Raw genomic sequence first — 57671 nt, forward strand, 5'->3', positions numbered from 1 at the left:
ATGGAGAATCGCTCCGGGCCCGCCCGTCCGTGCCGCCGCGGGTGTCAGGCGGGGCGGCGCACCCCCGGGGACACCGTGAGCCGGGCGATCGCCCAGAACACCGCGAGCGTCGCCAGCGCCATCACGGCCACCAGCGTGGCGCCGCCCACGACCTTCTCGTAGTTGCGCTGGTAGAGGCCGTCGATGATGTACCGGCCGAGCCCGCCGAGGCCCACGTACGCGGCGATGGTGGCCGTGGAGACGATCTGGATGGCGGCCGAGCGCAGTCCGCTCAGGATCAGCGGCAGCGCGGCCGGGAGCTCCACATGGAAGAGGATCCGCGACTCCTCCATGCCCGTGCCCCGCGCCGCGTCGACCGACGAGGGATCGACGGAGCGGACCGCCTCGTAGGTGGTGACCAGGATCGGCGGGACGGCGAGCACGACCAGCGGGATCATCACGGGCCCCAGGCCGAAGCCCAGCCAGGTGACCACCAGCACCAGCAGGCCGAAGGTGGGCAGTGCCCGGGCGGCCGTGGCGGTCATCGCCAGGGTGTTGCCACCGCGTCCGTAGTGTCCGGTGACCAGCCCGATCGGCAGTCCGATGACGGCGGCGAGGGCGAGCGCCTCCAGGGAGTACTGGATGTGCTCCACGACGCGGGTGGGGATGCCGTCGTAGCCGTGCCAGTGGGCGCTGTCGCTGAAGAAGACGTGGATGAAGTGCAGTACGTTCACCGGGCCGCGCTCTCCTTCGGCATCCAGGGGGTGAGCAGCAGGCGCAGGGCGACGAGGACCGCGTCGACCACGACCGCCAGCACGGCCGTCGTCACCACGGAGTTCACCGCGAGCTCGGGCCGGTGGTAGATCTGCGCGTCGTTGAGCAGATTGCCCAGCGCGCCCTGGTTGCCGATCAGCATGCCGACGCTGACGAGGCTGATGCTGGAGACGGCCGCCACCCGGAGCCCCGCGATGATCGCCGGCACCGCGATGGGCAACTGCACCTGGACGTAACGGCGTACGGGTCCGAAGCCCATGGCCGTGGCCGCGGCCAAGGTCTCCTGCGGCACCGAGCGGACGCCGTCGACGATGGCCGGCACCAGCACGACCAGGCTGTAGACGGCGAGCGGGATCATCACGGTGAGTTCGGTCTGGCCGGTGTAGTCGATGAGGACGACGAAGAAGGCCAGCGACGGGATGGCGTACAGCACGGTCGTCACACCCAGCGTGGGGGCGTAGACCCAGCGGTACCGGACGCAGAGCTGCGCGATGGGCAGGCTGATCACCAGCGCCGCCAGCACCGGCAGCAGGGCCTCGCGCAGATGCAGTCCGATCAGGCCGAACCAGCTGTGCTGGAGGTCGCTCGGGATGTCGAAGAAGCCGCTCATCCGGCGGCCTCGGCCTCGGCGCGGACCTGACCGGCCGTACGGCCCTCGCCGTCCTCCTGGACCTCGGCGTGGGCGCTGCGGATGGCCACGCCGATGGCCTGCTGCGAGACGACGCCGACGACCCGGCCGGTGCTGTCCACGCCGACGGCCCAGCCGGTCGGCGACAGCACCGCGCCGTCGAGCGCGGCCCGCAGCGACTCCTTGCCGTGCTCGAACGGCCGCCCGTAGGACAGGAGGCGGCCGGGATCGACCGCGCCCGCGGTCAGTCGCCCGGGCTCGCTCCAGCCCAGCGGCCGGCCGTCCAGATCGGTGACGAGGAGGTAGGGCACGTCCGCGGTGGCGCGGGCGGCGATCTGCTCGGCGCCGGAGTCCACGGCGACGACGGGCTCGGTCCTCAGCTCCAGCCTCGAGGAGGAGAAGAAGGACAGCCGCCGGATGCCGCGGTCGGTGCCGAGGAAGTCCTCGACGAATTCGTCAGCGGGGGCGGACAGCAGTTCCGCGGGCGGCGCGAACTGGGCGAGCTTGCCGCCGGTGCGCAGTACCGCGACCGTCGTGCCCAGCTTGATGGCCTCGTCGATGTCGTGGGTGACGAAGACGATGGTCTTGCCCAGTTCGTCCTGGATCCGCAGCAGTTCGTCCTGAAGGCCCTTGCGGACCACGGGGTCGACGGCGGAGAAGGGCTCGTCCATCAGCAGCACCGGCGGGTCCGCGGCGAGCGCGCGCGCCACGCCGACGCGCTGCTGCTGACCGCCCGACAGCTGGTACGGGTACCGCTTGGCGAGCGCGGCGTCGAGCCCGACCCGTTCCATGAGTTCCGCCGCCCGTGCCCGCGCGCGCTTCTTGTCCCAGCCGAGCAGCCGGGGCACGGTGGCGATGTTGTCCAGGATGGTGCGGTGCTGGAAGAGCCCGGCGTTCTGGATGACGTAACCCATCGACCGGCGAAGGGTGTTGACGGGTTGCTTCTGGATGTCGACGCCGTCGAGGAGAATCGTTCCGTCGCTGGGTTCGACCATCCGGTTGATCATGCGGAGCGTGGTGGTCTTGCCACAGCCCGACGGTCCCACGAGAACCGTGATCGAGCGGTCCGGTATCTCGAGTGAGAGCCGGTCGACCGCCACCGTGCCGTCCGGGTACCGCTTGGTAACTGAGTCTATCCGTATCAAAACGCCGAATACCCTTCGGGTCTGGCAGAAGCTGCCCGCTCTCGGTCACGGTCGCGCCGGCCGTTGCGGGGAGAGTGTAGACGCCCTTTGTTGCGGGACTTTGGCGCGGATACCCTTGCGGGCCGTCCTCACACCTGGGACCGGGAAACGCGGTGCTTCCGGCGATGCGTTCCGGCTGCGCGACGGACACGACGGGAGACTGCCGACCGCTCGCGCCGAGTTCGAGGGAAACCTTGTCACGACCTCGTGAACAGCGGCTCTCAGCATGTGGAATCCCCTCCGGGCGTTCTTGACCGGCCGGACTCCGCGCTGGTTGTATCGATGGCATGAAGCGACAGGAGCTCACGCGGCGACGCCACGTAGATCTCGGGCGTGTCTCCAGCGCCTGCTGTCGCCGTCCGGCCTGAGCGCACCCGGGGCAAACCCTCGCACGCGCGCCGACTTCTCCTGATGAGGTCCTGCCCGGACTTGCCGCTTGGGTGTGCCTGAACTCCGGTCACCCGATGGTTCGCCTTCGCCGTTTCGCCGGCCTGACGCCCGACGTGAGCGGCGGCGCGCCGAGCCGGCCGGGGCCGCGGGCCCGTCCTCACCAGCAGCGCCACTCGCCGACCCACCCGACATCCGTGAGAGGTCCGTATGGCCGCCGTCCTGTCCGTCTCCGGAAGCCCCTCCGCCACCTCGCGCACCGCGCGTCTGCTGCGCCACCTGGACGACCGGCTCACGGCCCAGGGCCATGAGGTGATCCCGCTCGACGTCCGCACGCTCCCGCCCGCGGCACTGTTGCACGCCGACATCGGTCATCCCGCGATAGTCGAGGCCGCCGGCTTGTTCCGGCGCGCGGACGGGGTCGTGATCGGTACCCCCGTCTACAAGGCGGCCTACTCCGGGCTGCTGAAGGCGCTGCTCGACCTGCTCCCGCAGTACGCGCTCGCGGGCAAGACCGTCCTCCCGCTGGCCACCGGCGGCACCACCGCCCATGTGCTGGCCATCGACTACGCGCTCCGCCCGGTGCTGAGTTCCATGGGCGCCGCGCACATCACGCAGGGCTGGTTCACCCTCGACAAGGACATCACGGTGGCCGACGACGGCACGCTGACCGTCGCACCGGCCACGGCCGAGGCGCTGGCCCAGGTCACGGACCAGTTCTCGGTCGCGCTCGGCGGGCGCCCCACCCTGCTGGCGGCCACCGCATGAGCGCCGCGACCGTGATCACCGATGACGCCGAAGCGCTCGCCGTCGCGGCCGCGCTGGCCGCGGACTTCCGCAAGGGTGCCGCCGAACGGGACGCGCTGCGCCGGCTTCCGCACGCGGAATTGGAGCGGCTGTCCGCCTCCGGCCTGCTCGCGGTGACGGTGCCCGCCGAGTTCGGGGGCGCGGACGTCCGGGCGGAGACGCTGGCCCGGGTCTTCCGGTTGCTCGCCGCCGCCGACGCCAGCCTCGCCCAGATCCCGCAGAGCCACTTCGCGTACGTCAACGTGCTGCGCCGGCAGGGGACGCCCGAGCAGAAGGAGTTCTTCTTCGGCGAGGTACTGCGGGGGAAGCGGTTCGGCAACGCGCAGTCCGAGGCGGGCACCAAGCATGTGCAGGACATCCGTACGCGGCTCGTGCGCCTCCCGGACGGTGCGTACGTCCTCGACGGGGTCAAGCACTACTCCACCGGCGCCCTGTTCGCCGACTGGATTCCGGTCCTCGCCCGCGGCGACGACGAGAACCTGCACGTGGCGTACGTGCCGCGGGACGCGCCCGGTGTGACGGTCGTGGACGACTGGAACGGCATGGGGCAGCGCACGACCGCCAGTGGCACCGTCCGGCTGGAGTCGGTGCCCGTCCCCGCGGACCGGGTCGTGCCGCACCACCTCACCTTCCAGGGCCCGCAACTACACGGTGCCGTGGCCCAGTTGCTGCACGCCGCCATCGACGCCGGCATCGCCTTCGGCGCGCTGGGGGAGGCGGTGGAGTTCGTCCGCACCAAGAGCCGCCCGTGGTTCGAGAGCGTCGACGAGGGTCACGAGACCGCTGCCCAGGACCCGCTGCTGATCCAGCGGTTCGGCGAACTCGCGATCCGGGTCCGCGCCTCCGACGCGCTGCTCGACGCCGCGGCCAGGGCCGTGGACGCCGCCTTCGCCGACCTGACCGACGACTCGGCCGCCGAGGCGTCGATCGCGGTGGCCGCGGCCAAGGTGACGGCGGGCGAGGCCGCCGTGGAGGTCGCGAGCGCCCTCTTCGAGGTCTCCGGCACCCGGTCGGCACTCGACTCCTTGGGTCTGCACCGCCTTTGGCGGGACGCCCGCACACACACCCTGCACGACCCGGCCCGTTGGAAGGTCCAGCACATCGGCCGCTACGTGCTGAACGGCACCAGGCCGCCCCGGCACGGCCTGCTGTGACGGACGACCCCGATCGGAGACCCCACGTGTCCCTCACCTTCCACTGGTTCCTGCCCACCAACGGCGACAGCCGCCACGTCGTCGGCGGCGGCCACGGCACCCCTGCCACGCGGTCCGGCCGCGACCGGCCGCCGACGGTCGCCTACCTGAGCCAGATCGCCCGGGCCGCCGAAGACCTCGGATTCGTCGGCGCGCTCACGCCCACCGGTGCATGGTGCGAGGACGCGTGGCTGACCACGGCCATGGTCAGCCAGAACACCGAACGGCTGAAGTTCCTGGTCGCCTTCCGGCCCGGTTTCGTCTCGCCGACGCTGGCCGCGCAGATGGCGTCCACCTTCCAGCGCCAGACCGGCGGACGGCTGCTGCTCAACGTCGTCACGGGAGGCGAGAGCCACGAGCAGCGGGCGTACGGCGACTTCCTCGACAAGGACGCCCGCTACCGCCGGACCGGTGAGTTCCTCGACATCGTGCGGAGACTGTGGGAGGGCAAGTCCGTCGACCTGCGCGGTGAGCACCTCCAGGTCGAGAACGCGAAGCTCGCCCAGGTGCCCGATCCGGTTCCCGAGGTGTACTTCGGCGGCTCGTCGCCGGTGGCCGGCGAGATCGCCGCCCGGTACACCGATGTCTACCTCACCTGGGGCGAGCCGCCCGCGCAGGTCGCCGAGAAGATCGCGTGGATCCGGGGGCTGGCGGCGGAACAGGGCCGCACCCCGCGTTTCGGCATCCGGCTGCACGTCATCACCCGCGACACCGCGGAACAGGCCTGGGCGGAGGCCGGCCGCCTGCTGGACGGCTTCGACCCGGAGAGCGTCGCCGCCATCCAGGCGGGGCTGGCCCGCAGCGAGTCCGAGGGGCAGCGGCGCATGCTCGCCCTGCACCACGGCGGGAGCCGCGAACGCCTGGAGATCCACCCCAACCTGTGGGCGGGGATCGGCCTGGTGCGCGGCGGCGCGGGCACCGCGCTGGTCGGCAGCCACGACGAGGTCGCCGACCGCATCAAGGAGTACCAGGCCCTCGGCATCGAGGAGTTCATCCTCTCCGGCTACCCGCACCTGGAGGAGGCGTACTGGTTCGGTGAGGGGGTCCTGCCCAAGCTCCAGGCCCAGGGCCTGTGGCGACACCCCGCAGGCGAGCAGGCGTCCCACCCGGCGTACGTTCCCTTCGCGGGGGGCGGCAGCCCCCGCTGACCCCGTGTGATCGCTGACGACGCCGGGCGCTCACGACGTGGGCGCCGGCCCGTCGTCGTCCTGTGCCTTGGTGAGGGCGTCCAGGAGTTGCTGCAGGGTGCGGCAGGCCGCCGTGAAGTCCCCCGGTCCCACGGCGTCGGACCAGCGCCGCTCGATCTCGGCGACCCGGCCGCCGGCGTCGTGGAGGGCCTGGCGGCCGCGCCTCGTCGGGAAGATCAGTTTCGCCCGCCGGTCGCCGGGGTCGGGCCGGCGTTCCAGGTAGCCGAGATCCTGCAGCTCGTTGACCAGTTCCGAGGTCGCCGCCAGGCTCAACTGCGCCCGTGCCGCGAGGTCGGTGAGGCGGATCCCGTCGACACCGACGTTGCCGAAGATCTGCAGATGCGGTTCACGCAGATCGGCATAGCCCCGCTCGGCGGCCGGGGCGAACATCTCGGTCCGGAACTCACGGAGCAGGCGGACCAGGAGCTGGCCGATGGCGAGACGGTCCACTGGCAGATCGCTTGACGAAGGCATAGCGCCCAAGGATACTTCGGTTACCGAAACTTCGGCTACCGAAACGTTTTTGGAGGGCACCATGGACCGGCCTTCGCCTGGGGCAGTCGCGTCCGTCCCCACCCGGCTCGGGCCCCTGCGCGTCGAGACGATCGGCTCCGGCGCGCCGGCGCTGCTGTGGCACAGCCTCTTCGTCGACTCGACCACCTGGGTGCGGGTCCGGCAGTCGCTGGCCGCCACGCGCCGGCTGGTGATCGTCGACGGCCCGGCCCACGGCCACAGTGCCGCTCCGCAGGGCCCGTTCACGCTCGACGACTGCGCCGGCGCCGCGCTCGACGTGCTCGGACACCTCGGCATCGACGAGCCCGTGGACTGGGTCGGCAACGCATGGGGCGGACACGTCGGCATCACCTTCGCCGCCGCGAACCCCGGCCACTGCCGCAGCCTCGCCACCATCGGGACGCCCGTCCATGCGCTGACCGCCCCGGAGCGACGCCAGATCTCGATGCTGGTCCCGCTCTACCGTGCCGTCGGCCCGGTGCGCCCCGTGCTGGGTGCCCTCACCACGGCGCTGCTGGGCGAGGGTGCCGATCCGGAGGCGATCGCCCTTGTCGCCGAGGCGTTCACCCGGCCCGAGCGGCGGGGGATGGCCCGTGCCATCCGGTCGGCGAGCCTCGACCGGCCGGACCTCACCCCGGCCCTGGCCTCCGTCCTCGCCCCCACGCTCTTCGCCGCGGGCGCCGACGACGCGACCTGGACACCGGACAACGCGGCCGCCGCCGCAGCCCGGTTGCCCCGCGGCGGCTGGGCGGTACTGCCCGGCGCCGGGCACGTCGCTCCACTGCTCGAAGCCGCGCCGGCCGTCGTCGACCTGCTCACGGCCTTCTGGCGCGACCCGGACGCGGTGAACACCCTCAGCCAGGAGACCGCCGCCCGGCCCGGCCCCCACCAGCCCACGGCCTGAGCCGGCTGCGGTTCGCGTCCGGGTCCGGGCCCGGGTCCGGCCCTACCGTTTGACGCGACTGCGAACGGCCAGCGCGGCAAAAGCGAGGAGGATCGGTTCCGTCACCCGGGACGTCATCTCGATGTAGGTGCCGGCGGTCGTCAGGCCCTGCTCGGACGACCGGAACACCACCGAGTTGACGACAACCCGCAGCGACCTCTCGAACCGGTCCCCGGACACCCGCCGCGAGTACGGCCCGCTGGGATTGACCGGGGCGGGAGTCCTCGTCGTCAGCTCGACCCGCCGGCCGTCGACAGTGCCACGGCTCACCGGGTCCACGTCCTGTGCGGCCAGTCCCCACAGCATCATCGCCAGGACCGTGGTCGCCATCGCCCCCAACAGCCACCCGACGGCTCTGGAGGCGCGCAGCCCATACCCGGAAAGGGCCCAGTAGACGGCCAGGAGACAGCGTTCACTGCGGGGCCGGCCCGGGTCGTTGCGGCGCATTTCCATCTCGCCGTAGTAGAAGTCCGCTGCATCCGGTTCGTTCTTGCCGTCTTCCAGGGACTTTCGCAATTGGCGATACAGCGGGGCGACCGTCGCCGGTCCCGGCACGTCACCACCGCCGGGCGCCGTTTTCCAGCCGCTTCTGCCCTGAGCCGTACGCCAGTAGTGTTCCTCCGCCAGGCTGCGGCGCGACGTCCATCGCCCGAATCCCCTTCCGCGCCGGCGGATGCCGGAGGGCGGGGTCGCAAAGACGCATCGCCCTTCGAGGCGCAGCTGGTCGAGGTGGACGGCGCCTGCGAACTGACAGTCGGACAGGTCGAGATCCGTGAGGACGAGATGTGCCGCGTCGACGCTGCGGATCGACACGACCCGAACGCTCGCGTCCCCTGCCGGCGCGTGTGCGTTCTCCAGGGGCGTGAAGGGCGCCGGGCCGGCGGCCACCGTCATCGGTAGCTCCGCGGCGGCGTCACCCAGGTCGACGGTCGCGTACCGCAGGCGGAGAGTCGCTGTCGACGACCAGTGCGTACGATGCGCCCTGACCTCGGAGGCCGCCGCCGTGACCAGCGCGGGCCCCTGGAATCGCGCTCCGGACAGATCAAAGGTCCTGGGGCACACGACGGGGCCGAGGTGGCTGGTCACCTCGAACGTCGCCGACTCGAATCTGGCGCCGTCGGCGAAGACGACGTTGCTGAAAACGGCATCGCCGCGGAACCGTGCCCAGCTGAACTCCGGTACGTGCAGGAAGGTGCAGTAACTGAATCGCGTGGTCGAGTTGAAGACCGCTTCCGTGAACTGGGCTTCCCGGCGGAACTCGACCTGGGAAAAGACGACCGCACCAGGGAAGTTGACTTTCGCGAAGAAGGCACCCTTGTGGAACTTGACCGACCGGAAGTAGACGAAGTCGTTCAGCTGCAGACCGGTGAAGGCCGCGTTGTCGGCGAACGTCATCTTCTCGAAGTAGGCTTCAGAACCGAGGCTCGCACGAGCGAAGGTGACCGCTCCTGAGAACGTCACGTCGTGCCAGCGCACGGACGTGAGGAACCGCGTCTCGGCGAACGTGACGGCCCCCTCGAACGTCATCTCCTCGAACTCCGCGGGAGCGCCGCACTCCATTCCCGTCCAGCTGGTGAAGCTGGACACCCGCACGCCGTTGAAGCTCACGGCTCCTCGGAACGCGGTCCCGTCGAAGGACGTATGACCGCCGAAATCGACGCGGTTGAAGGAGGCCTGTGCGGCGAAATCCGCTCCGTCGAACCGCGCATCGCCGTCGAACGTCACACGCTCAAGGACGACGTCGTCGACGAATCCGGCGTCTCTGAAGTCGGCTCGCCCGAACCGTGGCCGACCGGTCACGGCGTCGCCGACGGCAGCCAGGAGTTCGCCGAACAACTCCCGCGTGAATGTGGTGCCCTCGTGACTCACACTGCTGCCGGGTGCCAGCGTGCCCATGTACGCGGCACGGTCGGTGTCGGTCAGGTGCTCCAGACAGCGTTCGTAAGGCTCGACCACGCGGCCCCGGCAGCCCACAGGCTCCTCCCATGGCACAGCACCGTGACGGCAGTTCGGGTACCGAGGAGGCGGTCGAGTCGCTGTGGGCGCATGAGTCACACCGTTCTGGACGGCGGGAAACCGCGATCGGTTGCGGGGGCTCGGGCCCCCGAGGCGCCAACCGCCGGAAGCGACGGGACCGTAGCCGGAGAGCGCTGTGTCAGCCGCGCGCTCTGACGCCGGTGTGGGCGGTCCCGGTCCCGGTCATCGCATCCAGTGGTCGGTGACGGTCCAGCCGAGGAAGCGGCGTCCGGTGCCGCTGCCCGCGGTGCCGCCCGCCGCGGCTTGGCGCAGGCCGGTCAGGGCGGGGGCGAGGCGGGCGGCGACGTGGGCGGGGTGGCGGCCGGCCTCTTCGTCCAGCCCGGCGATGACGCGGGCCTGCGGAGCGGGGTCGCACAGCGACAGGTGGAACAGCATCTGACGCCAGGCGTAGGCGGCGTCCTTGATCGCGGGCAGCGGCCGCGGGTTGTTGTGAATCCGGGCCGTGACGCGGCACACGGTGGTGAAGCAGCGGCGGGCCAGGTCTTCCCAGCTCCCTTCGGGTGTGATGCCGACCCGGCCGACCAGGGTGGCCAGATTGTGCGTGGTGAGTATCTGGGCCTGTTCGATGATCGTGCCGTTGGCCGCCACCGACCAGCCCTCCGTGCGGGCCCGGCCGGCCCGCTGGGCGCACAGCTCGGCGAATGCGGTCGAGCCGGCGGCCCGCTGGGCACCGGCACCGGCACCGGCACCGGCACGGGTGAGGGCCTTGCCCGTCTCCGTGATCGCGAGGTTGCGGACGGCCGGGTAGTCGATGTCGTAGTACCGCTCGTACAGGGTGCCGCCGAGGAGTTCCGCGGCGACCCGCGCCGCCGCGAGGAACTTCGGGGTGAAGGTGCCCTCGAAGATGTCCGCGGCCAGCTCCTCGACGAACGGCGCACCGGACTCGGCCTGCCGGGCCAGCACGCTCAGCTCGCGGACCAGCGGGTTCGGCAGAAGGGTGCCGGGGAACGCCTGCACGGCCAGTTCGCCCAGCTCCCGCAGGACGATGTGCGCCGGTTCCCGGCCCTCCGCCGCGACGCGATGACCCGCCACCGCCCGGACCCAGGGCAGTTCCTCGACCCGCACCTGATGGGCGAGGTCGAGCAGGAGCAGCGAGCGGCGGTTCCGGAACGCCCGGTAGTTCGCTGCGGTCAGGGTGCGCAGCACCGGGTCGGGGTAGGCCTGCGCGCTTGCCGCGGCGACCAGTTGCGGCACCAGTTCGGCCAGGACCTCGGCCGAGGGGATCGCGCCGCGTTCGACGAGCGTGCCGATCGGCGCGCTCAACGCGGCCTCCACGACGCGCCGGAGCGCCGGCGGAATCGCCGTTCCCGCGGGCAGGCCGCATTCGTCCGCTTCGCGCGCTGTGACACCCGCGATCAACGGTGCGGTGTCGGCCGTGCCGATGTCCTGGGGGAGTGTCGACAGCCTGCGCAGGACGAGCCGGGCCAGGGCATGGTGCGACGGGAGGGACGCCTGGACGGCTTGCCGGGCGCGCAGTTGCGTGTGCCGGCCGGAGCCGGGACGACCGCGCCGGCGCACCATGGACTCCACCGCGTGCCGCAGCAGACCGAGGCGACGCGAATCCAGGGGCCGGCCGGCGACGGTCTCCTCCAGAGCGCCGCGCAGGATGCCCAGGTTCTCCCTCGGGTCGCGGTGCTTGGTGCAGCGGGTGTGGGTCGCGGCCAGGTCCTGGTAGCGGCTCAGGAGCACCGCGCCTCGTTCCCGCCAGGCGTCGTCGGGGACCTGCTCCAGCGCGCGGCCGTCGCCGGCGGTCTCCAGCCAGTGCGCGAGGAGTTCGTCGGCGAAGGGCTGCCAGACGGCCAGCGCCTCGCGCTGGGTCTCGACGGCGGCGTTGGGCCGCCGACGGGCCAGCGACGCACCCGCATCGCCGACGGTGCGCCGGTGCACCGAGCGGGGGTCCGGTGCGGGCAGGGCGGTCGGCCGCGGTGTGAAGCGCAGCCGTCCGGCGAATGGTTCCAGGACGCGCACGAGGGCGACGGCAGCGGTCGTCTCTCCGGCCCGCACCAGCCACGCCACCGTGAGCAGCGCGGCCTCCTCGGGCACCGCGAGCTCGTAGCGGCCGCTGTAGAGCAGCCCGTACAGCCGGTCCAGTCCCTGCTCGGTGAGGCAGTAGGCGAACAGTGCCGAGCGGTCGGCGGGCACCCCGGCCGAGCGCGCGGCCTCACGCTCGTACGGAAGCAGTGGGCCCCCGGCGCTCGCGTCGGGCGTGGCGAACCCACCCCGCAGGACCTGCGGGGTCACCCAGGCGGGCAGCCCGGCCACGGGGGTGCGCGAGCCGATGGTCAGGCGCCCGTCGGCCATCCCGTCGAGCACTGCCCGCCAGCGCTCGATGCGGCTCCCGGCACGGCGCCGGGTCTCGGGATCATGGTGGGTCAGCGCGGTCAGGAAGGCCTGTGTCAGCCTGCCCTGCGCGTAGTTCGCGGATCCGCCCGACCCGGCGGAAAGCTGCTGGTCAGCGTCATCGTTCATACGCCGGCGAGGCAGGTTCCGCCCCTGCGCCCTCCGGGTCCCGAGCCCGGTGCTCTGCTGCTGAGCTACACGCCGATGCACGCGAGACTAGGGCCCTCCCGGGGCCGGCACCAAGCGATTTCCGTCCGGGGCCGGGAGGCCCGCGGGTACGGCAAATCCCCGCTCCACAATTGCGGAGCGGGGATTTCGTCACGTATATTGAGTGGTTCTGTGCGCCAACAGAAAAGGCCCCTCACTGGGGGCCACTTGGAACACCATATCGGGCAGGGAGCCGTTTTGTCAACTCGCGGGGACGCTGAATTGCAGAGGGAACAGGAATTCATCGACCGGGTCTACGACCGCGTCGACACGCTGCGCGGGGTCGCGTCGCAGGGTGTCGAGGACGCGCTGACCCCGGTGGGGAACGGTCTGCAGGCCCGTCTCGAACGTGATGTGCTGGTCGCCGAGCGCTCGGGTCTGCTGGCGGCCCTGAACGCGGTGGACGGCTCACTGTGTTTCGGCCGCATTGATCTGCGCGACGGTGCCGTGCACCATATCGGCCGTATCGGAATTCGCGAGGACGACGCCGAGCACACGCCCTTGCTGATCGACTGGCGGGCGCCGGTCGCCCGGCCTTTCTATCTGGCCACCGGGCACACACCGATGGATCTGCGCCGGCGCCGGCACATCTCCACCGAGGGCCGCACGGTGACCGAGTTGCACGACGAGATCCTGGATCTGGGCGACGCCGAACGCAGCGGTTTCGAGGACCCCAGTGGTGACGCCGTGCTGCTGGCCGCGCTGGGGGCCGCCCGCACCGGCCGCATGGGCGACATCGTGCGGACCATCCAGGCGGAACAGGACCGCATCATCCGTGCTCCGCACCGCGGTGTCCTCGTGGTGGAAGGCGGCCCCGGCACGGGCAAGACGGCGGTCGCTCTGCACCGCGCGGCCTACCTGCTGTACGAGCACCGTGAGCTGCTGGCCAAGCGCGCGGTGCTGGTCGTGGGTCCCAACGCGGCCTTCCTCGGCTACATCGGCGAAGTGCTGCCGGCCCTGGGCGAGACCGGCGTCATGCTGGCCACGCAGGCCGAGCTCTTCCCCGGCGTCCACGCCCGCGGCACCGACTCCCCTCGTGCGGCCGCCGTCAAGGGCGGGGCGGGGATGGCCGAGGTCCTCGCCATGGCCGTACGCGACCGGCAGCGGCTGCCCGAGCCCGGCGCGCCGGTGATCATCGCGCACGACGACGGGGAGCTCGTCCTGGACTGGGAGATCGCCTACCAGGCCCGGGAAGCGGCCCGCGAGACCCGGCTGCCGCACAACCTCGAGCGTCCGTACTTCGCGTTCCACGTGATCGACGCCCTGACCGCGCAGCTCGCCGAACGTATCGGTGCGGACCCGTACGGCGGCCCGAACTTCCTCGGCGCCGACGACATCGCGCTGCTCGGCAAGGGCGTCGCCGCGAGCGGGAAGGTGCGCGCGGCCATCGCGGAGCTGTGGCCGGTGCTCACCGCCGAGGAGTTCCTGGCCGGCTATCTGGCAGAGCCGGTGTACCTGTCGCAGGAGGACGCCGAGGCCATCCGGCGCGGTCCCGGGGAGGGGGAGTGGACCCCGGCCGATGTGCCGCTCCTGGACGAGGCGGCCGAGCTTCTCGGGGCCGACGACAGCGCGGCCCGCGCCGCGGCCGAGGCCGAGCGGCAGGAGCGGGTCGCGTATGCGCAGGGCGTCCTGGAGCTGTCGCGGGGTTCGGAGACGTACGAGTTCGAGGACGAGGAGTCCGAGCGTCTGGCCGCCCACGACATCATCGACGCCGAGCGCATGGCCGAGCGGCACGAGGAGGCCGATCACCGCAGCGCGGCCGAGCGGGCCGCCGCCGACCGGACCTGGGCGTTCGGGCACATCATCGTCGACGAGGCGCAGGAACTCTCGCCGATGGCCTGGCGGTTGCTGATGCGACGGTCACCGACCCGCTCGCTGACCCTGGTCGGTGACCCGGCGCAGACCTCGGAGGAGGCGGGCGTCGGCTCCTGGGAGAAGATCCTGGAGCCGTACGTCGGCGACCGCTTCGAGCACGTCAGGCTGGGGGTCAACTACCGTACGCCCGCGGAGATCATGGAGCTCGCCGCCAGGGTGGTGCGGGCGAAGGACCCCTCGTTCGAGCCGCCCGGGTCGGTGCGCTCCACCGGGGAGAAGCCGTGGACCCGGGATGCCGGCGCGGATCTGGCGGGCACGGTGGCCCGGGCCGTCACGGAACTGACGCCCGAGCAGGGGCGCCTGGCGGTGATCGCACCGCGTGAGCTGCACGAGGAGATCGCCGCGCGGCTCGACGGGGTCACGGCCGGCGCCGAGCCCGATCTGACCCTGCCGGTGGTGCTGCTGGGCCCGCGTGAGGCCAAGGGCCTGGAGTTCGACCACGTCCTGGTCGTGGAGCCGGGGCGGTTCGGGACCAGCGACCTGTACGTGGCACTGACCCGGGCCACGCAACGCCTGGGCATCGTCCACCGGGAGGAACTGCCCGAGTCGCTGCGCTGAGTGCCGCGGTCCGTCAGGAGGGCGGGACGGACGGTCCGGGTGCCTGCGGGCCGTGACCGGGCAGGAAGAGCCGCAGGGCGCAGTGGTCCTCGGCCTCGACCCGGACCTCGCAACCCCAATGGGCGCTCAGACGCTGGGCGACGGCGACCAGCCGTCGCCGCTCCTCCCGCGAATAGGCGGGGAAGCGCACCCAGCCGCGGTCGCCGATCACGCGCCCCAGGTCGTGGAAGAGCGTGGTCCGCGCACGCTGTTCCTCCTCGTCCGTCAACGGTGTGGGGGCGTCCTCCGCGGGCACCAGCCGGACGTTGTACAGCTCTCGGGTCACGGATGCCTCGCCGTTCCGCTCGATCGGGCGCCGCCCGCTGTTCACGGAGCCCGTTGACGTCGTCAACGTCGACGGCCCCCTCCGACGTGATGTCGGAGGGGGCCGAACGTTCGTAGCGGGGGCGGGATTTGAACCACGCGACCTCTGGGTTATGAGCCCAGCGAGCTACCGAGCTGCTCCACCCCGCGTCGGTGAACCCAGCTTACGTGATGGCGGAGGGGACCGCAGGGATTTACCGTTCGGACTCGTCTCCGTGTCCGCCTCCGCCTGGTCGGCAGGCTCGTTCGTACTCCACCTGGTCGATGGGATCGCCGTCGCCGTAGTCGTACGCGCGTGTGCTGCCCGACTCGGTGAAGCCGCACTTGACGTAGAAGCGGCGGGACTGCGGGGTGTCCCGCAGCGTCCACAGATGCACCCGGGGGAAGCCGTCGTCGCCCAGCCGGCGCAGCGCCTCGGTCATCAGGGCGCCCGCGACGCCGCTGCCCCATCCGTCGGGGTGGCAGTAGAAGCTGAAGATCTCTCCCAGACCCGGCCGCGTCGCGGAGGGCCGGAGCCAGCACAGCGCCAGGGGGTGACCGTCCCGTTCCGCGAGCAGGATCGTCCCGGCTCCTTCGGCGATCCGCTCATGCCACCGTGTACGCCTGCTCCGAACGGCGTCCGCGGCGAACTCGGCCTCGAAGAAGGGGGCATGGGACGCCTCCCATGCCGTGGCGTGGATCTCGCCGAGCGTGTCACCGTCGTCCGGACGGGCATGGCGAACCTCGATCACCCGGTCAGCCTACCCACGTCGTCCACGGCTGCGCCGTTCGCCGGCAGCGTTCCGGCACCGGACCGGGGCGTGGGCCCCGTTCCGGTGCCGGGTGGCTGTCTCAGGCCAGGCGTTCGTGGACCAGGGGTCCGGGGCGGGGGGTCAGGAGCCGGTTCAGGAGGGGCAACGCCGCCGCGGCGTCGGGGGCTTGTGCGACGGGCAGGTGGGCGACGGCGGCCGGGAGCGATGTGCCGCCGCGTGGGATCGCGAGGACGGGCATACCGGCGGCGGTCGCCGAACGGATGCCGTTGGGGGAGTCCTCGACGGCCAGGCAGTCGGACGGCGGGACGCCGATCCCGGCGGCGGCGAGCACGTAGGCGTCGGGTGCGGGCTTGCCCCGGGCCGTGTCCTCGCCGCACACGACCGCACGCAACCGTCCCGCCAGGCCGAGCTTGTCGAGGAAGGCCAGGACGTAGCGGCGCGGGCTGGCCGTGGCCAGTCCGACGGGCCCGTGACGTCCGGCCTCCAGTACCAGGTCGACCGCCCCGGGCAGTGCCTGGACACGGCCCGCGGCGACTTCTCCGGTCATCGCGGTGGTGCAGGTCTCGACGACCTCCGCGGGGCTGGCCGCTCCGCCGCACAGGCCGGCGACGAACGTCGCCCAGTCACCGTTGCCGTGCAGGGCCGTGTCGTCCTCCGGCCCCCAGTGGTGGCCGTGACGGGCGGCGAACGCGGCACAGACACGTGCCCATGCGTCGCCGCTGTCGACCAGCGTGTCGTCGAGGTCGAAGATCGTTGCGCGGTGCACCGGTCACGCCGTCGCGGCGCCGGCGAGCCGCAGCCGGGTCGACAACTGCTCGATCGAGACGAGCGTCAGGCCGTGCTCGCCGGCGAAGGCGCGCAGCCGGTCGGGCCCGGCGACCGAGCCGTCGTCCGTGCACACCTCACTGATCATTCCGACCGGTGACAGCCCGGCCAGACGCAGCAGGTCGACGGTGGCTTCGGTGTGGCCGCGCCGTTCGGCGATGCCCCGGGGCCGGGCGCGCAGCGGGAACACGTGCCCGGGCCGGATCAGCATGTCGGGGCGGGTCGCCGGGGCGGCCAGCGTCCGCGCGGTCAGGGCGCGGTCCGCGGCGGAGATCCCTGACCCGACACCGGCCGCGTCCACGGACACGGTGAAGGCCGGCGTGCCGAAGCCCGGTCCGGCCGGGACCATCAGCGGCAATTCCAGGGCATCGGCGATCTCCGGCGCCATGGGCGCGCAGATCAGGCCGCCGGTGAACCGGACGAAGAACCCCATGGCCTCCGCGGTCGCGAACTGGGCCGCCATGACCAGATCGCCCTCGTTCTCGCGGTCCGCGTCATCCACCACGATGACGGGCCGGCCGGCACGCAGGTCTTCGACGGCGGCCGCCACCGTGTCCAGGCCCGCAGATGACTGCGGCGTCGGTGCTGACGTCACAGGAACCAACCTTCCTTGAAGCCCCCCTTCCTGCGGGGTGTATCGGCAACCGAAAAGGAAAGCTTGAGAAATCTGTACGCCGAACGAGTTTTCCCATGCCCCGTTTGACCCGGATGGTCCAGGCCGGCATCGTCCCCGGGGACCTGGAATGGCGCGTCGCGCACCGTTGATGAACGCCGCCGGCGTCCATCAACGGTGCGTGCGCGGTGGGGGGCCGGGTTTACAGCTCCTTGATGCGGATGTCGCGGTAGGAGATCACGTCCGTCGTGCTGTGGACCTGGAGGCCGATGTAGCCGGTGGCGTACCGCCGGCCGTCGGTGCCCGGGTCGCCGGCGCGCGGCGGAGTGAAGACCTGTCCGCCCACGTTGTCGAACTCGTTGATCACGACACCGTTGCGCAGGACGGTGAAGTGCTGGCCCTCCGCGCGGATCTCGTAGTCGTTCCAGGTGCCCTTCGGGGTCACGCCGGCGCCGCCGAGGCCCACGCGGTCGAAGCCGTAGACCGAGCCGGTCTTGTACATGTCGCCGTCCGGGCGGTCGAGGATCTGGATCTCGTGCCCGTAGTTGATGGCGACCCACTCGGGGCGGGACTCCTCGGGGTGGTCGTGGACGTTCGGGAAGCGCACGAAGACACCGCCGTTGGCGTTGCCCGTGCCCGGGGCGTCGTCGCGGAAGCGGAGCTTCAGCGAGAAGTCGCCGTACTTGCGCTCCGGGAACCACAGCATGCCCATGCCCGGCACCGTCGTGCTGCTGGTGATGGCGCCGTCGCCGGAGAGCGTGAAGCGTCCGCCGCCGACCTGCTCCCACTTCACCAGGGAGGCCTCCGTGCCGTCGAACAGATCGCGGTAGCCCTCGGTCTGGCCGGGCTTGCCGATCTTCGACTGCTTGGCGGCCTTGGTGATCTTGTTGAACTCGCGCTGGTCGATGACGTTGTCGGCGAGCAGCTTGTCCAGCACACCGTCGACGTGCTTGAGGAACAGCGCCTGTGAGGACCAGTCCTTCTCGTCCTCGATCAGCTCGTTGATCGTGCAGCGGCCGCGGGTGAGCCGGTTCGGCACTCCCGAGTCCACCGTGCCCACGATCACGGTCAGCCGCTCGTCGTACTCGGGGCAGTTGGGCGCCGGAACGCCACCCCCCTGCGCGATGGTGAAGGTCACCTCCCGTGCCGCGGAGGTGTTGCCCGCCTTGTCCGTCGCCCGGTACGCGAGCGTGTGGTAGCCGAGGCGGTCGACGATGACAGGAGCGGTGTACGCGAGATACGGGCCGCCGTCGAGGGAGTACTCGGTGCGGTCAACACCGGAGCCCGGGTCGGTCGCGGTGACGGTGACCTTGGCGCTCGTGACGTACGCGCCGTTGGAGTTCTTGGTGCCGGCCACCGCCGCCGAGGTCTCCGGCGCGGTCGTGTCCTGCGTGGGCGGGGCCACGACGGTGAAGGAGACGGACTTCTCGGCCGCCGCGTTCCCCGCCTTGTCGGTCGCGCGGTAGCGGACCGTCTGGGCGCCGAGCTGATGCACCATCACCGGACCGGTGTACGCCTGCCAGGCGCCGCCCGTCCCGACGGCGTACTCGATGGTGTTGACGCCCGACCCGGTGTCCGAGGCGGTGACGGTGACCGTGGCCATCGTGAGGTAGTCGCCCGCCGCGTCCTTCTCGCCGCTCACCGTCGCCGAGGTCTCCGGGGCGGTCGTGTCATCGGTCGGCGGCGCGACCACATCGAAGGCGACGGACTTCTCGGCCGCTACATTGCCCGCCTGGTCGGTGGCGCGGTAGCGGAGGGTGTGGGAGCCGACCTGGTCGACGACCACCGGAGCGGTGTACGGCTGCCACGGGCCGTCCGCGCCGACCGCGTACTCCGTGGTCTTCACCCCGGAGCCCTCGTCGGTCGCGGTCACGGTGACCGTGGCCGAGCCGACGTACGCGCCGTCGGCGTTCTTCTGGCCCGTGACCTCGGCCGCCGTGGTGGGCGCGGTGGTGTCCTCGCCGCCCGGCTCGGTCACGGTGAGGATGCCCTGCATCTGCCCGTGGCCGGGGATGCTGCAGAAGAAGCGGTAGCGGCCGGGAGTGAGGGTCACGTCGACGGTGTGCCGGCCGTCGCTGTCGTCATTGGGGTTGGCCAGGATGTTGACCGGCACGTCGTGGTTGTACTCGGGGTCCGACACGTCGAAGGTCAGCGTGTGCGGCATGCCGATGTCGTTGCCGGTGGCGGCGCTGTTCTCGAAGACGAGCGTCGTCGGTCCGGCCACCGCCGTGGTCGGGAAGCTCGCGTACTGGTCGGTGCGCGAACTCGCCGTCCAGGTGAGCACCTGGGCCGCGGCCGCGGCGCCGTCGGTCGCCGCGCGGCCGGTACGCCCGTACGCGGCCGTCGAGGACAGGCCCACGATCATCAGCAGTGTGCCGAGCAGGGCCGTCCACAGCCGTAGAGGTCGCCGTCTCACTGTGCCGCCTTCCTGGCCAGATCCGTGGCGGCGGGAGTGGCCTCGCCGCCCTTGTACGTCACGCGCCACAGCGCGGACTGGGAGTCGGAGGTGAAGAAGCCGCGCCCGTAGTCGAGGACGTACAGCGAGCCGTCCGGCGCGAACTTCCAGTCCATGAGGTTGCGGATGCCGCCCTGGCCGACCGGGACGATCTTCTTCAACGACTCGGCCGTGACCGGCAGTCCGCCCTTGCCGACGGTCTTGGGGTCGGTCAGCACCGCGTGGCGCGGGTTGTCCGCGTCGTAGAAGTCGCCGACGAACCACTTGCCGTCCCAGTACTCCGGCCACGCGTCGGCACCGGCGGTCTTCGCGTCGTAGCGGTAGACCGGGCCGTCCATGGTCGCCTGGCCGCCGCCCTTGAGCCACGGCAGGAGGTAGGTGGCCTCCTCGTTCTTGTAGCTGGGAACCCCGTTGGCGTCCCGCGGGAAGTCGGGCGCGCCGCCCTGCGGGGAGTACCAGATGGTGTTGCCCGTGATCGGCGGGAGGTTCACCAGGCCGTCGTTGTTCGGCGACTCGTTCTTCGGGGCGTCGCAGTCGTACCAGCCCAGCGGCTTGCTCGGGTCGGGCAGATTGCGGTCACGGTAGGGCTGCTTGTTGCCCATGCAGAACGGCCAGCCGTGGTTGCCCGCCTTGGTGATCGCGGCGAACGTGTCGTACTTCGCCGGTCCCCAGGTGGTGCTGGGAGCGCCCGCGTCGGGGCCGACCCAGCCCGCGTAGAGGATGTCGGTCTTCTTGTCGACCGAGATACGGGCCGGATTGCGCACCCCCATCACGTAGATCTCACCGCGCGTCTTGCCGCCGCCCTCGTCCTGCTCCCTGCCGGTGAAGAGGTTGCCCTCGGGCAGGGTGTAGGTGCCGTCCGGCTCCGGGTGGATGCGCAGGATCTTGCCATTGAGGTTGTTGGTGTTGCCGGCGGTGCGGCGGGCGTCGGAGAAGGACAGGCCCTTGAAGTTGGGCTGCGGGTTGTTGCCCGAGTAACCGTCGCTGAATCCCGACGAGTTGTTGTCGCCGGTCGCGATGTAGAGGTTGCCCTTGGAGTCCCAGGCCATCCCGCCGCCGGCATGGCAGCAGCTGTGGACCTGGACGGGCCACGTGAGCAGGACCTTCTCGGAGGCGAGATCCAGCGTGTTGGTCGCGAGGTCCAACGTGAAGCGGGACACCCGCCGCTGCGCGACGTGCTTGTCGCGGTCGAGGCCGGAGTGCGGGGTGTAGTGCAGGTACACCCACCCGTTGCTCTCGAAGGAGGGGTCCAGCTCGATGCCGAGCAGGCCCTCCTCGACCTTGGTCAGTTCGTCGCCGCCGCCCTTGTTGCCGAAGACGGTCAGCGCGCCGGCGAGCGTGACCTTCTTGGTCGCCGGGTCGTAGACGTGGATCTGGCCGAGACCCTTCCCCATGTCGGGGCTGTTCCAGTCGGTCACGACCGGCGCGCCGTTCACACCGCCGCCCCGGCCGATGTACAGCACCCGTCCGTCGGGTGCCACGACCAGGCCGTGGGGTTCGCCGATCTGGTCCTGTTGCCCCGCCTGGTTGGGCTGGGTGACCCGCACCGCGCTGTAGTTGGCGTCGATGGTGGCCTTGCAGTCGGCGCGCGACAGCCGGGTCGTCCACTGGAGGGCGCCGCGCAGGTGATCGCGGAAGTCGGTCTCGGCGAACGACTCCGCCGTACCGCCCATCCCCGTGTAGAAGGAACGGCCGCCGTCGTAGTCACGGCACCAGGAGATGGGATGGTCGGCGCCGTTGGCGCCGGTCCCCGGCCGGTAGCTGCTCTCCCTGACCTTGGCGACGGTGTGCACCTTGCCGGTCGGGTTGCCCGCCCAGTTGATCCACTTGTCGGGCCGCTTCCACTCCACCGGCAGGTTCCTGGTGGCCGGATTGACCCGGTCGGGCACCTCGACCGTGGCGCGCTGGACGCCGGCCGGGCTGGTGGCCGCGGGCCGTGCGCCGATCAGTCCGGTGAACCAGTCGGAGTACGGCTCGGTCCTGGCCGCGTCGTAGATGCCGAGGAAGCCGCCGCCGGCTTCCATGTAGGACTCCAGGCCGGCCTCCTGCTCGGGATCGAGCACGTCGCCGCCCCCGGTCAGGAAGACGACCGCGTTGAAGGTGCCCAGCCGTTTCGCGCTGGTGAAGACCGAGGCGTCGTCGGTCGCGACGGTCTTGAACCGCTGCGCGGCAGGACCCGACAGGCCGATCGCCTCGATCGCCTCGATGCCCGCGTCGACGGTCGGCGACTCCTCGGTGGCCGACGCGTGGAACACCAGGACTTTGACGTTCTTGCCGCCCGGTGGGGACGGCAGGGATAACGATGTCGGTGCGGGCTCCGGATACGGCCTGGCCGTGGCGGCGGTGCCGCCGCCCAGCAAGGACGCCGCCATGGTCCCGACCACCAGGACGGCGGCCGCGGCGCGCCGCGTTCTCGTCCGGTGATGTGGTGCGCTCTGCATTGTTCCCACCTCTCTGTGGTCACAGCAACAGCGCTTGAAGCTAGACGGCTTTCGATGGTTCGCCAACAGGTATGGACGGGATCCCACCATCTTTGTCCCGAGTGTGGATAAACGAAGATCACTGCTCTACCGTGTGGCCGTCCCCGGGGATCCTCGCGCCCCATCCGTCTCCTCACGGCACTGGAGTGTCCGGAATGGTCATGGACAGAAGGAGCTTCAACCGGCGGCTGCTGGCCGGTGGCGTGGTCGCCGCCACCGGGACGGCCTCGTTATCGGTGGCGTCCGCGCCCTCGGCCTCCTCGGCGGAGTCGCCACCGCCCACCGCGCCGGCCGGCGGTGCCGTCCGGCATCTCAAGCTCTACGCCGAGACCCTGCCGAACGGTCAGATGGGATACGGCCTGGAGAAGGGCAAGGCCACCGTGCCGGGCCCGCTGATCGAACTGACCGAGGGCGACACGCTGCACATCGAGTTCGAGAACACGACGGACGTGGACGCCAGCCTCCACGTCCACGGTGTGGACTACGACGTCGCCAGCGACGGCACCCGGATGAACCACGGCCACGTGGAGCCCGGCGGTACGCGGACGTACACCTGGCGCACACACGCACCGGGCCGGCGCAAGGACGGCACGTGGCAGGCGGGCAGCGCGGGTTACTGGCACTACCACGACCACGTCGTGGGCACCGACCACGGAACGGGCGGGATCCGCAAGGGTCTCTACGGCCCGGTCGTGGTGCGCAGGAAGGGCGACATCCTGCCGGACAAGCAGTTCACGATCGTCTTCAACGACATGACGATCAACAACAGGGCCGCGCACGAGACCCCGGACTTCGAGGCGACGGTGGGCGACCGTGTCGAGATCATCATGATCACGCACGGCGAGTACTACCACACGTTCCACATGCACGGTCATCGCTGGGCCGACAACAGAACGGGCCTTCTGACCGGTCCGGACGACCCCAGCCGCGTCGTCGACAACAAGATCACCGGGCCCGCGGACTCATTCGGCTTCCAGATCATCGCGGGCGAACACGTGGGCGCCGGTGCCTGGATGTACCACTGCCACGTCCAGAGCCACTCGGACATGGGAATGGCCGGCCTGTTCCTGGTCGCGAAGCCGGACGGCACGATCCCGGGCTACGAGCCGCACCACCCGGACCACGCCGCGGGGGCCGCGAAGAGCGCGGGCGCGGACGCGTCCGCTGGGCAGCACGCGCACCACCACTGAGCCGGGGCCCGAGGCGCGGTGACTACAGGGTGATCCAGTAACGGCGCTTCGGGCCCGTACTGGTGGTGCGAACGTCTTCCAGGACGCCACCGTTGTGCTCGATGCTGCGTGCCGACCCGATGTTGTCGTCGTCGCACGTGACGAGGACTCGATCCAGGCCGAGCGCACGGGCCTCGGGGAGAACGGCCCCGAGAGCCCACGTGGCCAGGCCGCGCTTCCGCGCGGAGGGCCGGATGCTGTAGCCGATGTGCCCGCCGACGTCGAGCAGAAAGGCGTTCAGGTAGTGCCGTAGGTCGATGGCCCCCAGATAGTTCTCGCCCTCGGTGATCCACCAGTGGGTGGCATGGACGCGCTCTTCGCCCACGGCTACCGAGCTGTCCGACTGCTGCCGCAGCCGTTCGACCCACTCCGAGAAGGCCTCGGGGTCGCGCAGGTCGGCGTCAGGCGCGAGCCGCAGGCCTGACCCGTCCTGGTGGGCACCGGGGGACCACTCGTCCCGCGCTGCGAGCCAGGAGGATTGCAACCGGCCTGTGGGTGCTGTCAGTTCGGGCATGCGGGCGACGCTAGCAGTTGTCCGCCCGTCGTGATCACGTATTTGCCGCGCCGATTCTTCGTCGGTGGGAGCCGGGTGCCGAGCCGGCTGCGGGCCACCCCGGCCGCCGCATTGACCGTCCGAGTGGGCGCTGGGACCATCCAATTGACTGGAATGCGCCGGGGGTGGGGCATGGCCGGGAAAGTCGTCGAGGACGTCGAACGGTACTGCCGCAACTGCGAACAGCGGGTCCCGCCGGTGGTGCGCAAGGGTGCCGGCCGGTCCTTGGGCATACTGGCGGGGACGCAGGCGGGAGCAACGGTCGTCGGGTTCGTGACCCTCTTCCACCGGATTCCCTATGTCCTGCTCACTCACCTGCCGGCGCGTTATGTACTTTTCGTGGGTTGGCCGGTATTCGTCAAGCCCGCGTGGCTCGGCCTGCCGATCGCTGTTGTCGCCACGGTGCTCCTCACGATCGTGTCGGTCGACGCGGGGGAGCGTGCGAAGCGGGCGGCCGCATGTCCCACGTGCCTGCTCAGGTTCGACCCGATGTAGCCTCGTCCGCCGCTCCTTTCCGCGGGCGTCGAGGCTGTCGCCCCGGAGGGTGAGCGACAGGCCACCGACGGTGGCGTACCGGGGCGGTGTTCGTGCTGGTGAGAGCGCCGGGAATAAATGTCATCGTGCGATGACTCCAGTTGATGACATCGGCTGATGACATCGAGGAGCGTCGTGGAAAGTCCCGCAACCGGGGAGTCGCGGACCGGACGGCAGCGAGCGCTGGTTCCGGTACTGGTCTCGCTCGGCATGCTGGTCGCCGTGGTCAGCAGCCTCGGCGCCCCGCTGGTGCCGACGATCGCCGCCGAGGAGCACGTCTCCCTGAACGACGCGCAGTGGTCGCTGACCGTCACGCTGCTCGTGGGCGCGGTGGTCACACCGGTGATGGGCCGGCTGGGGGACGGTCCGCGCCGCCGCCCGGTGATCCTCGGGGCCTTGGTCGCGGTGCTGGCCGGCTGCGTCCTGGCGGCGCTGCCGCTGGGCTTCGGCTGCCTGGTGACCGGGCGGGCGCTGCAGGGCCTCGGACTCGGCCTCACCCCGCTGGCGATCGCCACCGCCCGGGACGCCCTGCCGCCGGAGCGGTCGCGCCCCGCGGTGGCACTGCTGTCGATCACCACCGTCGCCGGAGTCGGTCTGGGCTACCCGGTCACCGGGCTGATCGCGCAGTCCTTCGGGCTGTACGCCGGCTTCTGGTTCGGGGCGGCGGTGAGCGTCCTCGCGCTGGTGGCGGCCGTCGTGGTCCTGCCGCCGTCCCCGCGCCGCGCCGCGCCGCGACTGGACGTCCCCGGTGCGGTGCTGCTTGGCGCCGCACTCGCCGGGCTGCTGCTCGCCCTGAGCGAAGCCGAGCTCTGGGGCTGGCACTCGGTGCGGCTGCTCGTCCTGGCCGGGATCTGCCTGCTGCTGCTCGGCGTATGGGTCGTGCACGAGCTGCGGACCGCGCAGCCGCTGGTCGACCTGCGGCTGACCAGGAACCGGACCGTGCTGACCGCCAATGTCACCGCCCTGGTCGCCGGACTCGGGATGTACCTGCTGCTGTCGCTGGTCACCCGGTTCGCGCAGACGCCGCACGAGGCCGGTTACGGGTTCGGGGCCTCCGTCGCCGTCACCGGTCTGGTGCTGCTTCCGTTCTCCCTCGCCAGCCTGGCCGCCGGCCGGGTGGTGCCCCTGTTGGCCCGGCGGGCGACCATCGCCGTGGTGCTGCCGCTCGGGTGCGCGGTGTCCCTCGCCGCTGTGCTGGCGTTCGCCCTCGTTCGGGGACAGCTGTGGGAGCTGTTCGCCATCATGGCGGTGGCCGGCTTCGGGATCGGCTGGATGTTCGCCGTGATGCCCGGGATGATCGTGGGCTCCGTGCCCGCGCACGAGACGGGCAGCGCGATGAGCTTCAACCAGGTGCTGCGCTACGTCGGATACTCCACCGGAAGCGTACTGAGCGCCGCCGTCCTGCAGGCCCACACCACCGCGGGCAGCGCGCTGCCCACGGGTGACGGTTACCGTACGGCCGCGCTCCTGGCCTGCGGGGTGTGGGCGGCCATGATCCTGGCGACCGCGGTCCTGCCGCCGCGGCGCCGGCGTACGGCCGTCGCGGCCTCCGTACCGGGGCAGACCGCCGTCTCCGGGACGCAGGGCAAGGACGCGGACCGGCAGGAGGCGGCACGGTGAGCGGCGGCACGCCGTCGCGCAGGCGGGACTCCGCGCGCAGCCGCGAACTGCTGCTCCAGGCGGCGAGCGAGCTCTTCAGCGAGCGGGGCTTCGACCGGACCACCATCCGTGACATCGGGGAGCGCGCGGGCGTCGACCCGGCGCTGATCGCCCGGTACTTCAACAACAAGAGCGGCCTGTACACCGCGGTGCTGCGCGCGGAGCTGGGCGACACGAGCCCGCCTGACCTGCTCGCACCCGAACGGATCCGCGCTCTCCTCGACCGCGCGGACCAGCGCGGCGTGGGCCCCGTCTTCCGGTCGGCCGTCCAGACCCAGAGCGACCCCGTGGTGCAGGACGCGGCCCGCGCCCAGCTGTACCTGCGTCTGGTGGACCCACTGCGCGAGCGCTTCGCCGGCGAAGGACTGGACCGGCCGCGACTGCGGGCCGAGGTGGCGGTCGCCGCCTTCATGGGGGTACTGCTGGCCCGTGACGCGGGGACGCTCGACGAGCTGGCGAGCGTGGACCCGGAGGAACTGGCGTCACTGGTCCGCGCGTCGCTGGAAGGCCTGGACACCTGATGCCGTCGGCCGGAGTCGGTGTGGGCCGCGTGCTCACCGCTGTTCCAGCGGGCGGCCCCCCGGAGCGCTCGTCGCGACGGCGCGCAGGGGAATGCCGCGGAAGGTCTGGATGAGGACGATCGCCGCGCCGGCGGTCACGCACTGGTCGGCGAGGTTGAAGATCCCCGAGTCGCCGACCTGGATGAAGTCCAGCACGGCGCCACGTCCGAATCCGGGGGTGCGGAACAGGCGGTCGGCGAGATTGCCGCCGGCGCCCGCGAAGATCAGTCCGAGACCGGCCGCCCAGCCGACGGACCGGACGGACGGGGCGACCCGGGCGATGAGTACGAGCACGACGATCGCCAGGAGCGTGAACACCAAGGTCGCACGGGGTGCGAAGGAGCCGGCCGCGCCAGGGTTCCGGAAGGCCGTGAAGGTGACCGCGCCGCCCAGGGCGTGCCTGGCCTCATGGCCCTCGACGACAACCGCGGCGATCGCCTTCGTGATCTGGTCCACGGCGAGTCCGGCCGCCGCAATCGTCCACAGCAGATACATCCGCCGCACCGCCCACCTCCTGATCGCCGACCGCCGTCCACCGAGCGTACGCGCAGCGTCCGGCGGGAGGGGAGGCCGCCTGGAGGAAGTCGTCGGGCGGGCCTCACCACGTCAGGGTGAGCGAACCCCCGACCGGCAGCGCATGCCAGCGGTCGGCGTATGCGTCGAACCGGGACACGATCCGTTCGAGCTCCGCGGGCATCTCGCCTGCCGGCACATACGCGGGCAGCGCCTGCGCATGACCGTGCCGGACTTCCCACACGGGCAGCGCGATGGCCGCCAGCTCCTCGGACCGAGCCATGTCCGCCTGCGCCTGGGGGGACGGTTTCACCGGCCTCGACTTGCGGCGCCGGGCCGCCTTCGCGCGTTCCGTGGGGTCGGCGGGCCAGAACAGTCCGTTGTCACCGGCGGCCAGCCGCCCGTAGACGCCGAGCTTGATGCCCGCCTCGGCCTCGACCAGGAAGTGCACCAGGTCGTGCGGCAGATACCGGTGCCCGCCGGGCCCATTGCGCGGGGCGAGCCCGGCCCCGGTCTCGCGGTGCACCGCGATGTCGTAGCTCGTCCCGGGGCCCTTGGTGAATACGACACGCATGCCCTGAACGCTAGGACGCGACCGCTGCCGGCCGCACCCGGTTTTCCACGAGCGCGACGCCGCCGATCCGGCGGGCCACGTCCTGCCAGGCGTACCGGCCTCACCAGACCCGCGACCCACTCTGTCCGCCGGCTGCCGCTGTCAACTCCTGGGCACCTCGCCCAGGTTGCGGTCTGTTCCGTACGCGTGTCGATCAGCCGCAAGGTCCACGAAGCGATCCTGACAGCACGGGATCAGCCCGGTGAATCCCCCCGATCACTGCGCCGGCCCCCGCGCCGCCGAGAGGCCCGCAGACGGGGGTAAGGAATCTGGGCCTACGCCTACGCCTACGCCTACGCCTGCGACAAGGCAGGGCGCTCCGCGCCCTCCAGCATGGTGCTGAGTCGCCAGACGACGGCGATCGACAGCGCCGCGGCGATGACGAAGAAGCCGTCGCTCTGCACCACTTGCCACAGCCGGTCACGTACCTCGGCCACGTGGGCGGTTCCTCGTGCCCGGTCCAGCGTCGCGCCCGATGTCCCGAAGGCCACGAGGACCGCGATCCACCACAGAGTCAGCAAGGGATGACCACGCTTACGACTCCGCGCCTGCAGGCCGCCGGCCCAGAGGTCGTTGACGAACATCTTGGGCACGAACAGGTTCACCACCGGAATCAGCCATCCGAGGATCAGCCACGCCGGGTTCCGCCGCTGGCCTTCGGGCCACACCTCGTCCGCGATCCGCCGCATGCTCATCAGCCACGCGATGAACAGCACCACCGAAACCACGACCGCCGCGTTCCGCCAGCCGGTGAGGTTGCCGAACCACATCTCCGCCCTCAGCAGTGCCTCACCGCCATCGGGCGCCTGCCCGCCCGGCAAGGCACCCAACAGCTGATACCTGTGCCACGCCGCGACCCCCGCCGCGGCGTTCGCCAGTGCGCAGGCCCCCAGCACGGCACACAACACGCGCGCCAACAACCCCGGCGACCTCACGGACCTTGCCACCGCACCCCTCCGAAACCCCCACCCGGCCGACCCTCCGCAGGTCGGCAGCGGATCATAACCGCAGGGTGGTCATCGGACTGCGGCGGCCTCGTAGTGGTCGACCTGCTGACGGAGCAGGAGCGCGGCCGTGTGCGCGTCGAGGTGTGCCGTGCCACCGATGCCCGCGCTGATGAGGGCGGGGCCGTCGAGGGTGAACTGCTGGAGGAGGGTGTAGCCGTCGCTCTCGACGCGTACACCGAGGGAACGGTCGCCCAGCTTGGCGACGTTCATGGCCGCGTACGTGCGGACCGAGCCCTTGTAGGTCTCCTTGTGGCAGGTGCGCAGGGCCTGCTCCATCGCGTCGAACACCTCGGCGGCGTCGCTGGGGGTGGCGTACTGCCGCAGGCCGAAGGCCGCGACGGATGCGGTGGTTCCGGCGCCCTTCCGGAAGTTGCCGGTTGCCTGGACCTCGGCGTCGTGGGGCTGCTGGTAGTCGCAGAAGGCCCTGTTCGCGCCGGCGCCGTCGCTCTTGCCGGCGGACCAGCCGGCAGGCATCTCCGACAGCGGCAGCAGGGCCGCGGTCAGGTTGTTCTTCGTGAGAAAGCGCGGGCCGGGGCCGGGGGTGGGGGAGCCGGCGGCGGGGGACGCCCCGGTCGCGGCGGGACGGGAAGGGCTCTGCTCGGCCGGCGGCGCGCCCGCGGCGGTCGGGGACGTGGAGCTGCTGCAGGCGGCCAGAGCGGCGGCGAACAGGAGCGTTCCGAGGGCGTGGACGTGCTTGCGGTGGGACACCGGACCGGGTTCCTAGCGTGTGGCGACTGAGCTGTCGTACTGAATGGGCTGGCCGGCGCAGCTTATGCACCTGTGGCTGGATTCCAGGCATCGGGTCCGTTATGGGAAGCGGGCTTTTCCGCCGCCGTGAGATGAACCCGGCCTCCACGGGGACTGCGTGGGCGGGCAAGGGACCGTGCGCAACGGGGCAAGGAGCCCGGCCCGGCCCGGACCTACGGTCGAGGTGTCCCACCACGAATGGGACCCCGAGGCGCAAGGCCGGGACCGGCCGTGGATCCGTCCGGCTCCCGGCCGGCGCGACAACTGTGAGGGAGTGAGGCCGATGACGGATATCGAACAGTTCGAGGAGGCGCGTGAGGACGGGCAGCCGGTTCACCGCTTGGCCGTCGCGGGTCTTCTGGCGTCGGTCCTCGCGCTCTGTGCGCTGTGCGCGGTCCTGCCGCTGGAGCATCCGAGCCTCGCGTGCGGCATCCTGCCCCTGATCACCGCAGCGGCGGTGGCCGTGGTGCTCGGGCGCCTCCAGGACCGCCACCGCCACAGGGCGGCGCGGGCGTGTGCGGTCTCCGACACCGTGCAGAGGGTTCTGCTGCGGCCGCTTCCCCGGCGCATCGGCGCTCTGGGACTCGCGTCCGTCTACCGTGCCTGCGGCGGTCGTGGGCAGGTCGGTGGTGACCTGTACGCGGTCGCGCGCACGGGCGGGGCGACCCGCCTGATCATCGGTGACGTGTGCGGCAAGGGCCTGCCGACGTTCGAGGATGTCGCGGCCGTGCTCGGGGCCTTCCGCGAATGGGCCCCGCGTGCCGCCAGCTTGTCCGAACTGTCGGCCCGTCTGGAGGAGAGCTTCCTGCGCCACCTGGCGGAGGCGGATGACGGTGCCCGCGACAAGGACGAACGCTTCGTGACCGCGCTCCTCCTTGAGGTGCCGGACGGCGAGCGGCTCGCCCGCATGGTCAATCACGGTCATCCGCCGCCCGTGCGGGCCCGGCGGGGGAGCGCCGTCCTGGTGCCGGGCTGCCCGTCACCCCCGTTGGGCCTGCACGGACTGCGGGACCTGGGCGCCATCGAGGAGAGTTTCGAACTGGCCGCAGGTGACACCCTGTTGCTCTACACCGACGGGCTCATCGAGGCCCGCGACGGCGCCGGGCAGTGTTACCCGCTGCTGGAGCGTGCGACCGCGTGGAGCTGGATCCGGCAGGGAGCGGCCAGCCGCGTATGCCTGCCGGATGCGCTCGGGGAGATCCTCGAGGACCTCGTGGCCCACGCCGGAGCGCTCCCGGAGGACGACCTCGCGATGGTGGCGCTGACCCGTATGGAGGGGCCGGGTTCCGCCGTGCTGCCCTGGCAGGCAGGTGAGGCCTGGCGCGAGGACACGGGGCAGCTGCGACAGGACTGATCACCGGCCGGACTGCCGGGGGAGGAGGCCGACGGCCTGCGGGGTAGCGGCCCGCAGGACGCCGGCCTGCCGCCACTCCGCGGGTGACACACCGTAGACCGACCGGAAGGTGCGGCTGAAGTGCGCGTGGCTCGCGAATCCCCAGCTGTGCGCGATCGCCGCCACGGTCCGTCCGACGAGTTCCGGGCTGGCGAGATCCCTGCGGCAGGCCTCCAGCCTGAGGCGCTGGATCCACCGGCCGACGGTCATGGGCTCGCCCTGGAAGAGCTGGTACAGGTAGCGGACGGAGATGTGGTGCGCGGCCGCGACCGAGGCCGGGGAGAGGTCCGGGTCGTCCAGATGGCCGCGGATGTACGCGCGGACCTGCCGCATCAGCGCCGCCTCGACCGCGGGTGCGGCCTCCTCCTTGGTGTCTCCCTCCAAGGCGACCAGGGCGGTCAGTACGTCGACGATCCCCTGCCGCAGGAACCGCCGGGAGTCCGGGGCGCAGATGTAGTGGTCCGTCACCGTGACGAGGCTGTTCACGTACGACGCGAGGATGGCGCTGATGCCCTGGCCGGGGGAGTAGATCCGGCCGGTGGCCAGGCGCAGCGCCGAGTCGGGGAGGTCCAGCATCCGCCGCGGGACCGTGGCCACGTGCTGCCGCGCCGGCCCTGCGAAGTCCAGGACGTACGGCCTGCGGGTGTCGAGGATGACGAGCTCGCCGGCGGAGACCGGGGTCTTGCTGCCGTCCAGCGTCGCGACGACGGCACCGGCCCTCTGCAGGCTCACGATCAGCGAGCCGTCGCCGTCCGCGGCGATGAGCGGCGCGGTCCGCGCCATCTGCTGCGGGCTCGCCTCGAGGAAGCCGACCTGGACACCCGCGACGCACACCTGGCGTATGGCCCCATGAATCTCGGCCGTCCCCTGCGTGCGGACCTCCAGCCGGGTGAACGCCCTTCGTACGGCGTTCGTCCAGTACTCGGCCCGTTCGTCGGGGGGCAGGATGTCTGTGGAGAATGCTTTGTTCACGCTGTCCTCGCGAATCGGCGGGAGTCTCCGGGTGTCCCGGGCCCGCGCGGCGCGTCCGCGCCACACACGACACGGGGAACCCCTTACGTTGCCACCGTAGGATCCGGCCGCGGCGGCCGGTGCTCCCGCCGGGCGAGGCTGCGGGACACCCGTACGAACACGATCCGCGGACTGCGGGAAACCGCGGACGCCCGGGGCGGGGCCGGTGCCCGCACGGCTGCTCGCGCGGGTACCGGCCGGGCCCGGGTCAGATGACGATGACGGTCTTGCCGGGCAGGGTGCCCTGGTCGGCCCGGGCGTGGACGGCCGGCAGTTCCGCCAGCGGCTTCCGCTCGGCGATGTCGATGCGCAGGTCGCCGGACTTGACGCGCCCCAGCAGCTCGGTGAGCTGGGCGGCGTCGCTGCGCGTGCCCATGGCCACCGTCTTCACGCCGCGTCCGGGTTCGGCGGGCGGAGGGGTGGTGGCACTGATGAAGACGCCGCCGTCGGCCGTCAGGCCGGCGAGCGCGGCGGTCTCCTCCGGCGAGGTGGGCGCCAGGTTGAACACCACGTCGAAGCCGCCGTCCAGGGCCTCGGTCACGGGCGTCGCGGTGTAGTCGACGATCTCGTCGGCGCCGCTGCCGCGGACCCGCTCGGTGCTGCGCGGGCTCGCCGTCGCGGTGACCTTCGCGCCCGCCCGGTGCGCGAGCTGCACCGCGTATCCGCCCACCGCGCCGCCCGCACCGTTGACCAGGATGCGCTGGCCGGACCGCAGGCCGCCGTGCTCGAACACCGCCTGCCAGGCGGTCAGGACCGGCGCGGGCAGCGCCGCGACCTGGATCAGGTCCACCCCCTCGGGAACGGCGGCGAGCACCTCGGCGGGCGCGAGCACGTACTCCGCCGCCGCGCCGGGGTCGGTCGGCGGCAGGAACGCCACCACCGCGTCGCCCTCCGCCCACGCCGTCACGCCCTCGCCGACTCCGGCCACCCGCCCGGCGACGTCCAGCCCCGGCACATGCGGCAGGTCCAGCGGAAGCACCTCGCTCAAGTAGCCGGCCCGCAGTTTGGCGTCGGCCGGGTTGAACGAGGTGGCGGCCACCTTCACCAGTACCTGTCCGGCGCCCGGGACCGGGATCGGGACGTCCTCGTACACCAGGACATCGCTGCTGCCGTACTCGTGGAAACGCACTGCCTTCATGATCTCCCCTTCGCGGATGCTTCGATTTCGAAGCACAGTCTCACGGTCACTGTAACCTGCTTCGAATTCGAAATGATTCCCGATGGGCAGGTGACGTGCCTCTCGTGTTCCGGGACATAGGGTGGCCGGGTGGCCGATCACCGAGACGACACGCCCCAGCCGGAGCAACTGGCGGCCTACTTCGCGCTCACCGAGGCGGTCAGCCTGCTCCAGCACGCCATCGACCAGCAGCTCCGCGCCGAAGGCGATCTCAGCTACGTGCAGTTCCAGCTCCTGGCCCGGCTGTCCGACGCCGAGGGCAGCCTCACCATGACCGAGCTCGCCGACGGGGTCGTCTACAGCCGCAGCGGCCTCACCTATCAGGCGGCCCTGCTGGAGAAGGCCGGCCTGATCACCCGCACCCCCAGCCCGGACGACGAACGCTCTACCCTCGTCACGATCACCGACGCCGGCCGGGCCCGCCTGGCCCGCGTCATGCCCGGTCACGTCCAGGTCGCCCAGCAGATGTTCTTCGCCCCCCTCGCCCCCGAGGACCTGCGCCACCTGCACGAGATCATGAGCCGGGTCCGCGACCACATGCGCGCCCAGCCGCCCCGCTCCGCCGCACCCCGCAAGAAGCCCCGAACGGCGCGCGGGTGAGCCGCCCGCCCGGCCGCGGTTAACCGGCGACGTCGGTGCCGCTGCTCTCGCCGGCCTGGCGCGTACGTGAGGTCGCGAGGGGTTCGAGAAGCCGTCGCGGTCCGTTGAGCAGGGCGGACACCGGATCGGCAGCCGAATCCGCCGCCGCCTCGAACCCGGGGCCGGGTTCCGTCCGGATCTCCTGGACGGCCGGGATCCCCCCGCATTCCGGGCAGCGTCCCTCGGGATCGAGCAGGCCTCCGTCCCGGTCGTGACGGAGGGCGCGCCTCACCCCCGCGGGCGAGTAGAAGGCATCGCCCCAGGCCATCATGGCGCGCAGGATCGGCCACAGAGCGATGCCCTTGGCGGTCAGCCGGTACTCGACGGTGCCCGCTCCGTCGTCATCCCGGGTGAGCACGCCCTCCCGTACGAGGAGCTTCAGCCGGCTGGTCAGCACGGCGCGGGGGATCCCCAGCTGGGTGGCGAGATCCCCGAACCGGCGGACCCCGTAGAAGGCGTCTCGGACGATGAGCAGGGTCCACCGCTCGCCGATGACCTCCAACGCTCGTGCCAGTGAGCAGTTGCGATCCGGGTAGGTGCTGGGGAGGGTCATGCGTCCACTTTAATCCCCCTTGGTTCGCTCACTGAACTGCCCGTGCCTACGATGAGGGAGTTCGCTGACTGAACTGCCGAAATCGGCGGCTCCAGTGCACCGACCCGTCGACGAGGAGAACCACCATGTCGTCCGTACTGATCACCGGCGCGTCCAAGGGAATCGGCCGTGCCATCGCCATCGAACTGGCACACCGGGGCCATCGCGTGATCGCCACCGCTCGCCGCCCTGACACTCTGGCCGACCTGCCCGTGGACATGCGGCTGCGCCTCGACGTCACCGATCAGGACAGTGTCGACCAGGCCATCAGGGAGGCCGGCGAGGTCGACGTGCTGGTCAGCAACGCCGGCGCGACGGTGCGCGCACCCTTGGAGACTGTTCCGCTCGCGGAGGTCGAACGGCTCTACCAGCTCAACACCGTGGGTGCGCTGCGCGTGGTGCAGGGGGTGCTGCCGGCGATGCGGGAACGGGGATCCGGCCGCCTCGTCTTCGTCTCCAGCATCCAGGGACGACTGGTACTGCCGATCATCGGCCCGTACGGCGCGAGCAAGTGGGCGCTGGAGGCGATGGCCGAGACACTGGCCATCGAAACGGGCCACTTCGGCATCAAGGTGAGCATCGTGCAGCCGGGCGCGGTGTCCACCAACGGTGCCGAGCAGGCGCGGTCGTTCATCGAGGAGGAGAGTCCGTACGCCCCGCTGTACCGGCAACTCGGCGCTCTGCGCGGCGAGGTCATCACCTCCGAGGAGGTCGCCGCGGTCGTGGCCGACACGATCGAGCAGCCTGAACCTGCCCTGCGCGTGCCCGCGGGCGCTCCCGCCGAACGAGCCCTGAAGGCCCGGAAGGAGGCACCCGAGACCGAGCCGTTCGTGCTTGCCACGATCGATTGGTAGCGGACTCCTGCGGACCGGCGCGGCCGGCTCACTCGTGAGGCGCGTTCCGGTCCGCTCTCCCGTCGCCGGCTCTCCCGTCGCCGGCTCTCCCGTCACCCGCGCGGCCGCGGTCGGCGGCCCAGACGGACAGCACCGTCAACGCCTCGTCCGAGGGCGAGCCGGGGTCGGCGAGGAACGTGAGCAGGGTCTGGTCCGGGTCGCCGGGGAAGGCCAGCGCCTCGGTGCGCAACGTGAGGTGGCCGACGACCGGGTGGCGCAGGTACTTGGTGTGGTGGGTGAACCGCACCACCTTCTGCGCGGCCCACCAGCGGCGGAAGCGCTCGCTCTTCATGGACAGCTCGCCCACGAGTTCGGCGGTTCTGGGGTCGTCCGGGTGGCGGGCGGCATCCATGCGCAGTGTTCCCACGAACTCGGAGGCGACCCTCTCCCAGTCGTCGGCGAAGAGTGACCGCGCCGCCTCGTCGAGGACGATCCAGCGCGCGGCGTTGCGTTCCCGGGCCGGCATCGCGCCGAAGTCGGCGAGCAGCGCACGGCCCATCCGGTTGATCACCAGGATGTCGGTGCGGCGTCCCAGAACGAGGGCCGGGGTGCCCTCCAGCCGGGCGAGGAGCGCATGGATCCCGGGGCGCACCTTCTGCACGGCACGCGAGGCCCGGCGGCGACCCCCGATCTCCGGGCGCGCCACCGTGTTCAGGTAGCTGCGTTCCGCCGGGTCGAGCTGCAGGGCGTTCGCCAGAGCGTCAAGCACGGAGTCCGAGGGTGTGATGGGACGGCCCTGCTCCAGGCGTGTGTAGTAGTCCACGCTGACGCCGGCCAGCGCCGCGAGTTCCTCCCGGCGCAGCCCGGGGACCCGTCGCGGCGCCATGCCGTGCAGACCGAGCCGCTCCGGATCCATCGCCGCGCGCCGGGCGCGCAGGAACTCGGCGAGCCCTTCATTCCGCTCCATATCCCCATGCTCTCTCCTGGTGAAGCGGCGTGTCCCGGCAAGGGTGGCCCTCCGGATCCCAGGAAGCGGCGGACCGGTTCCGAGGCCGTCACGCGCATCCCCCGGCGTTCTGCTGGGGTGCGGGACGCCACCGTGCGGCCCCGCATTCCAAGCCACCGTGCGCAGCGCACGGCCCTCGACAGGGAGCATCCCCATGACTTCGACCTGGCTCATCACCGGTGCGACCTCGGGCTTCGGCCACATGGTCGCCGAGCGCGCGCTCGCCGGCGGCGCCCACGTGATCGCCGTCGGCCGCCGCAGCGACCGGCTCGCCGAACTGGCGGACCACGCCCAGCAGGGGCGGGTCACCACGATCCCGCTCGACATCACCGCGCCCGGGGCGGAGCAGGTGCTCGCCGACGCCGTGCGGACGGCGGGCGGCCTGGACGTCCTGGTGAACAACGCCGGTTACGGACTGTTCGGCCCCGTCGAGCAGATCGACGCCGACAACGCGCGCGCGATCTTCGACACCAACGTGCTGGCCAACCTCGCCGTCCTGCGCGCCGCACTCCCGGCGCTGCGCGCGTCCCGCGGCCGGGTCGTGCAGATCTCCTCGGTCAACGGCCAGTCCGCATGGGCCTCATCAGGCCTGTACTCGGCCTCCAAGGCCGCTGTGGAACTCGCCAGTGAAGCACTCGCGTACGAACTCGCCCACACGGGCGTGAAGGTGACCATCGTCGAACCCGGCCTCTTCGCCACCGAGTTCGCCACCAGTCTCCAGGTCGTCCTGCCACACGAGGTGTACGCACCGACCGTCGGGAAGTTCCTCACCGACTTCTCCGCGCTGCCCGCGACGGCGTTCGGCGACGCCGAGAAGGTGGTGGACGCGATCACGGCGGTGGCGACGATGGAGGAGCCGCCCCTGCGCCTGGCCGTCGGCGCGGACGCGGTCGGGCGGATCCGGGAGTCGCTGCGCTCCCGCCTCGCCGAGCTCGACCGCTGGGAGTCCTTCTCGACCGGGCCGGTCGGCCAGACCGTCTGACGCCGCCCGGTCGTCGGCCGGTCGTCGCCCGAGTGGTGCCCCTGCCGCCGGACGCGCCGAGGCGTCCGGGGGCAGGGGGGTCTGCGGCGCGTCGCGCGGCCGGTCAGGTGGCCCAGATCTGGAACTCCGAGAGCTGTCCCGCGGGCCAGCCGGTGTTGGCGCCGATGTTCAGGCGGAAGTAGCGCTGGGTGGTGGCGGGGAAGGTGATCGTGACGGTGTTGTCGGCGGCCGGGTCGAAGGTGTAGGCCGCCGAGGACTTGACGGTGGTGAGGTTCGATCCGTCGGTGCCGCCCAGCACGGACAGGGTCTGGGTCCGTGCGCCCCAGCCGGCGGGCAGTTGCAGCACGATCCTGGACGCGCTGCGCGCCGACCCGAGGTCGACCTGGACCCACTGCGGAAACGCGTTGTTGGCGCTCTCCCAGTAGGTGGACCGGGAGCTGTCGGTCACGTTCGACGAGGGATAGACGTCGTTGTGACTCGACTCGCTCGTCGGCCGTCCCGCGGCCAGGTTGAGGTTCGTGCCGGCGGTCCCGGTGCCCGACAGCGGGATGGTGGTCGGGCTGTTGGAGGCGTTGCCGGAGATGGTGACCGTACCCGTGCGCGTGCCCGAGGCCGTCGGGGTGAACGTGACACCGATCGTGCAGGAGGCTCCGGCGGCGATGGACGAACCGCAGGAGTTGCTTTGTGCGAAGTCACCGCCGGCGGTGACCGAGGAGACCGAGGCCGCGGTGCCGCCGGAGTTGGTGACGGTGACGGACTGCGCGGCGCTGGTGGTGTTCAGCGCCTGGCTGCCGAAGGTGAGCGAGGCGGGGGACGCCGAGAGGGTGGCCGGCGGGTTGCCTCCCGCCGCCGTGAAGGCGAGGGAGTTGACGTTCCAGCCGCCGTTGTCCTGGTTGAGCGTGAGGACCTGGCGGCCCGCGGGCAGCGTGACCCTGGCGGTGACGGTGGCCCAGGTCTGCCAGCCGCCGGTGGCCGGTACGTCGACGGTACCGGTGAGGTTGGCGCCGGAGGCGCTGGACAGGTGCAGCGCACCGGCCACCGCCGCGGGGGCCGCCAGACGCAGGCCCACCGTGTACGTTCCGGCCGTGGCGACGTCCACGGTGTATCGGAACCACTGGCCGCCGGAGGTCCAGCCGAGGTTGTAGCCGCCGCCGGTGTCCGAGGTGGCCTCGAGGTCGACGCCATCGGCGCGGTAGCCGTTGGCATTGCCGTTGACGCTGGTGACGTTGTAGGCCACGCCCTGGCCGCCGGTGTCGTAGTTCTCCGCCTGGACGGTGCCGGGGACCGGGGCGGGAGTGCCCCCGTAGGGGCCCCCGGGCGCCGGGGGTTCCCAGTTGTTGCCGGTCAAAGTGGCCGAGAAGCCTCCGGAGTTGTTGACGAAGGCCGTGGCCCCGGGGTGCAGGCCCGTGACGGTGTTGCCGGTGATGGCGGCGGAGCCGGTCGGCGCGGGATAGAACGGCGGCGAGATCACGATGCCGTTGCGGCCGGGGCCGGTGACGGTGTTGTTCTGCAGCAGGGTGTTGGTCGACGTGGAGAAGCCGATCCCGTCGTAGAGCGAGTCCACGACCGTGTTGCCGGTGGCGGTGACGTGGTCGACGATGCCGGTGTTCTGCCCGTCGCCGCCGTTGCCGATGTGGAACGCGGGCTGCCCCTGGCTGTACGCGTTGCCGCCGGAGCGGACGACGGTGTTGTCGGAGACCGACGCGGACAGCAGGTCGCTGCCGTTGACGCCGAACCGGCCGGCGCCCAGGCCGATGTAGCGGGCGGTGTCGCTGATGTAGTTGCCGCTGACGTGGTGGCCGCTGCCGCCGTAGATCCCGATGCCCTTGCCGCCCCACGGCGCGATCGAGGTGTTGCCGCTCACGGTGATGTTCGTCATCGGGTTGTAGAACGTCTGGGAGCCGTCGCCGTTGGTGTTGTAGCGGACCGAGTTGATGGCGATGGCGTCGTCCCCGGTGCCCCGGACGAAGTTGTTCGTGACGGTCAGGTTGTTGCCGGTGTCGGCGCCGAGCGACACGTTGTTGACGTTGATTCCGTCGGCCCAGATCGACGTCAGCCGGCTGTTGCGGACGGTGCCGCCGGTGCCCGAGGCCCAGAAGCCGGACATGGTGTGCTGGGTCCAGATGCCGTCGGCGACCCAGTTGGTCCCGGTGGTGTCCATCGCGCCGCCGTCGCCGCCGATGGTGCTGCGGCTGACCGCGTTGGCGTCGATGTGGAAGTTCTGCACCGTGCAGGAGGTCACGTTGAACAGCGCCGCCAGGGGCGTGCTGTTGGGGACCGGCACATCGCGGTAGATCGTGCTGTACCACATACCGGCGCCCGCGATGGTGATCCCCTGCGCGGTCAGGCCGGTGGTGCCCTTCACGTAGAAGGTGCCCTGCGGGATCCAGAGGATCTTGCCCTGCGACTGGGCCTGGTTGATGCAGTTCTGGATCGCGGCCCGGCTGTCCACCGCCTGGCTGTCGGCCGCGCCGTTGGTCGGGGTGTTGTCCGGGACCGCGCCGCAACTGGTGATCGAGATCGAGTTCGCCGGCTGGGCGAGCGGCGCCGGCGGGTTCTCCACGTCGACGGAGTCGACGTCGTAGAAGGACGCGTTGTTGGCGGCGTCCTTCTGGAGGGAGAAGGTGGCTCCGGCCGGGATCGGCGCGCCGGTGACGAAGGTGTGCGACTCGTCCCAGAAGACGCGGGGATTGCCGTCGGCGGGGTTCTGGTTGTCGCTGGTGTTGTAGTTGTTGTTGCCCTCGTACACCCAGGTCTGCTTGGAGTTGAGGTTGAGGGCCTGCCGGAAGACGCCGTTGACGTACAGGTTCAGCGTCGCGGTCGTGCCGCCGCCGGAGGCGGAGTCCGGGATGCCGGCGCGGACGTTGAGGAAACTGATGGGCGCACCGGTGGTGTTCGTCCACTGCACGGAGTTCCCGGCGCCGTTCAGGTGCACGTAGGCGTGGCCGGAGGCTTCGAGGGCGGCGCTGGAGTACTGGGTCGAGGGCGGCGACGTCAACGACGTGACGGTGGCGCCCCCACCCGTCGTGCCCGCCTCGGCTTCGTAGATCCTGAACGGAGTCGTCGCGCCCGACGCGGCGGCGGCGCGCGACGCCTGCGCCTGCCGGGCCACGGACGTCGTCTGGCCCGCCCGGGGCGTCTCGGGCGCCGGGGCGCGATGGGACGCGGCACTCGCCGGCAGGGCCGACACGCATAATGCGCCGACCGCTGCGAGAGCGATCGCCGCCAACCTGTGCCCGGCGCGGCCGATGCCACGCGAAGGTCTGGGGATCGCCCGCATCTGAAGCTCCTTCAGGAACGTGGAAAACCGGCGCCCCGAACGTACAGACCCTTATCGGAGCTCGCAAGGTTCTGAGCAGACAGAGCAAATTTGCGGCATATCCATGGAAGATTGGCATCATGCCCTGGTGGCGGAGGGGTTCGGTGGCGTGAGTAGACTCCCGCGAACATGTGACGCTACGACGGACCGGGCGGGGTGGCTGTGGCGAAGGATTCCGGACCGGGCGAGTCCCTGGCCGTGCGGGAGCACGAGGACGGAACGGTGGGCGAGGAGACGCATCCCACGCCGGCGGCCGAACGCATGCTGCTGTTCACCGACGCCGTGGTGGCCATCGCGATCACTTTGCTCGCTCTCGAACTGCCCCTGCCCCAGGGGCACACCAACTCCGAGCTGTGGCACTCGGCGACCGAGGACCGCCGTGACTACCAGGCCTTCCTGATCAGCTTCGCGGTGGTATGGGCCCACTGGTCGTCACACCGCCGGATGTTCCGCGCCGTGCGACGGCTGGACGGCGTTCTCAGCGGGATCAACGGCCTGTGGCTGCTGATGGTCGTGCTGATTCCCTTCGCCATGAAGGTGCTCGCCCCGGATGGCGCGTTCCAGGCCCGGTTCGGCTTCTTCGCGGTGATCCAGACGCTGGCCGCCCTGCTGTTCGGGCTGATGGCCTGGCACATACCGCGGGCCGGCCTGGCCGGCGCGGGGGCCCCGCCCGGGATCTTCTCCGATGCACTGGAGAGGAGCATCGCCATCGCGGCGTGCTTCGCCGTGTCGGTGCCGGTGTCCCTGACGGGTGACTGGGCCTATCTGTGCTGGGGAGCGGCGCCGATCGCCACCCGTCTGGTGTCGCGGTCGCGTTCACGGTCGCGTTCACGGGCCTGACCGTTCGGGAACGTCCGCCCCGCCGAGGTCAGGCGTCCGGACGGGTGCCGCGTGTGGCGCCCGCCGATGCCGCCACCACGCACAGCACCGCGATCCACTGCGTCCAGTGCAGCGACTCCTGGAGCACGATGAGGCCGATGAGGGCCGCCATCGCCGGTTCGAGGCTCATCAGGATGCCGAACACACGCGGTGGGATCCTGCGCAGTGCTTCCAGGTCCAGCGTGTACGGGATCACCGACGACAGCAGGGCCACGCCGAGCCCCGCGACCAGGACCCACGGCTGCGTCAGCGCCGCTCCGCTGTCGGCCACGCCGAACGGCACGGTCACCAGTGCCGCGACGGCCATTCCCAGAGCCAGGCCGTTGCCTTCCGTGGTGTGGCGGCCCAGTGCCGCTCCGATCAGGATGTACAGGCCCCAGCACGTTCCCGCGGCCAGGGCGAACAGAAGACCGGCGGCGTCGAGGTCGCCGCGTCCCTCCATCAGCAGGACCACACCGCCCGCCGCCAGCAGGGCCCACAAGGCGTCCAGCCATCGCCTCGACCCGGCCATGGCCACCGCCAGCGGCCCGAGGAATTCGACGGTCACCGCGATCCCCAGCGGGATCCGGGCCAGCGACAGGTAGAAGCACAGGTTCATCAAGCCGAGGACCACGCCGTAGCCGAGCACCACCGTCCACGTGCGACGACCCATGCGCGGCGACGGCCGCCACCACAGCAGCAGCACCGCCGCCGCGAAGAACAGCCGCAACGCGACCGTCCCGAAGCTGCCCACCGCGTCGAACAGGTGCTTGGCCAATGCCGAGCCCACCTGAACGCTGACAATGCCGAGCAGCACCAGTGCGGTTGGCGGGATGGCGCCGAAGGCACGCCCGGCCGACGCGGTCAGGGACGATCGGGGGTGCGGGCCGCGTTCGGTCCCGTCGACGTTCCTGGTGGCCACGGGTGGATTATCGACCCTCAGCGGTCAGGGCGTACATCTTCTCGTCGTCGCCGGCCACATAGACGATGCCGTCGGCCACGGCAGGTGCCGAACTGACCGTCCCGTCGAGAACGTAGGACCACCGGACGTGTCCGGAGGCGGCATTGATCGCGTAGAGCTTGCCGTTTCCCGCATACACCGTGTCGCCGGCCAGGGCGGTGCCTGTCGCGAAGTCGTCCTCGGTGAGGTCGACGAGCCACCGTTTGTCACCGGTGGCGGCGTCCACCGCGCCGAACTTGCCGGCCGCCCCGGTCTCCCCGGCAGGTTCCGCAGCCCACCCGAACATCTCGCCGCGGGCGCCCACCTGCACGTTGACGATGTCACTCGTCCATTTGACGCGCCCGTCACGCACGTCGAGCGCATACGTGGTGTGGCGGTAGTCGCTGTAGATGTACACCGTCCCGTCCGCGACGGTCGGAGTCGTATCGAGATAACTACGGGTGTTGTAGGCCCACTTCTTCGCGCCCGTGGCCGCGTCCAGCGCATACAGACGGTAGTCGTAACCGGCGACGTAGACGCGACCGTCCGCCACCGCAGGCGAGGACGTGATCTGCTTGCCGGTGCGATAGGTCCACTTCTCCTTGCCGGTGACGGCGTCCACCGCGTAGACCCTGCCGTCCGCGGTTCCGAAATACACGACGCCGTCGGCCACCACCGGCGTCGAATAGACTCCGAAACCGGTGAAGAACTTCCACTTCACCCGACCGGTCGCGGCGTCCAACGCGTACACGCTGCCGTCCTTGCAGCCGGCGTAGACGGTGCCGTCGGCCACCGCGGGTGACGCCTCTTTCCGGCTTCCGGCGTCGTAGGTCCACTTCGTTCGACCGGTGGCCGCGTCCAACGCGTACACCTTGCCGTCCTCGTCGCCGGCGTACAGCATCCCGTCGGCCAGGACCGGCCTGGCCGACACCTTGCCCTCAAGAGGGACAGCCCACACCCTCTTCACGCGCGGCTTCTTGACGGAGCCCGACGCGACGGGCTGCCGGCCGCTGCGGTCCGTACCCCCGGAGACCCACGCGGCGACGCCCGCACCCGCACCGGCCGTCAGGAGCAACGCGACACAAGCCGCCGCGAGACGACGCGATTTACGCCGAGCGGAAGGGTCCCGCTCATGCGCGACGTCAGATGACGGAGCGTCAGCACCCTTACCGTCTCCTCCGGCCGTGCCCGGGTCCACCTCGGTGAGCGGTGCCGTGTCCGCGGACGCCTCCACCGACCCGGTCGTGGACGTCGAGGTCTCGGTGGACGCGGCCACAGCCCGCAGCCGGTCGCGGACCTCGGCAGCGGAAGCGGGCCGGTCCTCTGGTCTCTTCGCCAACAGTTGTGCGACCAGCGCATCGAGGGCCTCGGGCACAGCCGGCCGCCGAACACTCGGCGCATCCGGTGTGCGGTGCACGTGAGCGAACATCAACGCGCTCGTCCTGAGTTCCCCGAACGGGCTGCTGCCCGTCAGCAGCTCGTGCAGCAGACAGCCGAGCGAGTACAGGTCGCCCCGGGCATCCTGCCGGCCCGTCTCGAACCGCTCCGGCGGCATGTAGGCCAACGTGCCCATGACCCGCGTGTCGGACAGCGTGCCCGTCTCCACGTGGCGGGCGATACCGAAGTCCAGGACCTTCACGACCCCCGACTCGGTCAGCATCACATTCGCCGGCTTCAGATCCCGGTGGACGATGCCGGCCGCATGCGCGGCCGCCAAAGCGTCGGCAAGCTGTGCGGTCCATTCGACCGCGTCGGCGATCGAAGGAGTCCCGGCCTCCCGCAGCACCTGCCCGAGGTTGCGGCCCCCGACGAGCTCCATCACCAGAAGCAACGTCTCATCGGCGTCCCGGCCCAGATCGAAGACCGTGACGACACCCGGGTGATTGAGCGCACCAGCGGTCCGCGCCTCGCGGAAGAACAACTGCGCCGCGTCGTCACCCGTCAGATGCGACTGCAGCAGCTTGACCGCGACCTCACGACCGATGACCCGGTCATGGGCGGACCACACCTCGCCCATGCCGCCACGGCCCAACCTGGCCCGCAACTCGTACCGGCCCGCCAGAACACGCCCCACGCCAAAACCCCCACCGGTCACCCTGTCCGGCCCCATCGGACTCGGAGGCCGGACCAGGGCATCGTATCGGCCAGGCTGTCCTGAAGTACCCCAGGACAGCTTGGCGGAACGGCGGTTACGGGGCGAGGGTCTCGCCGGCGGGCGCCTTGCTGACGGTGCCGGCGGGGGCGGAGACGACCAGCCCTGCCGCTTTGCCGAACGGTCGACCAATTCCTTTTTGATGTCGGATAGCTTTCAAGGCATCCATTGTTTTTTGTGCGCGGGCCCGTTCGCCATGACCGACCGGGCTGGTGAGGAGAGGTGTGCCGTGATGGTGGTCAACCTGACGGAGACTGCGGCCGGTCTGCCGGAGGCGTGGAGTTCTCAGAGGCTGGGCCTGGTGGGGGAGGCCTGCGTGAAGGTACTGCGCATGGACGAACTGCCGGTCGGGGAGGAGAGCCATCGTGCCGCGGAGGCTCTGCTGGTCCTCGATGGCCGGCTGGAGCTGGAGGTGGATGGTCTGCCGGTGTCGGTGCGGGCGGGCGAGCTTTTCATGGTGGCGGCGGGAACTGCGCACGCGGTCCGCCCCGGAAGCCGTGGCACGTTGGTGATCGTGGAACTGCCGGAGGGGTGACGGCTCTTCAGGCGGCCATGGCCGCCTGAGGGCGACTTGGGGAGTGGGGCCGGCCCGCACCGCACACACCATGCTGCTGGAGTCGCAGGACGGGAGCAGAATGGGATGGGCGCACTGTCACTACCGAGGGCTGGACCGATGAAGAAGTCCCTGTTCACCGTGGAACCCATATCCGTTCTTGAGGAAACGGTGTTGGAGGAATTCCACGCCGTGCATCGGCATGCCCACGGGTTCGATTTCCCTGCCGATCCGCCGGTTTGCAGGGCGTCTTTCATCGGGCAGATCGTGAGGCCTCGCCCCGGACAGAGAATATCGGTCTGGGTTGCTTGGGGCGACGGCCACCCGGCCGGGATCTGTGTGGTCGGCCTGGACGACAACAACCCGCTGAAGGGCGCGGATCTGGTCTTTCTTTCGGTGCACCCTGAAATGCGACGTCAGGGAGTGGGGCGAACGTTGCTGTCCGCAGCCCGGGAGTATCTCGGCGGGATGGGCGTGAAGAAGTTGACGGCATTCACCTCCAGCTCTGCCGAGATCGGGCCCGGTGATGCGTTCGCCGAGGCCACCGGCGCCGAGCGGGTCGCCCGATACCGTCGGCTGTCGCTGAACATCGCCGACCGTCCTCGCAAGGACGGTTACGAGGTACCGGTCGGCTACCGTCTCGCGCGCTGGCGTGGTGGTGTCCCCGCCGAGTCCTTGGCGGAGTTCGCGGCCATGTCCACCCGGCTTGCCGAGGACGAGGCAGCCGGCTCAGGCCGCGGCGCGGCGGAGACATTCGACGCCGAAAAGGTCGATGGCCTGTATGCCGTCCTGCGTGCCTGGGGCTTGCGCACCTACATCACCGCTGTGCGGCACATGGAGAGTGGCCTTCTGGTCGGCTACTCCGCGCTAGGCATGGCCAGTTCGCATGATCGGGACGCAAGCCAGTGGGACACGGTCGTGCTTCCGGCGCACCGCGGGCAGGGCCTGGGGGCGGTATTGAAAGAGGCCAATCTTTCATGGGCTCGCGAGCATGAGCCGGAGCTGAGTCGTGTCACCACATGGAACGCCGTCGGAAATGACGCCATGACGGCGGTCAACGAATCGTTCGGGTTCCGCGCCGATGCTTGGGGATCCGTTCGGATCTGGTCCTGGTAGTCGAAAGCTGCCCTGTCCTGCCTGACCGGCCTCACCCCGTGCCCGCGGGCACCGGCACGGTCTGGGCCGGGACGAAGACCCTGTGGCCCAGGATCCCGGTGTCGACGGTGCCGTCCTCCTCCGCCTGCCAGCGCCAGTGGGCGCCCGGGACGTCCCCGGTGGCGAGCACGATCCAGCCGCCGTCCCGAGAGGAGAGCCGGGTGAGTGCGGGGAGGTCCTTCTCGGCGGGCGGCTGGGCCAGCACGAGTATCCCGGTGACGGGGGCCGTGCGGGTGGCGCTACGGATGAGGCCGGCGCCGACTTCCGGTGCCGGGACGGCCAGGGGGGACCGGGAACCGCCGCTGACGTCCTGGAGGCCGGGCACCCGCAGCAGCCCGTGCTGCGCGTGCAGGTCGGGCAGCACGGTGCGGGCCGGGTCGACGGCGACCACCGTCACCTCGGCATTGTCCTGGCGCGCGCTGTCCAGCAGGCTGCGCACCAGCGCGGCCAAGGTGTCCCGGGCGACCCGCAGGTCACCGAGGATGCTGAGGGTCCCGTTGAGCTGGCCGAGGTCGACCAGGAACTGGCCGTGCCCGCGCTCGCTCACGCCCACGCGGGCCAGGAGCGGGAGGGGCAGGCCGTCGTCCGGGCCGCCGTCCTCGACGGAGGCGGGTACCCCGGTGCGCTCCCAGCGAGTGGGCTCAAGGGCCGTCCACCGCTCAGGGGCCGGCCCGGTGGCGGAGACGGCGGCGAGCACCTTGGTGGGGAGGGCGAGCACGCTGTAGACCCGGGTGGGCGGGCTGCCAGGGCCAGGGCCAGGGCCCGTGCCCGGACCGGAACCGGGCGTGGCCAGCACTTCGCGCAGGGTGTGCCGTACGACCGGAAGCGTGTGGGTGTCGGTGACCAGGGAACGGCCCAGGGCGGCCCGGCGCCGACGGCGCAGCGCGCGCTGGGCGGCGCGTGGCAGACGCGGGCGCAGCACGCGGGCGGCGCGCCACAGGGCCGTGCCGATGCGGCGGGCGAACCGGGCCAGCGTACGGCGGGCGATGATGAGGACGGTGAGCAGGGCGAGGCCGGCACCGCCGCCGACGAGGGGTCCGATCGGAAACCCCGATCTGAAGGAGGCCGTTCCGGCGATGGTCAGCGGCGCGGACGCCCCTCCGGTGGCGGCCGCCACCGTGGCCTCGGGCAGCGGCCCCACCTGTACGCCGTCACCGGTCGCGTCGTCGGGCAGGCGCAGTGCGAAGCCGGGGACCAACTGCTCGGGCCGGGTGAAGGGGAAGCCGTCGGGAAGCCTGCGCCCGGTGTTGAGGTCGAGGATCTCGGAGAACCGGTTGCCGTCGCCGAGAGTGCGCTCGGCGATGGCGAGCAGGGTCTCCACCTGCCCGTCGTTCTGCTGGGAGGACTTCACGACGTAGTACTTGACGTCGTCCGCGGTGCTCGCGGTGACCGCCGCCACGGCGGCCGCGCGGGCCGGGGCCGCCGACGCCGTCCGAGCCGGCGTCAGAACCGGCGCGGCGAGGGCCACCCCGATGGCCAGTACGAGCGCGGCCGGGCGCCTGACCATGGCCGCGGCGCACATGGCCGAAATGTTTGCGGAGCGCAATCTCCATCCTCCTGAGCAGTGCTCGCCCGACACACTACTGTCATGAACGGTTCATCCGGGCGGGGGATAGTCGGGTGGTGAACTGAGCCTAGCCATACCGGAGTTGCTACTGGTACGGCCGAGCGGTGAACGATCGGAGAAGGGCAACAACGCTATGGCGAGGCGGCACACAAGCGGATGGGAAGCGCTCGGTTTCGACACCGACCCTACCCCGGGCGACCCGGAGGCCATTCGTACCCTCGCCCGGACGTACCGGGACTTGGGTGACCAGGCGGACCAGGCGTACCGGTTGCTCGGCACCGACGCGGCGATCCGGCACGGCAAGGGCCAGGCGATGGCCGCCCTCCAGGACAAGATCAAGGACATGCCGCGCTTCCTGGACCGGACGCGGACGTCCTTCCACTCGGCGGCGGACGCCTATTCCGTCTACGCCGGAGTGCTCACCGATGCGCAGAGCCTGCTGGACCGGGCGATCGACCAAGGCGGCCCCATCGCGGCGACCGCCTCCGCGGTGGTCCCGGACATGCCCGAGAACGCCACGCCGGAGCAGACGTCGAGCCACGACGAGCGGGTGACGGAGGTCGGCAACGCCAAGTCGCAGCTGTCGGCGGCGACAGCGCTGGCCCAGCAGGCCCGGCAGATGCGCGAGGACGGGTCCGCGAGCGCGTCCAGGACCCTCGACGAGGCGGCCGATCAGGCCATTCCGGCACGGAACATCTTCCAGAAGATCGGCGACTGGCTCGCCGACCATCCGATCTTCGAGATCATCATCGGCATCTTCGCCGGTCTCGTCGCGATCTTCTTCCCCGTGGTGGGGATCCTGATCGGCGCCCTGGCCTTCGGCTTGTCGGTGGTCCGGATGGTCTCCCAAGGCCACCTGGAAATAGGTGAGTTAATTGTCGGCCTGCTGACCATCGTCCCGGGCGGGGTGCTGCTGGGGCAGTTGGGCAGGCTCGGCAACGTCGTGTCGAAGTTCGCCCCGCTGGGCAAGGCGCTGGCGACGGCGGGCCGGGGCGCGGGCACCATGTCCAACGCGGTCAAGGGCTGGATGAAGGGATCGACCTTCACCCGCAAGGTCCTCACCCCGCTGGGCCGGGGCGTCAACTACGACGGTCTCAAGGTCAGGCCGGCCTTCGTGGTGACGCAGAAGGCGGTCGCCGAGGGGACCACCGAGTTCGCGCTCGGCGCGACCGCGACCGTCATCTCGGACCTCGCCGCGGGCAAACAACTGGACGCGGCGAGAATCCTCGCCGGCGCCGCGGTCGGCGCGGCCGTCGGCGGCGGCTTCGCCGTGCTCGGCGGCACGAAGTTCGCCAACAACCTCAAGGACGCCTTCACCACGGAGGGCAAGTTCAAGAGCAACGTCGGCAAGGCGTTCTCCGCGTCGAGCTTCACTCCGGGCAGCCTCCTGCACGTCAACGGCCGGGAGATGCCGCAGAAGACGGGCTTCCACGGCATCACGGGCAAGACCGAGGGCGACCAGACCACCGGCGCGCTGAAGACCAAGGTCACCACGCCGGACGGTACGACGACCGAGACCAAGACCGAGCCGGCCACCCCCAAGCCCGCTGCGCCGGCGGACGGCAACCCGCAGCCGGAGCCGAAGACCACGACGAAGACGACCACCCCGGACGGCTTCACCTCCAAGACCTCGGGCGACACGAACACGATCGAGAGCCCGCAGGGCGACAAGGTGACGTACGACGGCACCCAGACCAGCGTGGACACCCCGGCCGGCAAGGGCTCGCACCTCACCACCACGCTGACCGACAACGGGTTCACGACCTCGAACGGCCCGTTCGGCGGTGGTGTCACGCAGGGCGCCGACGGCACGGTCGCCTTCAGCGGCACGGTGGAGGCGGGAACTCACGGCCCCAACCCGCCCGCCTTCACCGTCGGGGCGGGCGGCGACATCCACACCGGGGGACTCACGGTCCACGACGCGGGCGGCACCACCACGGTGTCCGGGGACGGGGTCTCCGTCCAGCACCAGGGCACCGTCACCTCGGTGTTCCACGGCGCTCCCGGCAACCCCCCGGTGGTCACGCACGACACCGGCGCCGGGGCGCACGGGACCGTCGAGGTCAATATCGCCGGGCACCATGTCACGGCTCCCGCGGACCACATCGGCGGCGGCGTGGACCTGCCGGGCCACCAGCACGTCGACCCGCCTCAGGCAGGCGGTGTCCCGGTCCACGACAACGGGGTGACCGGCACCCTCCATCCGGACGGCACCGCGACGGTGAGCTCGATCGGCGGTCCGACCACGCACCTGAGCGGCGACGGGTTCACGGTCGTCCCCGACCCCCACCAACCCAACACCACGGTGCAGTTCGACAGCAGCGCAGGGCACTACGGACTCGATTCCGCGGTCAACGTGACAACACAGGGCGGCCCGTCCGTCAGCGCCGACAGCGACGGCATCGTGACCGTGCAGGGCGGCCCGGGCGGCGGCGGCACGGCGTTCTTCACTCCGGACGGCGTCACGCTGACCGGCGACAACGGCGCCCAGTTCACCGTCGGCCAGAACGGCGCCTTCGACGTCGGCGGCATAAGCCACGGCGCGAACGGCACACTCACCGCCGGCGGCAGCACCGTCCACGCCGACGGCACCGCCGACTTCACGCACAACGGGTTCCAGTACCACGTCGGCCCGGACGGCGTCATCACCCCCGCCCCCGGCCAGCACGGCCCTCCGGGGCCGGACGGCGCCCCCACCCCACCCCCGCCGCTGGCGCAGGCGGCCCCCGGCCATCCGGTGGCACACGGCAACCTCACGGTCTCCGTGGACGGCCACGGAACCCCGACCGTCACCGTGCAGGGGACCAGCACCGTGGACGGCACCGGCCACGTCGTCACCACGACGGCCTCGGTCTCCGGCGGCGGCACGACCCTCGACTCCGGCGGCTTCCACGTGACCACCGGCCCGAACGGCACGACCGCCACCGGGCCCGGGTTCTTCGCCCACAACGGCCCCGGCGGCATCACCGCGGGTGCCCCGGGCGGCCAGCCCGCCGTGTCGGTCACGGTCGGCCACAACGGCGGAGCCACGGTCGCCGTCGGCGGCAGCACCACGACGCTCGGCCCGAACGGTGCCACGACGCACGTCAACGGCGGACTGGTGGCCACCGGCAACGGCACGGTCTCCAGCGCCCCGGTCGGGCAGGGCACCACCGTCGACAGCGGCGCGGGCGGCGCCGGCGCCACCGTGAACGACGGCCACGGCGGGGCGTTCACCGTCCGCCCCGGCACCGACGGCACGGGCAACCCGACCGCCGACATCACCCACCCGGACGCCCAGGGCAACCCCGCCCAGGCCCAGCTGGGCGCGAACGGGATCAGCTCGCAGGGCGTCACCGTCCAGAGCGGCCCGGGCGGCGACGGCGTCAGCTTCAGCCAGCAGGGCGACACCGCGACCACGACCACCACCTCCGGCGCCGACGGCACCGTGCACGTCACCGGCCCCGACGGCAGCGCCCAGGTCGGCGGGCAGTCGGTCACGGTCACCAATGCCTCCGGGCAGAGCGTGAGCAACACCAACGGCACCATCACGGCGGCGGGCAACGGCCACACCACCACGCTCACCCCGGACGGCAACGGCGGCTTCTCCACGCGGACGGTCGACGACAAGTCCGGCGTCGGCCACACCGTTGACCCCAACGGGCAGCTCAGCGTGGAGAATTCACCCAGCGGCGCCGACATCACGGCGACGCGCGACGGCGGGACGGTCCAGACCCCGCCCGACAAGGGCCCGGCCTACGTCGGCAGCCCCCCGCTCGTCGGCGGCGACAACACCCTGACCAACGGGACGGGCGGCACCACCGTCACCACCCACGGCGCCCACCCGTACGCGGCCCCCGGCAGCACCGTCAGCCACAACGGCGACGGGCATGTGACCGTCGAACACGGCGCGGGAACCGCGAGTTTCGGCCCGGGCGGCGTCACACACCTCGGACCCAACCCCAACGGTCCGGTCGATGCCCAGGGCAGGCCCGTCGACACGGGCGGCAACCCGATCGGCAACGGACCTGGCGAGACCTCCGTGTCCACGGTGACCGGCGACGGCCAGGGCGGCATCACCGTGCAGACGCCGGGCAACGGCCCCACCATCCACCACACCGGCGGCTTCGGCGGCCGGTCCACGGTGGACACCGGCAACGTCACGGTCACCAAGTCCGACAGCGGCTTCCCCAACGCGACCACCCCGGCCGAGAAGTCCGGCGTCCTGCCCGGCAAGGACAGCCCCTTCGCCCCACAGGGCCCGCCCGCGACCTTCACCGTCGGCGCGAACCACCCGGGCGGCCCCAGCGTCCAGGTGCCGATCTGGGGCGGCGGCTCCAGCGTCAGCAGTGGCAGCCTGCACGTCGACCACACCGGCAGCGGGACCTTCCAGGTCGGCGGCCCGGGCGGCGCGGGCGACTCCGTCACCGTGCGGCCGGACAACAGCCTCACCGGGGGCCCCGGCGTCCATGTCACCGACCACCCCGCCGTCACCCCGCCGCCGGGTCAGCAGGGGCCCTCCGTCCCCGCCCACCAGACGGCCACGCTCAGCGACGGCACCACGGTCTCCAACCTGGGCGGCCCCGCCACGTTCACCCCGCCCGGCGGCGCCCCCGGCACCACCGTCGACCACGGCACCGCCACCACCACCGACCCCGGCAACGGCGTCACCATCACGCAGAACCCGCACGGCTCGGCCGACTTCCAGTACACCGGCAACGGCGAGAACACCACGCTGCACGTCGGCCACAGCGGAGTCACCGGGTCGGTGGACGGCAACGGCACCACCCACACCTTCACCGCGGGCGACAGCAGCGCCGTCACGGTCCGGGACGCGGGCGGCACCAAGGTCGCCGGCATCGACGGCTCCGGCGGCTTCACCGAGCAGCACTCGGCCGTGGACGACTACGACTTCAACGTGGGCAGCACCCTCAAGCCCGACGACTACCGCGAGTTCGCCTGGGAAGCCGCCCGCAGCGCGCTCAAGGGCGTCGTCCAGAACTTCGCCGTCGCCGGCGTCCAGATCGGCCTGGGCGCGGACCCCACGAACGCCCTGGAGAACGCCGCCCTCGGGGTGGGCACCTCGGTCGCCAACGGCGTCACCAACAAGCAGTTGGAGAACAGCCACATCTTCAACACCAAGGGCCCGGAGGTCCTGTACACGGACATTCCGGTGAAGTTCATCAACACGGCCAACGACAACCAGAACCGGGAACTGCTCAACCCGCCCCAGCCCGAGGGTCCGGTGTCACTCACCCCGGAGGAACTCGCCTGGATCCAGGCCGAGCAGAGCGAACAGAACCCGGGCCGGTAACCGGCTCCCCGCCCGCGACAGCCCACCTGACAGCCGACCCCGACCGCCCGGCCCGCACCACAGGAGAGGAACAGCCCTCATGCCTCAGTTCGACGTCAAGACCGAGATCACCGACTCCACGTCGGCGACCGTGACCAACGAGTACGACCAGGCCATCGCCCAGCTCCGGAAGATCAAGACCGACATCGACAACCTTCTCGCCGACGGCTACCGCACGCCCGCCGCAGAGACGAAGTTCCGCCCGTTCTTCGAGTCCTTCCACAAGGGCTACAACGATGTCATCGAGGGCCTGCCGGGCATCTCCCAGTACGTCAAGAGCGTCGGCGAGGGCTTCACCGAGACCGACAACCAGCTCGGCAACAGCCTCCCCCACTAGGGCGTGTTTCGAAAGTAGCGCCGGCCGCCCGGAGGGCGGGTCCCGCGGCGTCTGGTGCGGTGCATCGCAAGGCGGAGGGTCGTCCTCGTAGTGGGCTACTCGGACGATTCGACAACGCAGCGAGATGCCGTGCCAGGCGTCGCGGGTGGGGGCACCTCCCAGCGGTAGCTGGGGGAGGGACTTTCGAAACACGCCCTAGTAAGCCCGGCACCTGGCGGACGGGCCGGACCGCAGACCTGTCCGGCCCGCCCCGCCCCGCCCCCGTTCGCTTCACGAGGAACCGAGGAACACCCCCATGCGCCTGACCGTCACCGTCGTCGACCCGGATCCCCGGACGGGCCGGGCGGCCGACATCGTGATCGACACCGACCCCGGTGTCCCGGTCGGCGACATCGCCGGAGAAATCGGTCAGGCCCTGCACGGCACCTCGCCCGCCGACGACCCGCCCGTCCTCTACGCGGGAGCCGAGCGGCTGCCCGCGGAGCAGGCCGTGGGCGCCGCCGGACTGCGCTCGGGCGGCCTGCTCGCCCTCGGAACGCCGCTCGACGTGCCGCGCGCCGGCCAGGAGCCCGAAGGCGTGGCCGAGTTGCGCGCCATCGGCGGCACCGGCGCCGGATCGGTGTTCCGGCTGCCGCCGGGGAACTTCGAGATCGGCTCTGCCGAGACGGCCCGGGTCCGGCTGCCGGCCGGCGACCTCCCCGCCACCGCCGCCCACCTCACCGTCGCCGTGGACGGCGCTGTCTCGGTACGCGCCGCGCGCGGCGAGACCCTGCGCCTGGACGGCACCGAGCTGACCGGCACCGGGCTGACCGGCGGCGAGGAGTGGCGGGACTGGCCCGTTGCCGGCGTGCTGACCTGCGGGCCCGTCCTGCTGGAACGGGCCGAACCCACCGCTCCCGACGCCGCCGTGGTCCCCTCGGCCGACGGGACCGGACTCGACTACAACCGGCCGCCCCGGCTGCTCCCGCCGACCCCGAAGAACCGTTTCAGGCTGCCGCGAGAGCCCAGCAAGCAGCCCCGCAGCAGGATCCAGCTGCCGATGATCTTCGCGCCGCTCGTCATGTCCGGCGCCATGACCGCGATCACCGGCAACTCCCGCATGCTCCTGTTCGGCCTGCTCTCCCCGGTCATGGCCCTGGTCAACCAGCTCACCGCCAAGCGGCGCGGCAAGGAGACGTACGCGGAGCAGCTCGCCGCGTACAAGGAGACCAAGGCCCAGCTCGACGAGGAGGTCGAGGACGCGGTCCTCGCCGAGCAGGCCGCTCGCCGCGCCGCCTGCCCCGACCCGGCGACCGCCCTGCTCATCGCCGCCGGTCCGCGCCGCCGCCTGTGGGAACGCCGCTGGCGGGACGACGACTTCCTGCTGCTCCGGTTCGGGCTGGCCGACCGGCCCGCCTGGGTCGAGCTGGAGGACCCCGCCGAGTCCGAGCACCGCCGCCGGGTCACCCGCACCACCCACGCCGTGCCCGTCGCGGTGTCGCTCCGCGAGGCGGGCGTCGTGGGCCTCGCTGCCGACGTACGCGCCTCCGACGCGGCGCTCCGGGTCGGCGGCGCCCCCGCCGACGGCAGCGGGGCCGAGATCATGGCCTCCCTGGCACGCTGGCTCGTCGCCCAGGCCGCCATCCTGCACAGCCCCTCCGACCTGCGCGTCTACGTCCTGTCCGGCTCGTCGGGCGCGGACCGATGGTCCTGGGTCCACTGGCTGCCGCACTGCGCCCCGCAGGGCGAGGACACCGTGAGCCTCGTGGGCTCCGGCGCCGAGTCGCTGGGCCGCCGCGTCGCCGAACTCAGCGCCCTGATCGCCGCCCGCAAGGCGGCGGGCCGCAACGCCCCGCGCGGCGGCGCCGCCGGTGAGCCCGACGTCCTCGTGGTCCTGGACGGCGCCCGCCGCCTGCGCGCCCTGCCCGGCGTCATCCAGATCCTCCGCGACGGCCCCGAGGTCGGCGTGTACGCGCTCTGCCTGGACGACGAGGAACGGCTGCTGCCCGAGGAGTGCCAGGCCGTCGCCGTCGCCGGGGTCGGCGGACTGTGGATCCGGCAGGCCGGCGTGGAACCGGTGACCGGCGTCCTCATGGACGCGCCCGAGCCGGCCTGGTTCACCGGCGTGGCCCGCGCGCTGGCCCCCGTCCGGGATGTCGGCGACGACGCCGAGGAGGGCCTGCTGCCCACCTCGGCGCGGCTGCTGGACGTGCTCGGCCTGGAACCGCCCACCGCAGAGGCCGTCGCCGCCGCCTGGGCGGTGTCCGCGCGCAGCACCAGGGCCGTCCTCGGGGAGGGCGTCGACGGGCCGTTCGCCATCGACCTGAAGGCCGACGGGCCGCACGGTCTGATCGCCGGCACCACCGGCTCCGGCAAGTCCGAACTGCTGCAGTCGCTCGTGGCGTCCCTGGCCGTCGCCAACCGGCCGGACGAACTGAACTTCGTCCTCGTCGACTACAAGGGCGGCAGCGCCTTCGCCGAATGCGAGGAACTCCCGCACACCGTCGGCATGGTCACCGACCTCGACACCCATCTCGTCGAGCGCGCCCTGACCTCCCTCGGCGCGGAACTGCGCCGCCGTGAGCACATCCTCGCCGACGCCGGCGCCAAGGACATCGACGACTACACGGACAAGCGCGCCCGTCGCCCCGGACTCGGCCCGATGCCACGGCTCGTCCTGGTCATCGACGAGTTCGCGTCCATGGTCCGCGAGCTGCCCGACTTCGTCTCCGGCCTGGTCAACATCGCCCAGCGCGGCCGGTCGCTCGGCATCCACCTGATCCTCGCCACCCAGCGCCCCTCCGGCGCCGTCACCGCCGACATCCGCGCCAACACCAACCTCCGGATCGCGCTGCGCACCACCGATCCGTCCGAGAGCCGCGACATCATCGACGCCCCCGACGCCGGCCAGCTCTCGCCCCGCACCCCCGGGCGCGCCTACGCCCGCCTCGGCCACGCCGTCCTGCTGCCGTTCCAGACCGGCCGGATCGGCGGCCGCCGCCCCGACCTCGCCGCCGCCGCCGAGGGCGACCATCCGGCCCCGGTCCTCACCGAACTCCACTGGGAGGAACTCGGCGACCCGCCGCCCGCCCGCCGCGGGGGAGGCGAGCAGCGTGCCGTCCAGACCGTCACGGACCTGGCGGTCCTGGTCCAGGGCATCGGCGCCGCCGCCGAACTGCTCGCCATCCCCGAGCCCCGCCGCCCCTGGCTGCCGCCCCTGCCCGACTCGTACGCGCTCCCCGAGGGCAGCGGCCCGTCCTACGACGCGGAAGGCCGCCTCGCCCCGGTCACCTTCGGGCAGGTCGACGTGCCCGCGGAACAGGCCCGCACCGACCTCGTCTTCGACTTCGACGAGATGGGGCACCTCCATCTCATCGGAGCCCCGCGCAGCGGCCGCTCCCAGGCACTGCGCACCCTGGCCGCCGCCGTCGCCCGCGACCACAGCACCGCCGACGTCCACATCTACGGTCTGGACTGCGGCAACGGCGCCCTCCAGGCGATGGCCGAGCTGCCGCACTGCGGCGCCGTCGTCGACCGCGGCCAGGTCGAGCGGGTCGTCCGGCTGCTCAACCGGCTGGTCGCCGAACTGAACAGCCGCCGCGCCCAGCTCGGCCGCGGGGGACTCGCCGATCTCACCGAGCTGCGCCGTCGCCGCAGCCCCATCACGCGCCCACCCCACCTGCTCGTCATGGTGGACCGCTTCGAGGCGTTCGAACGCGACTTCGGCACCTACGACCAGGGCAGCGTCATGGAGAAGATGCTGCTGCTGCTCCGCGAGGGCGCCGCCGTCGGCATCCACCTCGTCCTCACCGGCGACCGGATCCTGACCTCCTCCCGGTTCGTCTCCACCACCGAGGACAAGCTCGTGCTGCGGCTCAACGACCGCAACGACTACTCCGCCGTCGGTGTGCCCTACCGGGAGATCCCCGCCGAGCTGCCCGCCGGCCGCGCCATCCGGCTCAAGGACACCTGCAGCGTCCAGATCGCCCTCATCGACCCCGACCCCAGCGGTGCCGCCCAGGCCGCCGCCCTGGACCGGATCGCCAAGCTGACCGCCGAACGCGACCGCGCCGTGCCGGCCCAGCTCCGCCCGTTCCGGGTGGACGTGCTCCCCGACCGGTTCTCCTTCGAGGACGCCCTGGCCCGCGTCCCCGAGGGCGCCTCCCCGCTGTGGGCCATGGTCGGGGTCGGCGGCGACGAGCTCTCCGCCGTGGGAACGGACCTGGCCGCCGTCCCGACCTTCGTCATCGCCGGCCCGCCCCGCTCCGGGCGCAGCACGGTCCTGCTCACCATGGCCCGGTCCCTGCTCGCCCGCGGCAACAAGCTGGTCG

Annotated in this window: 45 protein-coding genes and 2 tRNA genes (1 of these 47 running past the window's edge); 20 read left to right on the forward strand and 27 right to left on the reverse strand. The window is 71.4% G+C overall.

All coding sequences use genetic code 11. From position 1 onward, the window contains the following. Positions 1-44 precede the first annotated feature (44 nt). The 3 genes from ACFWVC_RS29745 to ACFWVC_RS29755 are packed head-to-tail and all read right to left on the reverse strand — an operon-like array spanning position 45 to position 2526. A complete protein-coding gene (locus ACFWVC_RS29745) occupies positions 45-713 on the reverse strand; it encodes an ABC transporter permease (RefSeq protein ID WP_384293829.1) in 669 nt (222 codons plus the stop codon). After that, positions 710-1363, reverse strand: coding sequence for an ABC transporter permease (locus tag ACFWVC_RS29750; RefSeq protein ID WP_384293834.1), 654 nt, complete (start codon positions 1361-1363; stop codon positions 710-712). The genes ACFWVC_RS29745 and ACFWVC_RS29750 overlap by 4 nt, the downstream gene beginning before the upstream one ends. Next, complete coding sequence (locus tag ACFWVC_RS29755) at positions 1360-2526, reverse strand: ABC transporter ATP-binding protein (RefSeq protein WP_384293839.1); 1167 nt, start codon at positions 2524-2526, stop codon at positions 1360-1362. Before ACFWVC_RS29755 ends, ACFWVC_RS29750 begins: the two co-directional genes overlap by 4 nt. 326 nt (positions 2527-2852) lie before the next feature. On the opposite strand from ACFWVC_RS29755, the gene ACFWVC_RS29760 reads away from it, so the two are divergent. The 4 genes from ACFWVC_RS29760 to ACFWVC_RS29775 all read left to right on the forward strand — a co-directional run bounded on the left by ACFWVC_RS29760 (position 2853) and on the right by ACFWVC_RS29775 (position 6100). Continuing rightward, positions 2853-2933 carry a putative leader peptide gene (locus ACFWVC_RS29760; protein WP_384294027.1) on the forward strand — a complete coding sequence of 27 codons (81 nt, stop codon included), beginning with the start codon at positions 2853-2855 and terminating at the stop codon, positions 2931-2933. Positions 2934-3162: 229 nt separating this feature from the next. Next, a complete protein-coding gene (ssuE, locus tag ACFWVC_RS29765) occupies positions 3163-3720 on the forward strand; it encodes an NADPH-dependent FMN reductase (RefSeq protein ID WP_384293846.1) in 558 nt (185 codons plus the stop codon). Then, entirely contained in the window at positions 3717-4913 is a 1197-nt protein-coding gene (locus ACFWVC_RS29770; RefSeq protein WP_384293854.1) for an SfnB family sulfur acquisition oxidoreductase, read from the forward strand. Before ssuE ends, ACFWVC_RS29770 begins: the two co-directional genes overlap by 4 nt. A 26-nt stretch (positions 4914-4939) precedes the next feature. Next, on the forward strand, positions 4940-6100 hold the full coding sequence (locus ACFWVC_RS29775) for an LLM class flavin-dependent oxidoreductase (protein WP_384293861.1): 1161 nt from the start codon (positions 4940-4942) through the stop codon (positions 6098-6100). A gap of 30 nt (positions 6101-6130) precedes the next feature. Here ACFWVC_RS29775 and ACFWVC_RS29780 read toward each other — a convergent pair whose 3' ends face one another. Next, positions 6131-6613 carry a MarR family winged helix-turn-helix transcriptional regulator gene (locus ACFWVC_RS29780; RefSeq protein WP_384293870.1) on the reverse strand — a complete coding sequence of 161 codons (483 nt, stop codon included), beginning with the start codon at positions 6611-6613 and terminating at the stop codon, positions 6131-6133. Positions 6614-6674: 61 nt separating this feature from the next. Here ACFWVC_RS29780 and ACFWVC_RS29785 point away from each other — a divergent pair, with 61 nt between their 5' ends. Further along, positions 6675-7556, forward strand: a complete 882-nt coding sequence (locus ACFWVC_RS29785) for an alpha/beta fold hydrolase (RefSeq protein ID WP_384293877.1) — start codon at positions 6675-6677, stop codon at positions 7554-7556. 42 nt (positions 7557-7598) lie between these two features. Here the strand turns inward: ACFWVC_RS29785 and ACFWVC_RS29790 are convergent, their stop codons facing one another. From ACFWVC_RS29790 to ACFWVC_RS29800, 3 genes are all read right to left on the reverse strand, one after another. Further along, entirely contained in the window at positions 7599-9551 is a 1953-nt protein-coding gene (locus ACFWVC_RS29790; protein ID WP_384293883.1) for a pentapeptide repeat-containing protein, read from the reverse strand. Between the two features lie 243 nt (positions 9552-9794). Next, a complete protein-coding gene (locus ACFWVC_RS29795) occupies positions 9795-12101 on the reverse strand; it encodes a hypothetical protein (protein WP_384293887.1) in 2307 nt (768 codons plus the stop codon). Between the two features lie 3 nt (positions 12102-12104). Beyond that, positions 12105-12176, reverse strand: a tRNA-Pro gene (locus ACFWVC_RS29800). Between the two features lie 225 nt (positions 12177-12401). On the opposite strand from ACFWVC_RS29800, the gene ACFWVC_RS29805 reads away from it, so the two are divergent. After that, positions 12402-14612: a HelD family protein gene (locus tag ACFWVC_RS29805; RefSeq protein ID WP_384293893.1), complete on the forward strand. Its 2211-nt coding sequence runs from the start codon at positions 12402-12404 to the stop codon at positions 14610-14612. A 13-nt stretch (positions 14613-14625) separates the two neighbouring features. On the opposite strand, the gene ACFWVC_RS29810 is transcribed toward ACFWVC_RS29805, so the two are convergent. From ACFWVC_RS29810 to ACFWVC_RS29840, 7 genes are all read right to left on the reverse strand, one after another. Beyond that, entirely contained in the window at positions 14626-14937 is a 312-nt protein-coding gene (locus tag ACFWVC_RS29810) for a hypothetical protein (protein WP_384293896.1), read from the reverse strand. A gap of 113 nt (positions 14938-15050) precedes the next feature. Beyond that, positions 15051-15125 (reverse strand) — tRNA-Met (locus ACFWVC_RS29815). Positions 15126-15169: 44 nt separating this feature from the next. Beyond that, a complete protein-coding gene (locus ACFWVC_RS29820) occupies positions 15170-15706 on the reverse strand; it encodes a GNAT family N-acetyltransferase (protein WP_384293902.1) in 537 nt (178 codons plus the stop codon). A 100-nt stretch (positions 15707-15806) separates the two neighbouring features. Beyond that, entirely contained in the window at positions 15807-16493 is a 687-nt protein-coding gene (locus ACFWVC_RS29825) for an HAD family hydrolase (protein WP_384293909.1), read from the reverse strand. Between the two features lie 3 nt (positions 16494-16496). Next, positions 16497-17147: a 3,4-dihydroxy-2-butanone-4-phosphate synthase gene (gene ribB / locus ACFWVC_RS29830; protein ID WP_384293915.1), complete on the reverse strand. Its 651-nt coding sequence runs from the start codon at positions 17145-17147 to the stop codon at positions 16497-16499. A gap of 220 nt (positions 17148-17367) precedes the next feature. After that, on the reverse strand, positions 17368-19530 hold the full coding sequence (locus tag ACFWVC_RS29835) for an OmpL47-type beta-barrel domain-containing protein (RefSeq protein WP_384294032.1): 2163 nt from the start codon (positions 19528-19530) through the stop codon (positions 17368-17370). Positions 19531-19577: 47 nt separating this feature from the next. Beyond that, positions 19578-22061, reverse strand: coding sequence for a ThuA domain-containing protein (locus ACFWVC_RS29840; RefSeq protein WP_384293921.1), 2484 nt, complete (start codon positions 22059-22061; stop codon positions 19578-19580). Positions 22062-22261: 200 nt separating this feature from the next. On the opposite strand from ACFWVC_RS29840, the gene ACFWVC_RS29845 reads away from it, so the two are divergent. Next, positions 22262-23290: a multicopper oxidase domain-containing protein gene (locus tag ACFWVC_RS29845; protein ID WP_384293926.1), complete on the forward strand. Its 1029-nt coding sequence runs from the start codon at positions 22262-22264 to the stop codon at positions 23288-23290. Positions 23291-23312: 22 nt separating this feature from the next. On the opposite strand, the gene ACFWVC_RS29850 is transcribed toward ACFWVC_RS29845, so the two are convergent. Beyond that, a complete protein-coding gene (locus ACFWVC_RS29850; RefSeq protein ID WP_384293930.1) occupies positions 23313-23843 on the reverse strand; it encodes a GNAT family N-acetyltransferase in 531 nt (176 codons plus the stop codon). 171 nt (positions 23844-24014) lie between these two features. On the opposite strand from ACFWVC_RS29850, the gene ACFWVC_RS29855 reads away from it, so the two are divergent. From ACFWVC_RS29855 to ACFWVC_RS29865, 3 genes are all read left to right on the forward strand, one after another. Then, a complete protein-coding gene (locus ACFWVC_RS29855) occupies positions 24015-24377 on the forward strand; it encodes a hypothetical protein (RefSeq protein WP_384293935.1) in 363 nt (120 codons plus the stop codon). Positions 24378-24551: 174 nt separating this feature from the next. Then, on the forward strand, positions 24552-26036 hold the full coding sequence (locus ACFWVC_RS29860; RefSeq protein ID WP_384293940.1) for an MFS transporter: 1485 nt from the start codon (positions 24552-24554) through the stop codon (positions 26034-26036). Further along, positions 26033-26596 (forward strand): TetR family transcriptional regulator, encoded by a 564-nt coding sequence (locus ACFWVC_RS29865; protein ID WP_384293943.1) that lies wholly within the window; start codon positions 26033-26035, stop codon positions 26594-26596. The genes ACFWVC_RS29860 and ACFWVC_RS29865 overlap by 4 nt, the downstream gene beginning before the upstream one ends. 33 nt (positions 26597-26629) lie before the next feature. Here the strand turns inward: ACFWVC_RS29865 and ACFWVC_RS29870 are convergent, their stop codons facing one another. From ACFWVC_RS29870 to ACFWVC_RS29885, 4 genes are all read right to left on the reverse strand, one after another. After that, the gene (locus tag ACFWVC_RS29870) at positions 26630-27130 is read right to left on the reverse strand and encodes a signal peptidase II (RefSeq protein WP_384294038.1); all 501 of its coding nucleotides are present in this window, start codon (positions 27128-27130) and stop codon (positions 26630-26632) included. Positions 27131-27233: 103 nt separating this feature from the next. Beyond that, positions 27234-27722, reverse strand: a complete 489-nt coding sequence (locus ACFWVC_RS29875; RefSeq protein WP_384293948.1) for a hypothetical protein — start codon at positions 27720-27722, stop codon at positions 27234-27236. 332 nt (positions 27723-28054) lie between these two features. Beyond that, complete coding sequence (locus tag ACFWVC_RS29880; protein WP_384294044.1) at positions 28055-28669, reverse strand: DUF4328 domain-containing protein; 615 nt, start codon at positions 28667-28669, stop codon at positions 28055-28057. Between the two features lie 108 nt (positions 28670-28777). Beyond that, positions 28778-29476, reverse strand: a complete 699-nt coding sequence (locus ACFWVC_RS29885) for a hypothetical protein (RefSeq protein WP_384293951.1) — start codon at positions 29474-29476, stop codon at positions 28778-28780. A 322-nt stretch (positions 29477-29798) separates the two neighbouring features. On the opposite strand from ACFWVC_RS29885, the gene ACFWVC_RS29890 reads away from it, so the two are divergent. Next, on the forward strand, positions 29799-30869 hold the full coding sequence (locus tag ACFWVC_RS29890) for a PP2C family protein-serine/threonine phosphatase (RefSeq protein WP_384293954.1): 1071 nt from the start codon (positions 29799-29801) through the stop codon (positions 30867-30869). On the opposite strand, the gene ACFWVC_RS29895 is transcribed toward ACFWVC_RS29890, so the two are convergent. Further along, entirely contained in the window at positions 30870-31880 is a 1011-nt protein-coding gene (locus tag ACFWVC_RS29895) for a helix-turn-helix domain-containing protein (protein ID WP_384293957.1), read from the reverse strand. It lies immediately after the preceding gene. A 247-nt stretch (positions 31881-32127) separates the two neighbouring features. After that, positions 32128-33057 (reverse strand): NADP-dependent oxidoreductase, encoded by a 930-nt coding sequence (locus ACFWVC_RS29900; RefSeq protein ID WP_384293961.1) that lies wholly within the window; start codon positions 33055-33057, stop codon positions 32128-32130. A 129-nt stretch (positions 33058-33186) separates the two neighbouring features. Here ACFWVC_RS29900 and ACFWVC_RS29905 point away from each other — a divergent pair, with 129 nt between their 5' ends. Then, a complete protein-coding gene (locus tag ACFWVC_RS29905; RefSeq protein ID WP_384293966.1) occupies positions 33187-33696 on the forward strand; it encodes a MarR family winged helix-turn-helix transcriptional regulator in 510 nt (169 codons plus the stop codon). A 19-nt stretch (positions 33697-33715) separates the two neighbouring features. Here ACFWVC_RS29905 and ACFWVC_RS29910 read toward each other — a convergent pair whose 3' ends face one another. Beyond that, positions 33716-34288 carry a winged helix-turn-helix transcriptional regulator gene (locus ACFWVC_RS29910; RefSeq protein WP_384293970.1) on the reverse strand — a complete coding sequence of 191 codons (573 nt, stop codon included), beginning with the start codon at positions 34286-34288 and terminating at the stop codon, positions 33716-33718. Positions 34289-34413: 125 nt separating this feature from the next. Here ACFWVC_RS29910 and ACFWVC_RS29915 point away from each other — a divergent pair, with 125 nt between their 5' ends. Further along, positions 34414-35181: an SDR family oxidoreductase gene (locus ACFWVC_RS29915; RefSeq protein WP_384293973.1), complete on the forward strand. Its 768-nt coding sequence runs from the start codon at positions 34414-34416 to the stop codon at positions 35179-35181. Between the two features lie 28 nt (positions 35182-35209). Here the strand turns inward: ACFWVC_RS29915 and ACFWVC_RS29920 are convergent, their stop codons facing one another. Further along, entirely contained in the window at positions 35210-36127 is a 918-nt protein-coding gene (locus ACFWVC_RS29920; protein ID WP_384293978.1) for a helix-turn-helix domain-containing protein, read from the reverse strand. A gap of 193 nt (positions 36128-36320) precedes the next feature. On the opposite strand from ACFWVC_RS29920, the gene ACFWVC_RS29925 reads away from it, so the two are divergent. Further along, positions 36321-37148, forward strand: coding sequence for an SDR family oxidoreductase (locus tag ACFWVC_RS29925; RefSeq protein ID WP_384293981.1), 828 nt, complete (start codon positions 36321-36323; stop codon positions 37146-37148). A gap of 103 nt (positions 37149-37251) precedes the next feature. Here ACFWVC_RS29925 and ACFWVC_RS29930 read toward each other — a convergent pair whose 3' ends face one another. Next, on the reverse strand, positions 37252-40260 hold the full coding sequence (locus ACFWVC_RS29930) for a carbohydrate-binding protein (protein ID WP_384293984.1): 3009 nt from the start codon (positions 40258-40260) through the stop codon (positions 37252-37254). A gap of 363 nt (positions 40261-40623) precedes the next feature. On the opposite strand from ACFWVC_RS29930, the gene ACFWVC_RS29935 reads away from it, so the two are divergent. Next, positions 40624-41307: a TMEM175 family protein gene (locus ACFWVC_RS29935; RefSeq protein WP_384293990.1), complete on the forward strand. Its 684-nt coding sequence runs from the start codon at positions 40624-40626 to the stop codon at positions 41305-41307. A gap of 28 nt (positions 41308-41335) precedes the next feature. Here ACFWVC_RS29935 and ACFWVC_RS29940 read toward each other — a convergent pair whose 3' ends face one another. Then, positions 41336-42247: a DMT family transporter gene (locus tag ACFWVC_RS29940; protein ID WP_384293994.1), complete on the reverse strand. Its 912-nt coding sequence runs from the start codon at positions 42245-42247 to the stop codon at positions 41336-41338. Positions 42248-42254: 7 nt separating this feature from the next. Further along, complete coding sequence (locus ACFWVC_RS29945) at positions 42255-44375, reverse strand: PQQ-binding-like beta-propeller repeat protein (RefSeq protein ID WP_384293998.1); 2121 nt, start codon at positions 44373-44375, stop codon at positions 42255-42257. Between the two features lie 274 nt (positions 44376-44649). On the opposite strand from ACFWVC_RS29945, the gene ACFWVC_RS29950 reads away from it, so the two are divergent. Further along, on the forward strand, positions 44650-44952 hold the full coding sequence (locus ACFWVC_RS29950) for a cupin domain-containing protein (protein ID WP_384294004.1): 303 nt from the start codon (positions 44650-44652) through the stop codon (positions 44950-44952). A gap of 138 nt (positions 44953-45090) precedes the next feature. Beyond that, entirely contained in the window at positions 45091-46086 is a 996-nt protein-coding gene (locus ACFWVC_RS29955; protein WP_384294010.1) for a GNAT family N-acetyltransferase, read from the forward strand. 31 nt (positions 46087-46117) lie between these two features. Here ACFWVC_RS29955 and ACFWVC_RS29960 read toward each other — a convergent pair whose 3' ends face one another. After that, positions 46118-47647, reverse strand: a complete 1530-nt coding sequence (locus tag ACFWVC_RS29960) for a hypothetical protein (RefSeq protein ID WP_384294013.1) — start codon at positions 47645-47647, stop codon at positions 46118-46120. A 283-nt stretch (positions 47648-47930) separates the two neighbouring features. On the opposite strand from ACFWVC_RS29960, the gene ACFWVC_RS29965 reads away from it, so the two are divergent. The 3 genes from ACFWVC_RS29965 to ACFWVC_RS29975 form a co-directional block, all read left to right on the forward strand. Continuing rightward, positions 47931-52985 carry a hypothetical protein gene (locus tag ACFWVC_RS29965; RefSeq protein ID WP_384294016.1) on the forward strand — a complete coding sequence of 1685 codons (5055 nt, stop codon included), beginning with the start codon at positions 47931-47933 and terminating at the stop codon, positions 52983-52985. A 79-nt stretch (positions 52986-53064) separates the two neighbouring features. Further along, on the forward strand, positions 53065-53361 hold the full coding sequence (locus ACFWVC_RS29970) for a WXG100 family type VII secretion target (RefSeq protein ID WP_360905839.1): 297 nt from the start codon (positions 53065-53067) through the stop codon (positions 53359-53361). A 295-nt stretch (positions 53362-53656) separates the two neighbouring features. Continuing rightward, positions 53657-57671, forward strand: partial view of an FtsK/SpoIIIE domain-containing protein gene (locus ACFWVC_RS29975; RefSeq protein WP_384294022.1) — the 5' portion only. The gene runs 470 nt beyond the window's last position; only the first 4015 of its 4485 coding nucleotides appear in the window; it begins with the start codon at positions 53657-53659; the stop codon falls past the right edge of the window.

It is taken from the genome of Streptomyces sp. NPDC058691 (assembly GCF_042714775.1).
GTDB lineage: Bacteria > Actinomycetota > Actinomycetes > Streptomycetales > Streptomycetaceae > Actinacidiphila.

Bases quoted from the DNA above. Each gene is read 5' to 3' on its own strand.
- ACFWVC_RS29750 (WP_384293834.1), bottom strand. From the start codon at position 1,363: ATGAGCGGCTTCTTCGACATCCCGAGCGACCTCCAGCACAGCTGGTTC.
- ACFWVC_RS29760 (WP_384294027.1), top strand. From the start codon at position 2,853: ATGAAGCGACAGGAGCTCACGCGGCGACGCCACGTAGATCTCGGGCGT.
- ACFWVC_RS29785 (WP_384293877.1), top strand. From the start codon at position 6,675: ATGGACCGGCCTTCGCCTGGGGCAGTCGCGTCCGTCCCCACCCGGCTC.
- ACFWVC_RS29890 (WP_384293954.1), top strand. From the start codon at position 29,799: ATGACGGATATCGAACAGTTCGAGGAGGCGCGTGAGGACGGGCAGCCG.
- ACFWVC_RS29795 (WP_384293887.1), bottom strand. From the start codon at position 12,101: ATGAACGATGACGCTGACCAGCAGCTTTCCGCCGGGTCGGGCGGATCC.
- ssuE (WP_384293846.1), top strand. From the start codon at position 3,163: ATGGCCGCCGTCCTGTCCGTCTCCGGAAGCCCCTCCGCCACCTCGCGC.
- ACFWVC_RS29770 (WP_384293854.1), top strand. From the start codon at position 3,717: ATGAGCGCCGCGACCGTGATCACCGATGACGCCGAAGCGCTCGCCGTC.
- ACFWVC_RS29925 (WP_384293981.1), top strand. From the start codon at position 36,321: ATGACTTCGACCTGGCTCATCACCGGTGCGACCTCGGGCTTCGGCCAC.
- ACFWVC_RS29875 (WP_384293948.1), bottom strand. From the start codon at position 27,722: ATGCGTGTCGTATTCACCAAGGGCCCCGGGACGAGCTACGACATCGCG.
- ACFWVC_RS29945 (WP_384293998.1), bottom strand. From the start codon at position 44,375: ATGGGGCCGGACAGGGTGACCGGTGGGGGTTTTGGCGTGGGGCGTGTT.
- ACFWVC_RS29870 (WP_384294038.1), bottom strand. From the start codon at position 27,130: ATGTATCTGCTGTGGACGATTGCGGCGGCCGGACTCGCCGTGGACCAG.
- ACFWVC_RS29855 (WP_384293935.1), top strand. From the start codon at position 24,015: ATGGCCGGGAAAGTCGTCGAGGACGTCGAACGGTACTGCCGCAACTGC.
- ACFWVC_RS29900 (WP_384293961.1), bottom strand. From the start codon at position 33,057: ATGAAGGCAGTGCGTTTCCACGAGTACGGCAGCAGCGATGTCCTGGTG.
- ACFWVC_RS29910 (WP_384293970.1), bottom strand. From the start codon at position 34,288: ATGACCCTCCCCAGCACCTACCCGGATCGCAACTGCTCACTGGCACGA.
- ACFWVC_RS29845 (WP_384293926.1), top strand. From the start codon at position 22,262: ATGGACAGAAGGAGCTTCAACCGGCGGCTGCTGGCCGGTGGCGTGGTC.
- ACFWVC_RS29915 (WP_384293973.1), top strand. From the start codon at position 34,414: ATGTCGTCCGTACTGATCACCGGCGCGTCCAAGGGAATCGGCCGTGCC.
- ACFWVC_RS29920 (WP_384293978.1), bottom strand. From the start codon at position 36,127: ATGGAGCGGAATGAAGGGCTCGCCGAGTTCCTGCGCGCCCGGCGCGCG.
- ACFWVC_RS29950 (WP_384294004.1), top strand. From the start codon at position 44,650: ATGGTGGTCAACCTGACGGAGACTGCGGCCGGTCTGCCGGAGGCGTGG.
- ACFWVC_RS29840 (WP_384293921.1), bottom strand. From the start codon at position 22,061: ATGCAGAGCGCACCACATCACCGGACGAGAACGCGGCGCGCCGCGGCC.
- ACFWVC_RS29850 (WP_384293930.1), bottom strand. From the start codon at position 23,843: ATGCCCGAACTGACAGCACCCACAGGCCGGTTGCAATCCTCCTGGCTC.
- ACFWVC_RS29955 (WP_384294010.1), top strand. From the start codon at position 45,091: ATGAAGAAGTCCCTGTTCACCGTGGAACCCATATCCGTTCTTGAGGAA.
- ACFWVC_RS29780 (WP_384293870.1), bottom strand. From the start codon at position 6,613: ATGCCTTCGTCAAGCGATCTGCCAGTGGACCGTCTCGCCATCGGCCAG.
- ACFWVC_RS29960 (WP_384294013.1), bottom strand. From the start codon at position 47,647: ATGTGCGCCGCGGCCATGGTCAGGCGCCCGGCCGCGCTCGTACTGGCC.
- ACFWVC_RS29835 (WP_384294032.1), bottom strand. From the start codon at position 19,530: ATGATCGTGGGCCTGTCCTCGACGGCCGCGTACGGGCGTACCGGCCGC.
- ACFWVC_RS29970 (WP_360905839.1), top strand. From the start codon at position 53,065: ATGCCTCAGTTCGACGTCAAGACCGAGATCACCGACTCCACGTCGGCG.